The following is a 57,671-nucleotide window of genomic DNA, read 5'->3' as shown; positions in this document are numbered from 1 at the left end:
GTTCCATACAGAAAGGTGTAGGGTGCTCAATGATGTATTTTCCATCTTCGATATAACCAATTACATTTTTTTCTTTGATTTCAGAGAATGGACAAGCCCTACCGGTAATTTTGAATTTGTTCAGTTCCTTCTGGATAACTGGATCGTCATTCCAATAGATAAAACTATCCTCTTGAGTTTGATTCTGGAGAATACGCATTTTTGCATCTGCATAGTTTTCGAACTTGTTATCATATCTGTCCAGGTGATCAGGTGTTATGTTAAGTAGAATGGCGATATTTGCACGAAAATCGTACATATTGTCAAGTTGGAAAGAACTTAGTTCGATGATGTAATACTCATGGGGTTCTTCGGCCACCTGAAGTGCCAAACTATTACCGATGTTTCCAGCTAATCCTGCATCGTATCCTGCAGTTTTGAAGATATGATAGATAAGCGAGGTTGTAGTCGTCTTACCGTTACTACCTGTGATACATATCATCTTGGCATCAGTATATCTGCCGGCAAATTCGATTTCACTGATAATATGAATTCCTTTGTTGATGATTTTCTGAATCATTGGTGCTTCCTTAGGAATACCCGGACTCTTGATAATTTCATCAGCATTGAGTATTTTTTCTTCTGTATGCTGACCTTCTTCCCATTCTATCTGATGGTCTTCAAGCATCTTTTTGTACTTGTCTTTGATTTTAGACATATCAGAAACAAATACGTCAAATCCTTCTTTTTTGGCAAGAATTGCGGCTCCTGCACCGCTTTCTCCTGCACCCAATACTACTATTCTGCTCATGGTTTATCTAATCTTCAAAGTTATTATTGTTAATGCTGCAAGAATGATGGTAATTATCCAGAAACGGATAGTTATCTTAGACTCATGAAAGGCGCCTTTTGGCATCTTTAGAAGATACTTACATTCTGGATCTAACTGACTATCCTGTGTACGGAAGTTATCATGTATAGGGGTACGCTTGAAGACTCTCTGCTTAACACCCTTTTTCTTTCCCAATTTATAGTACCATACTTGTATGATGACACTAAGACTTTCAACAAAGAATATACCACATAAAATAGGAAGAAGCAACTCTTTGTGGATAATAATGGCGCCAACGGCGATGATACCGCCAATGGTTAGTGAACCGGTATCGCCCATGAATACTTGAGCAGGATAGGCATTATACCATAAGAAGCCGATAAGGGCTCCAATGAATGCGCAGAAAAATACTACCAATTCTTCTGATCCCGGAATATACATGATATTCAGGTAAGATGCAAATTGTATGTGCGAACTGACATATGCCAGTATGCCTAAAGCTACGCCTATTATCGCAGAGTTTCCTGCACACATACCATCCATACCATCGTTTAGATTGGCTCCGTTTGATACTGCGGTAACGACAAATATGGTCATGATAACAAAAAGTATCCACCCCGCTGCTACACGATATTTACCGCAGAACGACGTGATTCTAGAATAATCCAGATTATGCCCTTTGACAAATGGTATAGTCGTTTTTAAAGACTTTTTGCTTTCCGTGCGATGCTTAATTACGGTTTCTTGTCCTTGGTGCTCTATAGCCAGATTCTCATTCATTTTTACATCCGGTGATGCCCATAGTACTAAACCAACAATAAGGCCAATACCGATTTGTCCTACGATTTTATACTTACCCTTCAAGCCTTCTTTGTCTCGTTTGAAGATTTTAATGAAATCGTCCATACCACCAAGAAATCCTAACCATACGGTTGTGATAATCATAAGGATTAAGTAGGTATTTCGAAGACGGCCTAATAGGAGTACAGGTAGTAGAATAGCGACAATGATGATAATGCCACCCATAGATGGTACACCTATCTTTTTTACTCCAAATGGGTCTATAGAAGCATCACGTTGTGTCTCTGTTATTTGCTTGCTTTTCAAATATTTTATGAATCGCTCACCAAACCAGGCTGAAATGGTCAGTGAGAAAATAAGGGCAAGTAAAGCACGGAATGAGATATACCCCCACATGTGTGCTCCGCTAATGCCATATTGCTCTAAGAATCTAAACAGATAGTATAACATATTTTCTTATTTTAGTCTTCTTTTTCAGAATCAAAGATTTCTTGTAGTACTTCCTTATCATCAAAGTGGTGCTTTACTCCTTTGATATCTTGATAGTTCTCATGTCCCTTGCCTGCAATAAGGATAACATCACCTTTTTGGGCTAGCATACAGGCTGTACGAATACCTTCTTTTCGGTCAACAATGCTGATTACTTTTTTCATCTGTTTGTTGTCCAGACCGGCGAGCATGTCATTGATAATATCCTGAGGTTCTTCGAATCTCGGGTTATCACTAGTGATAATAACTTTGTCGCTTTGTTTTACTGCTTCCTGAGCCATCAATGGGCGTTTACCTTTGTCTCGGTTACCACCTGCTCCACAAACAGTGATGACATGGCCTTTGCCGTTGAGTACTTCGTGTATAGCGTTGAGTACGTTTTCTAATGCATCTGGTGTATGTGCATAATCTACAATAGCTGTATAGCCGTTAGGAGAGTGGAAAGGCTGTAAGCGTCCATTTACACTATGAAGAGCGCTTAAAGCTACAAGAACGTCTTCTGGATCTTTGCCAAGCATAACAGCTGCTCCATATACAGCAAGAAGATTACTTACATTAAATTTACCGATGAACTGTACATTTACTTCCTTGCCATTTACTTCCAGTTCCATACCATCAAAATGGCACTCTAAAATTTTAGCACTGAAATCTGCTAGAGTACGAATAGAGTATGTCTTGACTGTAGCTTTAGTATTTTGTACCATTATCATGCCGTTTTTGTCATCAGCATTGGTAATAGCAAAAGCGTCTTTAGATAATCCGTCGAAAAATGCCTTCTTAGCATTGCGATAGTTTTCGAAAGTTTTGTGGTAGTCTAGATGATCGCGAGTCAAGTTGGTAAAGAGAGCGCCTGCAAACTTTAATCCTCCAATTCTCTTCTGGTGGATGGCATGGCTACTGCACTCCATAAACGCATATTCGCATCCAGCTTTTACCATCTCACTCAAAAGTGCATTCAGTTCGATAGGATCTGGAGTAGTGTGGTCAGCTGGTACTGCCTTATCTTCGATGTAGTTACATACTGTAGATAGAAGTCCACATTTGTGGCCCATTCTACGGAACATATTATATAATAAGGTAGCAATAGTTGTTTTTCCATTAGTTCCTGTGACACCAACTAGTATAAGGTGATGAGAAGGATTACCATAAAATGCAGTTGCTACTTTTCCCACAGAGTCTTCTGTAGATTCTACTTGTATATAAGTAATACCCTCAGTGTACTGCTGAGGCATATCTTCAAGCAAAATGGCGGTAGCACCCAGTTCGATAGCTTTAGCGATATAGGCGTGACCGTCAGTTTGTGTTCCTTTCATGGCGATGAACAGATGGCCTTTCTCGATTTTACGGGAGTCGATGTTCACGCCGGTAACTTCTTTTTCGACATCACCGATAATTTGTATCGGTTTAATGTCATAGAGCAACTCTTGTAATTTCATCATTATATGTTTTATATTTTATTTCAAAATTAGATAGCACTTTTCGTTTTTCTTAATGTAGTGTCCGGCAGGTAGACTTTGTTTTACTACTTTTCCCCTTCCATCAATGATAGTCTTGACACCTCTGCTCTCTATGGCATATACAGCATCACGGGCACCCATACCTAGTACGTCAGGAATGACCTTCTTACTATAAGACGGTTCTTTTATTAGCGCTATGGTCTTATTATTCTTATTCTGAGCTTTTCCCCATATAGGGTTGCCGTTTAGGTAAGAACCAGACCAGTTTGTATTAGTCTTGATACCTAGAGTATTCAGTACATTATAAGCGGCTGTCAGGTTTCCGTTCAGTACATCAGGTATCAGTATAGAAGAAGCATCTTTTGCATCTTCTATATTAACCTTCAGTCTTTGTGCCATTATACCTTCTGCAATATTGTGGAATACGACGCCACTCATACCACCTCCAGAAGCAGGTAGGCCTGACTTTTGAATACAAACGATGCAACTGTATTCTGGTGCATCAGAAGGGAAATATCCTGCAAAACTCAGCAGATAATTGGTTCCACCTGCTTTATATCCAGCAGAACCTTTTGACATCTGCGCAGTACCTGTTTTACCTGATACCTTAAACGATTCTGAGCCGGCCTTCTTTCCCAGTCCAACACTTACCACCTGTTCCAGGATGGTTTGTATTTTCTTGATACTCGTAGGTTTGGCTATGGCTGGTCGTATCACTTCAGGAGGAAATTCCATTACGGTTTTTCCGTCTTTTACTACTCTCTGTACAAATCTAGGGCGCATCATCTTACCATTGTTAGCAATAGCGTTATAGAATGTCAGTGTAGAAATTGGTGGAATTTGAGTAACATAACCGATACTCATCCATGGTAAATCAGTTCTACTCCAATTATCATATTGTCCGTGACTATTTTTGTGTGGCATTCTAATACGGGCAGGTGTTGCACCGACAAGAGGAATGCCAAGGTCATCTCCAATACCAGTTCGTAAAATACTCTTTACGAATTTTTCTGGATTATTGCGATAATGATCATCGATGATACGACTTACACCTACATTTGAGCTATACCAAAGGGTTTGTGGTAAGGTGAGGAGACCGTAACCGCCTTTACGCCAGTTCCAGTCTTTCATCTCCCGTCCGTACATTGGCCATACTCCAGCTGCTGTTTCAACTTTGGCTGTTGTATCGACAACTCCATCATCAAGGGCTACGAGAATTGATGCCGTCTTAAAGACAGAGCCCGGTTCGAGCAAGTCACTTACAGCATGGTTATGAATTTCTCGATATTCGTTATCAAAGCATTTTTCCATATTTACAATGGCCTTGATGTCACCAGTAGCTACTTCCATGACGATAGCTACTCCTACGTTACCATTGATTTCTCTTAATTCATCGACAACGGCTCGTTCAGCCAAGTCTTGGATGTCTACATCGATAGTCGTAATGATATCTGCTCCGTCTACAGGTGGCGTATCGGTGATATTCAAGAATTTGTTTCTTACCTTTCGTCGATGTACGATACCATTTTTGCCTCTTAGAATAGAGTCATATGAAAGCTCCAAACCAAATCGAGCAGTATCTTTTGCACCATACATAGCTCCAATAGTACGACCTGCAAGTGATCCGTATGAACGTTTGCGGGCATTATACTCTTCGTAGTGAAAGCCGCTCTTGTATGGGCTAAGATTGAAAATAGGAAGGACCTTGATTTCAGTAAAGGTGTTATAGTCGATTCGTTTAGGCCAAATAGCCCAATGTCTACTTAATTTGGTTCGTCCCTCAGCCAAGTGATTTTTGAATGCAGCTGATGACTTTTCTGGGAATATATGATGTAGCCCCTCTGCTATAGAATCTATTTTAGCATCCCATAGAGAGTCATTGTTTGCATCTTTCAGAGCCTTAAAGTCCATGTAAACTTTAAACTCTGGAAGTGAACTGGCAAGGAATTGGCCTTTGCAACTTAATATGTTTCCACGTGCCGGTTTTACCTTTACGCTGTCCTTTTTGACACGATCGGCAACTTGCATCCAGTAATCGTGTTTGGCAGTCATGATATATAAAGTTCTGCCAACGACTGTTACAGCAATAAATGTCATTGCTATTGCAATACAGCGGTAACGTGGAATTACTTTTTTATAGTTAAACTTGCTCATTCTTCGGGTACATTAATAATATATGGAGGTTGGCTAGCTATCTTCAGCACACTATCTTTGTTGTTTTTCAACATTTGAAGTATATGGCTTTCTCGATTTCTTTCTGTGAGCTGGCTACTTGTAGATAATGCTCTATACTTTGCATTCTGTAATTCTACTTGTAATCTATCAATTTCTATCATGTCTTTTTGAACAGAATATCGATTAGAAATATATATGATGACAAAGAAAACCACCAGTACAATTAACCAAATCTGGCTTCTGATAGCTTGTGCAGAAAGAATATCACCACCAAGAATCTTTCGGAGTGTAAATCGGGCTGATAAAGGTTCGTCTTCTTCTATAGCTTGCTTTACTATAGCCTGTTTTAAAGATTCAACCATAGGCTCACTTCCTGTAGATTCAGTTTTCAGAGGCTTATCCTTTTCTTCTTCAAGCTTTTCCGAATTCTCTTTACTAGAGACAATTACAGTTTTTGGGGCGATTTCTTCAAGAGGTGTATTCTTGTTGCTATCGTCTTTCTGATCTCCTGTATTTTTGTTTGTTTCTGATGTCATAGTTTCTCTGCAATTCTCAACTTGGCACTTCGACTTCTTGGATTATTTTCTTGCTCTTCTTGATCTGGTATGATTACCTTGTTATTGATCAGTTTGTAAGGAGTCTCAGACTTGCCAAAGAAATCTTTTACGATTTTACCTTCAGGATTTCCTGATTTCATGACGTTTTTAACGATTCTATCTTCTAGAGAATGATAGGTGATTACGGATAATCGTCCACCTGGGCGAAGTAGCTCTGTTGCTGAATTCAGCATTTCCTTCAAAGCGTCCATTTCATGATTTACCTCTATGCGAAGAGCTTGGAAAAGTCGAGCCATATCTTTCTTTTCTTTTTCTCTTTTGAAAAGAGGTTCTGTGGCTTTGATGAAATCTTGCGTTGTCAGAATTTTCTGATTTTGTCGATACCTTACAAGTGCGTTAGCTATCTTTCGGCTGTTTTTTAACTCGCCATAAAGATAAAAGATATCGGCTAATTGGCTTTCTGGATAGTTGTTTACTATGTCTGCAGCTGTCATGTCTGCTCGTTTGTTCATTCTCATATCCAGTGGTGAGTCAAAGCGAAACGAAAAACCGCGGTCTTTATCGTCAAAGTGATGTGACGACACGCCTAAGTCGGCTAGTAGTCCATCAATATAATCTACATGGTAGTATCTCATCCAATTTTTGATATATCGGAAGTTTGATCTTACAAATGTAAATCTAGGGTCATCTATAAAGCGATGGTCCTTTTCATTTGATCCTGCTTCTGCATAGTAAATATTATTTTCTGCATCTGCATCTTGGTCAAAACTGTAGAGATGAGCTTGAGAGTCCAGACATGAAAGAATTTTGCTGGAATGTCCACCTCCGCCAAAGGTTACATCGATGTAGATGCCGCCAGGTTGGATATTCAGTCCGTTTACGGTCTGTTCAAGGAGAACGGGTACGTGATATGTCTCTGCAGTCTTAATCATTGTTTTTTGTTTGAATTATATTGTAATTTGTTGATTCCTGTGGACTCATCATTTCTTGAAGTATGTTACTGAACTCTTCAGGGTCTTTCATCTGTGCGGTACAGGTGTCATTGTTCCAAATCTCGATGCAATCACCCATTCCGATAAATTTGATGTTTTGATTGATACCGGTCTGGGTTAATTGGCGTTTAGAAATCAGAAATCTCCCATTACTGTCTAGGTTAAGAATTTCAGCATCACTCACAAACTGACGAAATATACGTTGATGTTCTGCATTCCATCGATTAAGGCGTGATCGAAGTGAATCCATCTGTTCGTTCCAGACTGATTCCGGATAGATGACCAAACAAGGTTGAAATACATCTTTGCGTAATATAAGGCCTTCTTCGCCAGACGCAGATAGCACCTTGCGGAAAGTAGCTGGCAAAAAGGCTCTTCCTTTTGAGTCAACTTTAGCTTCTATGTTCCCTATAAATCGCATGCGTACATAATTAATAGAAAACTGGGTTCAAAGTTACACATTTTTCCCCACAAATCTCCACTTTGCTCCACAAATTTCAAAAAACTTATAAAAATAGAGATTTTGTATTTGTTAGTAATTGTTATGATAGAATTCTTTTTTTTAAAGTTTCTTTTAAAATAATCCATATGCTATAATAGTGATGATGAAATATATTTTCTGTAAAATGTAAATAAATTATTAAAAAAATAACAAATATATTAATATTAATTTACATAAGTATGAATAGAAAGTTAGATGGAACGTTTTCAAGAGTAAAATGGCTATAGATAGTAGTTATAGCGTTGAATCATAGTGTGTTGTCAGAAAAACAATTGGTTTAAAGTGTAATACAGTAAAAATATTTTTGTTTGTTTTAGTGTGATTCTATACAAAAAAAGTGTGTTAAAATATGTTGAGAAAACTGATTAGCTTTAATTTGTAAAAAATGTAAAGGTTGCAATTCCTATATTGAACACCCTTTTGTAATTCTTGATTTTAAGTCTTTGACAGGCAACTTTGCAATCTCTTTGCGTGTCTAAAATTAAAAGATGATACTTTAGATAGAAAACTTGTTTTTTATTTGCAAAAGGGAATGATCCCATAAAGAACAGGTTCTCAATTTTCAAGATGTACTTTTTGTGCAAAAAAAGGCGTTTTTTTGAACTTTTTTTATGGAAAAATGGATATAATTGAAAAAGTTCTACTATTTTTGCATTAAGATAGTGTTAGTGTGATGAGTGACAATATAGAGAAAACGATAGATATCGATAATATTCTAAAGAACAAGTTAGGGACAAAAGCAAAATATGTTCCAAGATTTGTTGTGTCTTGGCTTAAACGAATCGTTCACGAAGATGAAGTGAATCGCTATTTATGGGAGAGCCGCCACAAAACTGGCACAGAGTGGTTGACCGAGTGTGTGCACTATTTGGATATGGATCTTCAGATTGTAGGAAAGGAAAATCTCCCAGATAAAAATGATGGTAAACTTTATACGTTTGTATCCAATCATCCTTTAGGTGGGGCAGACGGAGTAGCATTAGGATCTATTATCGGTGAGCATTATGAGGGAAAATTCCGTTATTTAGTCAATGATTTACTGCTTTATCTGCCTGGATTAAAACCTGTAAGTATTGGTATTAATAAAACGGGTAAGAAAGGACGTTCATTCCCTGCTATGGTAGAAGCAGGATTTCAAAGTGATAACCATATGTTGATGTTTCCTGCAGGATTATGTTCACGAAAAATTAATGGTAAGGTTCACGATATTCCTTGGAAGAAGACATTCATCAGTAAGAGTATAGAATATCAGCGCGATATAGTGCCTATCCATTTTGGTGGTCAGAATTCTGAATTCTTTTATAAATTGGCCAATGCATGTAAGGCCTTGCATATCAAGTTTAATATTGCCATGCTATTCTTGGTAGATGAAATGTATAAAAATGTGCATAAATCATTTCGAGTTTCTATAGGTAAGCCTATTCCTTGGCAGACATTTGATAAAAGTAAAACCCCTGCCGAATGGGCACAGTGGGTAGAAGATAAAGTTTATGAATTATAATCAATTTTAGACAGAAGGATCTGTTTATTTTTGATCAAATATATTTAAGAAATGGAAGAAGATATTATTCAGCCGATTGATACGGAACTCCTACTCAAGGAGTTGACTCCGGAAAAGAGACTTCGTACAACCAATAAAAGTCACAATCATATTTATATCGTAACAGCTAATGATTCTCCTAATGTGATGAAGGAGATTGGACGTCTGCGTGAAATTGCTTTTCGTGAAGCAGGTGGAGGTACAGGCAAGTCTATGGATATCGATGAATTTGATCTTGGACCTAATTGTTATAAACAACTAATCGTCTGGAATCCTGAAGCTAATGAAATCATTGGTGGATATCGTTATATTTTAGGAAGAGACTGGCAGTATAATGAAAATGGCCAGCCAATATTGGCAACTAGTCATATGTTTCATTTTTCTGACAAATTTATTAAGGAATATGCTCCTTATACCGTGGAACTAGGTCGTTCTTTCGTGTCACTTGAATATCAGAATGCGCGTAAGAATACAAAGAGTATCTTTGCTTTGGATAATTTGTGGGATGGATTAGGCGCTTTAACTGTAATTTATCCAAATATTAGATATTTCTTTGGAAAAATGACGATGTACCCTTCATATATCCGTGAGGGTAGAGATATGATATTGTATTTCTTAAAAAAACATTTTGAAGATAAGGAAAATCTCGTTATTCCAATTAAGCCTTTGGCGTTAGAAACGTCAGAAGACAAATTGCGTCCTCTCTTTAATGGTAATAATTTTAAGGAGGACTATCGTATTTTGAATCGTCGTATTCGTGAGTTTGGTTATAACATCCCTCCATTGGTCAATGCATATATGAATTTGAGTCCTACCATGAAATTGTTTGGTACAGCTATCAATTATGGTTTTGGTGATGTAGAAGAAACGGGAATTCTAATCTCTGTTAGTGAAATCTTAGAAGAAAAAATAGTAAGACACATTAATAGTTTTATAGAAGAGCATCCTGAGGCACTTAAAATAACAAGTGGAGCCAATAAAATTATTTATAAGGAGAAATGAGTATGAAGAAAATTTTGTATTTGGTAATCATTGCTTTGTTGATGCCTTTAATGGCATCAGCTCAGTCTTCTAACGATGTGATTGATCTTGATTTGGATATTTTGACTGATTCTATCAGTGCTTCTGATTTAGCAAAATTAGGCAATTTGTCAGCTGAAGATAAAGCTTATCGTAGCAAATTTTTAAAAGATTTGAAAACTACAGGACAAAAGATTAATGAGATTTCTGAAGTTTGGTCTCAAGAAACCGCTAAACGTGGATATCCTAAGAAAAAGACGGTCAAGGCTAAAGCTGCTTTGATTGATCACTATATATTCTTGATGAGCACTCAACTTTCAGACGCTCGCCTAAATAGAGTGATTGACAAGAAAAAGGTACAAGATAAAATTTTGTACTGGCAAAATTACCGAACGAATATAGAGAAATTGATGTAATCAATATATAATTTCTATAAATAATTAGTGGTATCCGTCTGCATTATACAATAGGCAGACTGATACCATTAATTTTTTGATATACATCTAAGGCATATACATCGGTCATGCCGCTTATATAGTCTATTATGGCCAATATTCTAGTTTCTAAGTCTTCGCTGTGGATGGAATATTGGCTACTCACTCTTCTTATCAGTTGTTGGGAGTAAAATTTCTGAGGTTCTATTGCTGCATCGATAAATACTTCCATCAATGTTTCCAGTATCTTATAACCTGATAACTCGATATCTAGTACTGGTTTGCTGTGATAAATCTTCTCATGCGATAGCTTTTCGCAATATTGATAAGCTTTTTTCACGGATGGTGTGATGTTTTGAATCAAACTGCCTTCGAAAGTACCATTGAGTATTTCGTCTTCATGTTCGATAAAAGTATTGACGCATTCACCTTCGAGTTTCCCAATTACGCAAGCCCTCATATAAACCACTTGCTCGTTTTCGTCAGTAACCCCTTCATGCTCAATTGTGTCTTGGATATACGCTTTGCCTTCTTCATCGAAGAAATTTAAAAGTGCGTGTCTTGTTTCGTCAAAGCTAATAAGTTTGAGTTTGTGAGAATCTTCTATATCCATAATTTCATAGCAGATATCATCAGCTGCTTCTACGAGATATACGAGTGGGTGACGGGCATATTTCAGAGGTTCGCCTGGTTTACTTTTACAGATGATACCCAATTCATCGGCAATTTTGTGATAGGTTTCTTGTTCTGTTTTAAAGAACCCAAACTTACCATGACTACCAGCAAGACTGCTTGCAAATGGATACTTTACAATACTAGCCAGCATTGAATAAGTCATTGCGAATCCTCCTGGTCTTCTGCCGTTAAACTGATGGGTCAGGAGTCTGAAAGCATTAGCGTTTCCTTCGAAATGGGTGATGTCATCCCAAAATTGTGAGCTGAGTTGACTTTTTAGAATACTTCCCTTTCCTTCAGAAAAGAATGTCTGCATAGCCTTTTCGCCAGAATGTCCAAAAGGAGGATTTCCCATATCGTGTGCCAAGCAAGCAGCACTAACTATAGTACCGATTTCCTCAAATAAAGTGTTGGTTAGTTCTGGGTGTTTTATTTTGAGTCTTCTGCATATATCATTGCCCAAACTCATGCCGAGCGATGATACTTCTAGACTGTGTGTAAGACGGTTATGAACAAAGATACTGCCAGGGAGCGGAAATACCTGTGTCTTGTTTTGCAGTCTTCTGAAAGGTGCAGAATAAATGAGTCGATCATAATCTCTTTTGAATTCTGATCGATCATCATGCCGAAGAGCATGTTTATGCTCTTGACCAAGCCGTTTGTTGGTAATTAGTTGTTGCCAATTCATGTCACAAAAGTAGTTTATTTTTATCTAAATACTAGCATTTTATGTTTAAAAATGCTAGTATGTAAGGATAAATAGCTATTTTTGCAATTAAATCTGTAAAATCACCTATTTATGTTGAAAATTAAAGTTGTTAATACTGGGCATCAGCAATTGCCTGCTTACGCTACAGTGCAAAGTGCAGGTATGGATCTTCGTGCTAATTTGGATGAGGCTGTTGTTTTGCGGCCTATGGAAAGAAAACTTATTCCGACCGGTTTACATATTGCTTTACCTGATGGTTATGAAGCTCAAATTCGTCCTCGCTCAGGTTTGGCTCTAAAGCATGGCATTACCGTGTTGAATTCTCCGGGAACGATTGATGCAGATTATCGTGGTGAAATCATGGTACTATTGATTAATTTCTCGGATCAGGATTTCATTATAAATGATGGAGAGCGTGTTGCTCAAATGGTTATAGCACGTTATGAGCAGAGTGAATTTGATATCGTCAGTTCGTTGGATGAAACAGAACGTGGAACAGGTGGTTATGGCCATACAGGTGTAAAATAATCTTGGTCCATTGTTGGTGGAGATAGTAAAATGTTTAAAGGAAAAAAAATAATATATCAGTTGTTCATAATTGGTTGCTTGAGTTTTATCTTGCTACCATTATTTGCCCGAAAGGTCCAAAAGAGTAATAGTTCCCTTCCGGTTACCGAATTATCAAAAAATGACCAGAAGCGCTATCAATATTTCTTTTTGGAAGCTATGCGTCAGCAGAATGCGGGCAGATATGATGCAGCATTCAGTCTGTTGCAACATGCGCTTGATATTAATCCTAATGCTGCTGAGGCCTATTATTATCAGTCGATGTATTATTCTCAGCTGAAAAATGACTCGTTAGCTTTGGCTTCCTTAGAGAAAGCTTCAGCTTTAAATCCTGATAATTCTACCTATTTAGAACGTATCGCTCAATATTATATTGGTAATCGTAATTACGATTTGGCAATAGAAAAGTATGAAGAATTGAGCCGTAAAAATCCAGAGAGCGCAGAGTATCTTCAATTGCTGTCACAACTATATCAGCAGCAGAAGAAATATGACATGATGATTCAAACAATTAATCGTTTGGAGACTCTTCAGGGTAGTAGTGAGCAGTTTTCTTTAGCAAAAATGAGAGTTTACGAAATGATGAATGACAAAAAGTCTGCTTATCGTGAACTAAAGACGCTTGTAGAGAAGCATCCGCTGGATGCCAACTATAAAATAATGCTTGGTAACTGGCTCATGCAGAATGGCAGAGAAAAAGAAGCTTATAAGAATTTTATGACTGTTCTTCAAGACGAACCGAATAATGCTTATGCACAGTCATCATTATATGATTATTATACTGCAGTTCACGAGGATTCATTAGCAGAAAAACTAATGTTAAATATCCTAGTAAGTCCCAAAATGGACAATGAAACTAAGGCAAGTATGCTCAGATCGGCTATACAGAAAAATGAACAGGAGTCTGGTGATTCAACTAAAATATTTCATTTATTTGATTTAGCCTTGTCTGTTCCTCAAACCAATGGCGACCTTGCAGAGTTGAAAGCTGCCTATATGAGTTTAAAAAAAATGCCTGAAGATTCTCTAAATAAGGCATTGGAGAAGGTTTTGGAGATTGCTCCGGATAATGCAGGTGCTAGAATTCAGATCATTCAGTCATACTGGGCCAAGAAAGACTTTGATAAAGTGATTAGTTTAAGTCAGACTGGTATAGCCTATCGTCCCGACGAAATGGCTTTTTATTATTTCCTTGGTTTGTCTTATTTTCAACAAGATAAGAATGACAATGCGCTTGATGCCTTTAGACGTGGTGTAAGTCAGATTAATTCGCAGAGTAATGCTAATATCGTATCAGACTTCTATGCGATTATGGGTGATATCCTACACCAAAAGGGATTGGCTGATGAGGCTTTTGCTGCTTATGATAGTTGTCTTCAGTGGAAATCTGATAATTATGGGTGCTTAAACAATTATGCTTATTATCTCAGTGTAGAAAATAGAAATCTACAGAAGGCGGAGCAGATGAGCTATAAGACGATAAAGGCAGAGCCTAATAATGTAACTTTTTTGGATACGTATGCTTGGATATTATTTATGGAGCAGCGTTATTCTGAAGCAAAAATATATATTGATCAGGCGATAAAAACTGATTCTGACTCCATACAGAGTGCGGTTATCCTAGAACATGCTGGCGATATTTATTCTATGAATCAATTGCAGGAAGAAGCTGTAAAATTCTGGAAAAAGTCTCTTCATGCAGGAAATGATAGCAAGGCTTTACCTCGTAAAATAAAACAAAAAAAATATATTAAAGAATGAGAATGAAGAAACCATTACTGTTTTTCATGATGGGCATGGTGCTTTTGATGTTGTCTACATCTTGTGTAGCAAAAAAAATGTCCCTCAATTCAGAAACTCGTTTGAAGCAAGATACTTTACATATGCAAGTTGAGTCTGAAAAATCTCAGACACGATCTGTGCGTGAATTGACTTATGCACGTAGGGTATATGATAATCAGGTGTATACGGAAAATATTGTCGGTGGCATGAGTTTTCGCCTCGAGGCGGGTTCAAAAAATATATCTGTTCCTGGAGCTCTTAAACTTCGCAAGAATAAAATGATTCGCATCCAGTTGTTTATTCCAATATTAGGAAGTGAAGTTGGACGCATGGATTTTACACCAGATTATGTGTTAATAGTAGATCGAATTCATAAGCAGTATATTAAGGCTGATTATAATCAGGTAGATTTCTTACAGAAGCAGGGGCTTAATTTTTATTCATTGCAGGCCTTGTTTTGGAATCAGTTGCTAGTGCCAGGTAACACTAAAGTATCTGATTCTGATTTGAAGCGCTTCTCTGTTAGTCTTGATGAGAAGGGTGAATTCATTCCTTTAACATTGAAGAATGGATCAATGACCTATAATTGGAATACAGATAAAACTTCAGCAAAAATCCAAGAAGCTATAATTGCTTTTAAAGATACGAAGTATGGCACTTCTACTTTAAATTGGAAGTATTCTGACTTTAAGAATATCGGTGTGAAACAGTTCCCTGCTTCTCAGATATTTGAATTTGTTACTCATGCAACTCGTAAGGAACAAAAGGTAAAGGTAACTATAAATATGGATGAGTTGGGTACAAGTAGTGATTGGAGTTTGGAAACAGAACTGTCACCCAAATATAAGCAAGTAGATGTCCAGGAAGTACTGGGTCAAATTATGAATATGTAATGAAACGAGTCCTATTAATTGTATTACTAATTTCTTTTTGCTTATTGCCTTATGCTCAGAATAAAAAGCAAAGGAAATTAAATGGTAAGGCTACAACAACAAAGGTAGCAAAATCAAAAATAATAAAAAATACTGTTTATACGAATTCTTCTATCCGTGGATTGCAGAATCAAAGGGCTGCTATTCAGAAAAAAATTCGTGAACAGGAGGCTGAATTGCGTGCTAATAAGGAAAACGTTAAGCAGCGTCTTCAAAATCTTCTAGTGATTAACAGTGAAATCGACCAGAAGCAAAAAAGTATAGATGGTATTCAGAGTGATATTCACCATATAGAAGGTAATATTGGCATTCTTAAAAGTCAGCTCAAAACGTTAGAGCAGCAGTTACAAGACCGTAAGGCCAAGTATATCAAGTCTATGCGATATATGAGCAGACATCATTCTGTTCAAGATAAACTTATGTTTATTTTTAGTGCCAAAAGTTTTGCTCAAATGTATCGCCGTTTCCGTTTTATACGACAATATGCTGCTTTCCAAAAGGCGCAGGGTGATATGGTAAAGGCCAAGCAAGAAGAGGTTACTGGTAAGCATGTTGAACTGGAAAAAGTAAAGGGGCATAAAAACAGCTTGCTTACCGAAAGCAAAAGGGCTCGTACAGAATTGGAGGGTAAAAAGACAGAGCAGCAAGATGTAGTGAAAACACTACAGTCCCAACAAAAAACGATACAGAATATCATAGCAGAGCAACATAAGAAAGATGCTGCATTGAATGCACAAATAGATCGTTTGGTAGCACAAGAAGTGGCAAAAGCACGTGCTCGTGCTGCAGCTGAAGCAAAGAAAAGAGCTGCTGCTGCCGAAGCTGCTAAGCGAAGAGCTGCTGAGTTGGCTAAAAAGAAAGCTGCAGCCGAAGCCGCAGCTCGTGAAAATGCACGACGAATAGCTGAGGCAAAAGCGAGAGAGGCTAAATTGAAAGCAGAGGCCGAGGCCGCTCGTAAGGCTGCCGAAGCTGCCAAACGTGCTCAGGCCGCAGCAGCTGAAGCTAAGAAGATAGCCGCTGCTGAGGCTGCAACTAAGGCAGCCGCTGCTCGAGAAGCTGCAGCGGCTCAGGCTGCTCGTGAAGCTCAAGTGGCTCGAGAAGCAGCTGAGCGTAAAGCGAAAGCTGATGAGGTAAGAACAAAAAAAGAATTAGCTGAAGCTAAAGAAGAGGCTCGTGAGGCTGAATCTTTGTCATCGGTAGACCGTATGATGAATAGTGGATTTGAAGCTAATCGTGGTCGACTTCCTATGCCTATTACAGGTAGCTATCGTATTGTCAGCCATTTTGGTCAACATAGCGTAGATGGCTTAAATGGTGTTACTCTTGATAATAAAGGTATTAATATTATGGGGCATGCAGGGTGTAATGCCAGAGCCATTTATGATGGTGAGGTTTCTGCAGTCTTCGGCTACTCGGGTACATGGGTTGTCATGGTTCGCCACGGGGCGTATATTTCTGTTTATTGTAACTTGAAGTCTGTGGCTGTCCATCGTGGGCAACGGGTTAGTGCAAGACAAGGATTAGGTTCGGTAGGAGCAGATAATATATTGCAGTTTCAGCTCCGTAAAGAAACGGCTAAATTGAATCCTGAAGCTTGGCTAGGTCGATAATATAAAAAAGAGGCTTAAATTTATTAAGATTTAAGCCTCTTTTTTATATTTCTCATGTTATCATGTAATATGAAGAGCTTTAAAAAAATGATATCGATGCATCGAATCCTGGCATAACAATAATTGTCGAATAGTTGCTGACTTTTACAGTATGTAATGGAGATATTTTCAGCAAAGATGCGTAAAGACACATATAACAGAATAATGCAGTATTATCGTATATCAGTATGATGGAGTAATTCAGTATATTGCTTAATTGCATTTCTTATTTCATCGATTTTGATGTATTCATCAGCGGAATGACTTCTACTGCTTTCTCCTGGTCCTAATTTAAAAGAAGGGAAACTCATGAGTGCTTGATCACTTAGTGTTGGAGATCCGAAAGGAGTCATTCCCATAGAAATACACTTTTGAATAATCGGATGTTCTACATCTATTCTTGATGATTTAAGTCGGTAGGAGTGTGCATGGCATTCACTTTTGGTATGTTCATCGATAAAATGAAAAACATCTTCATTATCATAGAATTCGTTGGTTCTAATATCTACGACTAAAGTACATTTATCAGGAATAACATTGTGCTGGGTTCCTGCATTGATTTGGGTAACTGTCATCTTGGTTGGACCAAGGAAAGGACTTACTCTATTAAATTTATAATTCTTAAGCCAAGTTAGATCGTCAATTATTTCATAGATGGCGTTAACGCCTTCGTTTCTAGCAGCGTGCCCACTTTTACCGTGTGCTATAACATCAATAACCATAAGTCCTTTTTCTGCAACTGCAGGTTGCATGCCAGTGGGCTCACCGACAATGGCTAAATCAACAGATGGCAGTAAAGGTAGTGCTCTACTGATGCCATCTTTACCGCTGATTTCCTCTTCTGCAGAAGCTAAATAAATATAGTTGAAACTTTGTGGTTCTTTAGCTAAAAAACGATAGACTTGGAGTAATGAGACGAGTCCACCTCCACAGTCATTGCTTCCAAGGCCATATAGCATACCGTTTTCAAGGATCGGTTCGTATGGATTTTTTGTCCATGTCGCAACAGGTTTAACAGTATCAATATGTGCATTGAGCAGAAGAGTAGGCTTATTAGTATCCCATCCTTCGCTGAGTATCCAAATATTATTACCTTCGCGATGAGGTTTGAAACCGTATTGGATTATTGATTCTTCCAGAGCGTCTGCTGCATCTTTTTCAGTTCTGCTGACAGATGGAATAGCAATGAGCTTTTGTAAAAGTTCGATAGCATCGTTAGTATATAATTCTAGTTCTTTCATATTCCGCAAACTTACATAATTTTTATGATATACAAATAAAAAAAATACCGAAAAAGAAAATTATGGTTGGCAATTTATTTTGTTTTCTTATGAAATTCTTCTATCTTTGCAATAATATAAAACTTTGTTATTATGCAAACGAGATGTCATCTTTCGGTTTTAATTCATGAACAGGCTAAAAAGTATGGTGATAAACCAGCTTTAACTTTCCGTAATTTTGGAAGCCAAAAATGGAAAGATGTTTCCTGGAATCAATTCTCTTTACGAGTAAAACAGGTAAGTAATGCGCTTCTTAATCTTGGGTTAAAACCACAGGATAAAATAGCAGTATTCTCTCAGAATTGTATCCAATATTTGTATACGGATTTTGGTGCTTATGGTGTAAGAGTGATATCTATTCCTTTTTATGCGACAAGCAGTGAACAGCAGATTCAATATATGTTGAATGATAGCGAAATTCGTATTCTTTTTGTTGGAGAACAAGAGCAATATGATAAAGCACATAGAGTGTTCGCTTTATGCCCAACTTTGGAACGCATAGTCATATATGATCCTAGTGTACGTATTAGTTCACATGATCCGAATACTCTTTACTTTGAAGATTTTATCAAATTAGGTGAAAATCTACCGCGCCAGTCTGAAGTGGAAAAACTTTGGAGTGAAGCTTCGGATAAAGATATCTGTAATATCCTCTATACGAGTGGTACTACTGGTGATAGTAAGGGTGTGGTGCTTACATATGAACAGTATAAAGCTGCTTTGGAAGCTAATGCTAAATGTGTACCTGTGAATGAAAATGATAGGGTGATCAATTTCTTGCCATTCACTCATATCTTTGAACGTGGCTGGGCTTATCTGGCTATGTCGAAGGGTGCATTGATGATTATTAATACATATCCGAAGGAAATTCAGGAGAGTATGCGTGAAACCCATCCAACTTGTATGAGTTCTGTGCCTCGTTTTTGGGAAAAGGTCTATATCGCTGTTAAAGCAAAAATGGATTCTGCAAGTGCTATTCAGAAGAAAATATTCCAGGCAGCTTTAGCAGTAGGGCATAAGCGCAATATCGTTTATAAAAGTAAAGGTCATCGTGTGCCTCTTTTGCTGGAATTACAGTATCAGGCTTATAATAAATCTATTTTGGGTTTGGTGCGTAAGCAACTAGGACTAGACCATCCACACATTTTTCCTACAGCAGGGGCTTATGTGTCTCCAGAAGTAGAGGAATTTATTCATTCCATCGGCATTAATATGATAGTGGGATATGGTCTTACTGAAAGTTTGGCTACAGTGTCTTGCGATCATGCAAATGAACCATTTACTATTGGTTCTGTAGGACGACCGATAGATGGAATTCAAATTAAAATCGGTGAGAACGATGAGATTTTATTAAAGGGGCCTACCATTACCCCAGGTTATTATCATCGTGACTCTGTGAATGCCAAATCTTTCGATGAAGAAGGATTCTTCCATACAGGTGACGCTGGCTATCTGAAAAATGGTGAGTTGTTTTTGAAAGAACGCATTAAAGATCTTTTTAAAACTTCTAATGGAAAATATATTGCCCCACAGCAAATAGAAGCATTATTGTTAGTCGATAAATTTGTAGATCAAGTTGTAGTTATTGCAGATCAGCGCAAATTTGTTTCTGCATTGATCGTTCCTGATTTTCGCGTGTTGGAAGAATGGGCACGAGAGCATAAAATAAAAGTTGATTCAAGAGAGTCTCTTTGTTCAAATGAGAAGGTCGTAAAGATGATGTTTGACAGAATTAAAACACTGCAGCAGCAACTTGCTCCTTATGAACAGATTAAGCAATTTACACTACTTGCTCATCATTTCTCAATGGAATCAGGTGAACTGACTAATACTTTAAAGATTAGAAGGTCGGTAATTTATAAGAATTTCAAAGAAATTATAGATAAGATGTATGAGTGTTAATGGGGTGCGCCCATGAATAGATTAAAATAGAATAAGATGATAACAGCAGACCAGTTAAAAAATGTTATGGAGCGTACTGAAGCTCTATATCGTTATTTGAATATAGATCAGAAAAAAGTAGAGTTCGAGGAAGAACAACTACGCACACAGGCTCCTGATTTTTGGGATGATCCTAAATATGCTCAGGAACAAATGAAAAAAGTCAAGGAAATCCAAAAGTGGCTTGATGGTTATAAAGAGGTTAGGCAATATGCAGACGAACTTCAGTTAGCTTTTGAATTCTATAAGGATGAAATGGTTACTGAAGAAGAAGTTGATGACGATTATGCTAAAGCTATTAAGGCTATTGAGAATCTTGAGTTGAAGAATATGCTTCGTCAGGAAGAAGACAGTATGGATGCTGTATTGAAAATAAATTCTGGTGCTGGTGGTACAGAAAGTCAAGATTGGGCTTCTATGTTGATGCGTATGTATATGCGTTGGTGTGAGGCTCATGGATATAGCGTAAAGATTACCAATATGCAAGATGGTGATGAAGCTGGTATTAAGAGTGTGGAAATGACGATTGAGGGCGGTGAGTTCGCTTACGGTTTCCTAAAGAGTGAGAATGGCGTACATCGTTTAGTTCGTGTCTCTCCATACAATGCTCAAGGTAAGCGTATGACTAGTTTCGCTTCTGTTTTCGTTACTCCTCTTGTAGATGATACTATCGAAATTTATGTTGATCCTGCCAAGGTTTCTTGGGATACTTTCCGCTCAGGTGGTGCTGGTGGTCAGAATGTGAATAAGGTTGAGTCTGGAGTTCGTCTTCGTTATCAGTATGAGGATCCTGATACTGGTGAGCATGAAGAGATCCTGATTGAGAATACGGAGACACGAGATCAACCTAAAAACCGTGCTAAGGCTATGTTACTGTTGAAGTCACAGTTATATGATCGGGCGTTGAAAAGAAAGCAAGCAGAACAGGCTAAAGTTGAAGCTGGTAAGAAAAAAATTGAGTGGGGAAGTCAAATCCGTAGCTATGTATTTGATGACCGTCGCGTAAAAGATCACCGAACTAATTACCAGACTTCTGATGTGGATGGAGTTATGGATGGTAAATTAGATGAATTTATCAAATCATATTTGATGGAATTTGCTGCAGTCGATGCTGCTTCTGCAGAATAATCGAATTATAAACCTTTAAAACAACATATCATGGGTACTAATAAAGCACTAAGAAAGGCAAAGCATGATGCTTATATGGCCAAACAAGAAAAACAAGGAAGAAAAGTAGTCAATTGGATTTTTGGCATTCTGATTGTACTAGCTATTATGTTTGCAATATTTACAGTCTATATTGTATAATGAGTGGATTTGAAATAGAAAGGAAATTTTTAGTCAAGAAAGGCGACGCGTTTAAACGTGCCGCCTTTTCTTGCAGTCATATTGTGCAGGGATATATTCCTGCTGATGGTGCTACAGTTCGTATTCGGATTCGTGATAATCAGGCTTACCTTACGATAAAAAGCCATTCGGTGGATGGGGGATTGTCTCGTTATGAATTTGAAAAAGAAATTACCATGGATGAGGCTCAGCATCTTATCAAACTATGTAAGGGTGGGGTGATAGATAAGCATCGGTATTTGGTAAAATCAGGAAATCATACTTTTGAAGTAGACGATTTCCATGGTGAAAATGTGGGCCTTATTATGGCTGAAGTAGAGTTATCAAGTACAGAAGAAGAATTTGAAAAACCAGAATTTATAGGAATAGAGGTAACAGGTGATAAGCGATTTTACAATTCACATTTATTAGAGAATCCTTTCTCTTTATGGAAGAATACTTTGCCAGAAGAGTACATATAAGTGATATAAAAGTAAGAAGACTAAGAAATTGATATATTATCTGGATATTTTCTTTCGTTTTTGCATAAAAGGATATATTTTTTTTATACTTTTGCAGTGTAAATCGAAAAGAAGAATTTTATGTCAAATACAGAGAGAGTAAATTTTGGTAGTAAGTTAGGTGCAATATTGGCTACGGCAGGTTCTGCTGTCGGATTAGGTAATGTATGGCGTTTTCCATATATGGCTGGTGAAAACGGAGGTGCGGCGTTTATTCTGATTTATTTTGGATGCGTTTTGATATTGGGTTTGCCATGTATGCTAGGTGAATTTATTATAGGTCGTCATGGTGCTTCTAATACATATCGAGCTTATAGCAAGATTTCTGGTGGAAGTTCATGGAAGTATATAGGTTTTCTTGGTGTATTAACCGGTTTTTTGATTACAGGTTATTATGCTGTTGTTGCCGGTTGGTGTTTGCAGTATGTTTTTGCAACTATAACCGGACAACTTCATGGTGATCCTCAATATTTTGCTGATTATTTCAGTAATTTTTCTATGGATCCTTTAATGCCATTATTTTGGACGTTAGTAGTTATTATTGTAACCCATGTGGTCATTATTAATGGTGTAAGAGGAGGTATAGAGAAAATATCGAAGATGCTCATGCCAACTTTGTTTATCTTGTTGGTTATGATGGTTGTTGCAGCATGCCTGCTTCCGAATGCGTCAAAGGGTATAGCTTTTCTCTTTGTTCCTGATTGGGGTAAAGTTACGTCTGATGTTTTTCTTGGAGCCTTAGGGCAGTCTTTTTACTCATTGAGTATTGCTATGGGATGTATCTGTACATTTGCTTCTTATTTTTCTCGTCAGACGAATTTGATTAAATCTGCTCTCCAGATTAGTGCATTGGACAGTTTGGTAGCTATTTTGGCTGGATTGGTGATATTTCCGGCTGCATTCTCTGTTGGTGTTCAACCGAATAGTGGAGCCTCATTGGTATTTATAACTTTGCCAAATGTATTTCAGCAAGCTTTTGGCAACCAACCTCTTATAGGTGTTATCGTATCTTTGATGTTTTATGGTTTACTTTCTTTAGCAGCTTTGACCTCTTTAATATCTCTTCATGAGGTAAGTACGGCTTTTTTATATGAAGAGTTGCATATAAGCCGTAAGAAGGGTGCATTGATAGTTACTATCTCGACTTTGGTTATAGGTTCTATTTGCTCGTTATCATTAGGAAATTGGAGCGGTTTGTCTTTCTTTGGGAAACCATTATTCGAAGTCTTTGATTTTGTAACAGGGCAGATTTTTTTGCCAATAGGTGGTTTCCTTACTTGTATATTCTTGGGGTGGATTGTACCTAAGCAAGTGGTTAAAGATGAGTTTACGAATTGGGGAACATTAAAGGGTACTTTTTTTAATTTCTTTTTGTTCACTATGCGTTTTGTTTGTCCTGTATGTATATTGGTCATCTTTCTTCATCAGTTGGGAGTAATTTAAGTGTAGCCAATAAAGGTAAGATAGCTGAATAATTTTTTATGGAAAATAGAGGAAGTTTTGCTACAAAAATCGGTGTAATTTTAGCTACAGCAGGTTCTGCTGTGGGTTTGGGAAATATTTGGAGATTTCCTTATATGACAGGTCAAAATGGTGGCGCAGCTTTTATTGCTGTTTATTTTGTCTGTATTTTGTTATTAGGAATACCTGGTGTTATTGCAGAATTTGTTATAGGACGTCATTCGGGAACCAATGCAGCAAGGGCTTATCGTAATTTAAGTTTAAAAGGCCCTTGGGGGCTTATTGGTTATATGGGTGTCTTTACCTCTATGATTATATTGGGCTTTTATGCTGTTATTGCTGGATGGTGTCTTCAATATCTGTTCGCTTCCTTAACAGCAAAGATAAATGGAGATGCTGTTTATGTGCAACAATACTTCAAGGAGTTCTCTTCTAATCCAATAGAACCTACTTGTTGGACAATTTGCTTTATTTTATTAACACACTTTGTTGTGGTTAGAGGTGTTCGTAACGGTATAGAGAAGGCCTCTAATATCTTGATGCCAACCTTATTTGTTTTGTTGGTTATCATAGTGATAGCATCATGTTCTTTGCCAAATGCTTCTAAGGGAATTGAGTTTTTGTTTCAAGTAGATTGGAGCAAATTATCGTCTTCTGTTATTTTTGATGCTTTGGGGCAGGCATTTTTTTCTTTAAGCCTAGGTACGGCTTGCCTTTGCACGTATGCTTCTTATTTCAATAGGCAAACTAATTTGGTAAAATCAGCTGTTGTTATAGCGCTTATAGATTCGTTTATTGCAATTTTAGCTGGTTTGATGATTTTTCCTGCAGCATTCTCTATTGGAGTTAATCCTGATAGTGGACCATCTTTAATTTTTATAACACTGCCAAATGTATTTTATCAAGTATTCTCGGGTGTTCCAGTTTTAGGAAATATTATATCTGTGTTATTTTATTTCCTTTTGTCATTGGCAGCATTGACATCTACTATTTCTATGCATGAAATTGGTACGGCTTTTTTTTATGAGGAATTAAAAATACCTCGTAAGCAGGGAGCTTGCATCGAAACTGCTGTTTGTATGGTGATAGGTATATTATGCTCTTTGTCTTTTGGTGCTAATCAGTTCTTGACGGAATTTATAGCAAATAAGTCTTTTTTAGATTGTTGTGATTATCTTACTTCAAATATTCTACTTCCATTAGGTTCTTTCTTTACTTGTATATTCTTGGGATGGTTTGTTTCCAAGAAAATTGTAAAAGATGAATTCACAAATTGGGGTACATTAAAGAGTACTTTCTATGGTATTTGGATCTTTACTGTTCGGTTTATTTGTCCAGTATTAATAGCACTCATTTTTTTACGTCAATTGGGAATAATAAAAATATAATAGCTACGTTTTATAGATATATGGCTTAAGTATGTTATATATTCTAGAATGATGCGAAATTATTTGAAGCATATTTTTTATCTTCAGCGCAACGATAGAAAGGCTCTTTTTGTTTTATTGTTAATCACTGTTGTTTGTATCTTTATCTTTTTTTATATTGATACAAGTTATACTCGTGTAGATATGTCTCACGAAGACTCATTGCGGTTTTATGGAAATTCGGTGTCGCAATTGAATGGTCGTAATCATGTACCTGCAGAGTATTATCAAGTAGAAGGCAAAAATGTAGCTTTGTTTCCATTTGATCCTAATACAGCAGATAGTACACAGTTATTGGCTTTAGGATTGCAGGCTTGGCAAGTAAGAAGTATTTATCGATATCGTGCTAAGGGTGGTATTTACCGTAGACCTGAAGATTTTGCCAGATTGTATGGATTGACAAAAAAGCAATATCGTGCATTGGAACCTTATATTCAGATTAGTGATGATTATCAACCTTCTGCAGAGTTGTTTCCTGAATCATCCGTTTCTCATGCAGAAAAAAATCGTTCTTTTGAGCGTGATACATTGAAATATCCTCAAAAGTTAAAGGTGGGACAATATATATCTTTGAATACGGCTGATACTACAATGTTGAAAAAGGTTCCTGGCATTGGTAGTACTTTTGCTTCTCGTATTGTTCGTTATCGAGAGCAGTTAGGTGGATATTTCAGTGTATCTCAACTTTTGGAGATAGATGGGTTTCCTGAAGAGGCCTTGAAATTTTTTGTTATAAACAATAAGAGTATCCACAAGTTAAATGTAAATAAACTGTCTTTAAATCAGCTTCGTAAGCATCCATATATTAATTTTTATCAGGCTCGTGAAATATGTGATTATCGTAGATTAAAAGGGCCCTTGAATAGCTTGTCAGAGCTGCATCTTTTTAAAGACTTTTCTGCTGAAGACATACAGCGACTGTCACCTTATGTATCATTTTAATATAAAAAGCACTAAATGAATCATCCATTTAGTGCTTTCTGTCGGGATTAGGCGACTCGAACGCCCGACCCCTACGTCCCGAACGTAGTGCGCTACCAACTGCGCTAAATCCCGATTTGCAATGCAAAGTTACACTAAAAAAACGAATAATCAATTTTTTTTGAGAGAAAATTAGAAGAAAATTTGTGGGAATCAAAAAAATGTTTTATCTTTGCACTCGCAATTCAGAAATGGTACCTTAGCTCAGGTGGTAGAGCAATGGACTGAAAATCCATGTGTCCTTGGTTCAACTCCAAGAGGTACCACAGATAAGCGATTACGTTTTACGTAATCGCTTTTTTTAGTTCTTATATTTTGTTCTTATTTGAGTGCTGACAAATGCAGTTATCTCTTTTGTGTATAGTCATCGTTCTGAATTTCATGTTGAGTGCGTCAAAAGTAAGTAACTTATTGGTAAGTAATTCGCCTGAGCCTGTAAGGTATTTCAGTACTTCGGCCGCTTGTATTGTACCAAGCATACCAGCGATGGCTCCAAATACTCCGGTCTCATGGCTACGTGGTACATCATTTTCGGCAGGTGGCTCTTGTAAGTAGCATCGATAACAGGTTGTGCCAGGTACATGTGTAAAAGTCTGTCCGGTAAAGGCTCGAATTGCACCATGTGAGAAAGGCTTCTTCAACTTGATACATGTATCGTTGATAAGAAATTTAGTTTGAAAATTATCTGTTGCATCTACAATAAAATCCCAGGATGAGATAATTTTTTCTGCGTTATCGGATGTAAGACGGGTATGATAGGTAGTAACTTTAGTGTCAGGGTTAAGTCTTTCTATTTTTTCTTGAGCACTCTCAACTTTTAATCGTCCTAAATCGGGTGTAGAGTGTATAATTTGGCGTTGTAGATTAGACAGATCTACGCGATCTGCATCTATAATACCAATATGACCAACACCAGCAGCGGCAAGATAAAGCGCAATAGGAGAGCCCAGACCTCCAGATCCGACTATCAGTACTTGTGCATTTAGAATTTTTTCTTGGCCTTCTATACCAATAGAAGGAAGTAGAATGTTACGATGATATCTTTCTTTTTGTTCTGAGGTTAAATCAGTCATATTTTATTTATTTATTATGATAAGAGCTGAAACTGGGTAAAAAGTTTCAGCTCTTATTAATATATAGTGATAGTTCTTAATTTATAATAATTCAGGAAGCTGGAATAGCTTAATGCCGTTAGAGCCTTTAATAAGGATATAATATCCGGAAAGGTTCTCCTGTCGTATAGCCTCTTTTACTTCATCCACATTGTGGAATTTGGTAAAATTACAGTTCGTCTTTTCAAATTCTTCACCTACTAACCATACTTTATCAATATTGCATTCTTTGAGCATGTCAGCAATCTTCTGATGCTCTGCGTCAGAAACGTTACCTAATTCACGCATATCGCCAAGTATAGCCATTTTGGGTGAAACTGCCATGACTTTGAAATTTTCAAGGGCGGCAGCCATGCTAGAAGGATTGGCATTGTAGGCATCTACGATTAACTTGTTATTTTCTGTAACAGTAAGTTGACTTCTATTGTTGCTCGGGCAGTAATTTTCTAGGGCATGATTAATCTGTACAGGATCAACCCCGAAATGCAAGCCTATAGTAATAGCAGCTAACATATTGTCGATATTATATGCACCAATCAGTTGTGTCTGAACTTCGTATAACTGAGGTTCGCCTTCTTTTCTCCAATTAAATTTCAGGAATGGTGCACAGCTGAGCACTTCACCTTGGATGTTGGCATCTTCATCTTGGCCATAGGTAATTACGCGGTTGATGTTGCGTTGCTGAACCATCTTTACAAGATGTGGATTGCTTTCATTAAGAAATACTAAAGCATCGTTTTCAGCTAAAAAGTCATACAATTCACCTTTGGTCTTTTTGACGCCTTCAAAACTTCCAAAGCCCAGTAAGTGAGCACGACCAACATTGGTAATCATACCACAAGTCGGTTCTACATATTTGACAAGAACATCGATGTCTCCAGGATGGCTTGCACCCATCTCTACAACTGCGATTTCATGTTCCTTATTTAGTCTCAGTAAAGTCTTTGGTACACCGATGTCATTATTAAAATTTCCTTCGGTATGCATTACATTATATTTTTCACCGAGTACAGCAGAAACTAGTTCTTTTGTAGTTGTTTTTCCGTTAGTACCAGTGATACCAATAACAGGTATATCAAACTGTCGACGATGTTCTCTTGCTAGTTCTTTGAATGTGGTTAGGGTATTGTCGGTAAGAATATATCTTGAGTCACCTTCGACGGCATATTCTTTCTCATCGATAATCGCATAGGAACAACCTTTTTCCAAAGCCGAGGCAGCAAACTTGTTACCATCGAATGATTCGCCTTTCAAAGCAATGAAGATACTATCTTGAGGACAGTCACGGCTATCTGTTGTAACCGTAGGATGCTCTTGATAGATTTTGTAGAGTTCTTTTATATCCATGATGTGATAAATATTTGAATGCAAAAGTACAAAAAAAACTGTAAGCTACTGCTTTTTCTCAATTAATATTCTTAATTTTGCAGTAATATGACAGCGCAAAATGACTATATGATAAATGTCCATGGACAACTGCTTTCGTTACAGAAACCAGTTGTTATGGGTATCTTGAATTGTACCCCCGACAGTTTCTTTGCCGGAAGTCGTAAACAAACAGAAGTAGAAATAGCTGAACGAACTTGGCAGATTATCAATGAAGGTGGTTCTATCATTGATGTTGGTGCTTTTTCGACTCGTCCTGGTGCTCAAGAAGTCTCGGAAGAAGAGGAAATGCGTAGATTACGTTTTGCATTGGCTATCGTACGCCGTGAATCTCCTTCTTCTATCGTTTCTGTCGATACTTATCGTCCGAATGTAGCTCGTATGGCAGTGGAAGAATATGGGGTAGATATTATCAATGATGTTTCTGAAGGTGGAATCACGGGGATTGTAGATACTCCTTTAGAATCTTCAAAAGAAAGGGAATATCCAGAAATTTTCCAAATGATGGGAAAATTAAAAGTTCCTTATATCCTGATGTCTGTACAGGGTAATCTACATGATATGATATATCGTTTTTCTCGTGAAATAGAGCAGCTTCATGAATTGCAAGTTAAGGATATAATTCTTGATCCTGGCTTTGGATTTGGTAAAACGATAGAGACTAATTACCAGATACTTAACGAAATGGATAAGTTAGAAATATTTGGCCTGCCGGTATTGGCTGGAGTATCTCGTAAGCGCATGATACATCAACTTATTCAGGTGCCTGCTGATGAAGCATTGAATGGTACAACTGTTGTGGATACCATGGCACTGATGAAAGGTGCAAAAATACTTCGTGTACATGATGTATTGGAGGCTTCTCAAGCTGTAACCATATATAATCAATTGATTTCTTCTTCTCAAGTGTAGACTCTATGATCGTATTTGGAATAAAGGATATTATCGATGTTTTTCTCGTGGCGTTGATGCTTTATTACATCTATCGCTTGATGAAAGAGTCACGGTCTCTTAATGTCTTTTTGGGTATCATGTTATTCGTTTTAATTTGGCTATTTGTTAGTCAAATTGTCGAAATGAAATTATTGGGCTCAATATTAGATAAGTTGGTCAGTGTCGGAGTGATAGCGCTTATTGTAATTTTTCAGGAAGATATTCGCAAATTCCTGTATGAATTAGGCACCCAGAAAGGTATACGTCGCTTGGTAAATTTCTTTAAGTCTAATAGAAACTCTACTAAAGAAGAAGATAAAGAGACGATTATACCAATTGTTATGGCTTGTATGAGTATGAGCAAAAAATATGTTGGTGCTCTGATCGTCATAGAGCGTGGCGTACCTTTAACTGATATTGTAGATACGGGTGAACTTATTGATGCTCGTATAAACCAGCGTTTGATAGAAAATATTTTTTTCAAAAATTCTCCGTTGCATGATGGGGCGATGGTTATATCTCGTAAACGTATAGAAGCTGCAGGATGTATACTTCCTGTCAGCCATAATCAAGATATTCCGAAAGAATTAGGACTTCGCCATCGTGCAGCTATGGGTATTTCTCAAAATAGTGATGCCATTGCAATAGTAGTTTCCGAAGAAACGGGTAGAATATCTGTAGCTATAAAAGGCGAATTTCATCTTCGCCTTTCTGCAGAAGAGTTGGAGAGTGTTCTTACGCGTGAGATTTAGAAAAAAAAGCAGTTTCTTTCTCATCTATCTACATATTTTTTCGTACTTTTGCAAAGCAGATGTTACAATTTTTAATAATACGATCTACTGAAATTTAAATTTTAAAATATATTATATTATGGATTTATTACAGCAAATTATTGCGCGTGCAAAAGCAAACAAGCAGCGTATTGTGCTCCCTGAGGCAGAAGAAGAGCGCACATTAAAAGCTGCCGATAAGGCTCTTGGTGATGACTTGGCAGATCTTATCCTCATCGGTAACCCTGATAATTTGAAGGCTCTTGCTGATAAATGGGGTCTTAAGAATATCGACAAGGCAACTATCGTTGATCCTCAAAACAATCCTAAGACAGAAGAGTATGCAGCTGCTTTGGCTGAACTTCGCAAGAAAAAGGGTATGACTATAGAGCAGGCTCGTGAATTGGTAACCAAGAACAATCTATACTTGGGTTGTATGATTATCAAGACAGAGGGTGCTGATGGTCAGATTTCTGGCGCATTGAGTACCACAGGTGATACTCTTCGTCCTGCGTTGCAGATTATCAAGTGTGCTCCTGGTATTACTTGTGTTAGTGGTGCAATGTTGCTGATTACCAATCAGCCTGAGTTTGGTGAAAATGGTGTTGTTGTTATGGGTGATGTTGCTGTTACTCCTAATCCTTCAGCAGATCAGCTTGCTCAGATTGCTTATACTACTGCTCAGACTGCAGGAAGTGTAGCTGGCTTTGCTGATCCTCGCGTTGCTATGTTAAGCTTCTCTACTAAGGGTAGTGCTAAAGATGCTATCGATAAGGCTACTGGTAAGAGTGTATATATTATTGACAAGGTAGTTGAGGCTACTAAGATTGCTAAAGAAAAATTCCCTACACTTCATGTTGATGGTGAACTTCAGGCAGATGCTGCTCTTGTTCCAGGTGTTGCTGCTAAGAAGGCTCCAGGTAGCGAAATCGCAGGTAAGGCTAATGTCTTGATTGCTCCTAATTTGGAAGTTGGTAATATCGGTTATAAACTCGTTCAGCGTCTTGGTGGTGCTATTGCTATTGGCCCAATCCTCCAGGGTATCGCACGTCCTGTTAACGATTTGTCTCGTGGTTGTTCTGTAGATGATATCTATTATATGATCGCAATTACAGCTTGTCAGGCTCAGGATGCTAAAAAGGCATAAACTTTTTTCTCTAATTCAATAATTTAAAAATCAGATAGATGAAAATTCTTGTATTGAACTGTGGTAGTTCATCAATCAAGTATAAATTATATGATATGGCCAACGAGTCTGTATTGGCTCAGGGTGGTGTAGAACGTATTGGTATCGATGGTGCTTTTATTAAAGTAACTTTACCAAACGGAGAAAAGAAACAGATTAATGCAGAACTCCCTACTCATAAAGAGGGTGTAAACTTGGTATTCAAATGCCTTCTTGATAAAGAGTTTGGTGCTATTAAAGATTTGAAGGAAATCGACGCTGTTGGTCATCGTATTGTGCAGGGTGGTGATAAGTACAATCAGTCTGTCATTGTAGACCAAAGTGTAGAGGAAGGTATAGAGGAATTGTGTGATTTGGCTCCTGTACATAATGCAGGTCACTTAAAAGGTATCCGTGCTGTAGATGCTTTGATGCCTGGTACTCCTCAGGTTTGTGTATTTGATAATGCATTCCATAGTACAATGCCTGATTATGCATATCTTTATGCTATCCCTTACGAGGTGTATGAAAAGTATCATGTACGTCGTTATGGTTTCCATGGTACATCTCATCGTTATGTATCAAAGCGTGCTATCGATATGTTGGGTCTCGATCCTAACAACTCTAAGATTGTAACTTGCCATATTGGTAATGGTGCTTCTTGTTCTGCAGTTGTTAATGGTAAGGTGATGGATACTTCTATGGGACTAACACCATTGGCTGGCGTTATGATGGGTTCTCGTTCTGGTGATATCGATCCTTCTGCTGTAACTTATATTATGGATAAGTTGGGTAAGCAGCCACAAGAAATGGCTGATTATCTTAATAAGGAGAGTGGTTTACTTGGTATTAGTGGTGTTTCAAGCGACATGCGTGATGTTTATGACGCTTCAGTTGCAGGCAACAAGCGTGCTCAGCTTGCTATTAAGATGTACACCTATCGTATCAAGAAATATATCGGTTCTTATGCAGCTGCTATGGGTGGTGTTGATGCTATCATCTTCACTGCTGGTGTAGGTGAGAATCAAGCTCAGATTCGTCAGTACTCTTTAGAGGGACTTGAATTCCTTGGTGTTGAGCTCGATAAAGAAGTGAATCTTGGTATTCATGGTAAAGAAGCTGTTATTTCTACAGCTAATTCGAAGGTTAAAGTTGCTGTTATCCCAACTGACGAGGAAATCGTTATCGCAAGAGATACTCAGGAACTTGTATCTAAGTTGTAATGACTGCGAAGTTCGACTTCGTTAACTATATAAAGGATTCTCTTCTTCGTTCTTGCAAGTAGAGAATCCTTTTCAAAAAAAGCATGGAACAACCACTAGACAAAACTATATTTTATAAGACAAACAAATCAAAAACAAATTACAAACAAACAACTTTTTAAGTACTAAAACACTACGCAAATGAAGAATAAAATTGTAACCTTTGGTGAAGTCCTCTTAAGACTCTCTAAATTTGGCAGAAAACGCTTATTTCAGCCAGGAGAATTTATTGAAAATTTTGGTGGAAGTGAAGCCAATGTGGCTGTTTCATTGTCTACTTTAGGTGACAATGTGCAATACATTAGTCGCTTGCCTGATAACCTTCTAGGCAAATCAATCCAAATGACGCTCCGTAATTATAATGTCAATACTGATAGTATGATATGGGGTGGTGATCGTTTGGGATCTTATTATTTTGAGGAAGCTGCAGCCATGCGTAACTCTAGTGTGGTATACGATCGTAATGATTCTTCTTTTTATACGATTAAGCCTGGAATGATAGACTGGGAAAAGGCTTTCAGTGATGCTGCTATCTATCATTTCTCTGGTATTAGCTGTGCTATTAGTCGTGATTCCTTGGATGCTACTTGGGAATCTGTCAAGAAAGCTAAAGCTGCTGGTATTCCTATATCTTTTGATGTAAATTATCGCAAGAATTTATGGAAATTTGGTTCTGATGCTCAGGATGTTTTGCAGATATTTGCAGAGAAGGCTGATATTATCTTTGGTGATCAGGGTGAATATGAGGTGATTTCTGGTATGCCTGCCATTCCTTTTAAAGCTCTGGATGCCAATTATGAAATAGAAAGAGATGAATATCAGGCTTATTTCGATAAGGTACAGGAGATGTATCCAAAATGTAAAATATTTGTAATGGCTATACGTAACCAGATAGCAAGTACACATCATACTCTTACGGGTATGCTTTATATACAAGGTAAACTCTATACTACACGTATCTATGATATTAGTCCTATTGTAGACCCTATGGGTGTGGGAGATGCCTTTATTGCTGCTTATTTGCATGCTTATCAACATTGGAATGATGACCCTCAGCGTTGTCTTGATTTTGCTTTGACAGCTTCTTCATTAAAGAATACCATTCCTGGTGACTTTAATTTAAATACAGAAGAGGAAATAGAACTCGTCATGAATTCAAATGGTCCTATCAAATTTGATGTAGAATAATTAATTTTATACAGATAATTTATATAAGGCAACAGTAAAAAACTGTTGCCTTTATTTGTTGTTTTATAAAAAAAAAGTCAAAATTTGATTCTTACTCTTGTATAATAAGAAAAATATTTGTATTTTTGTAGAACTTTTATAAGCTAAGAATAAATAAAATCCAACTAAATTTTGTGACTTTGAAAAAATTTCGATACTTGTATCGGAATTAAGATATATTGTGGTTTTTAAGTAAAGACTGCAAGTAAGAGACTACTTGAGTTAATTAAAGTTTAAAGTACTAGTACGTGGGCTGATTTAGCTGGGAAGCAAAGTCAGTCCTTTTTTATTTTTATTTTTTCTTATTGTTCTTTCTCTTTTTCTTGGTGGTTAATATTGTTTTTATTATCTTTGCAAGCGAAAGAATACAAATAAAGTTTTGAATAATAGATGTTTGATGCGAATAAATCAACTTTAAGCAAGAAAGCCTTGTCGTGATGACAAGGCTTTTTAAATGGATTATGTTGATTAATTTATGGTATACTTTCACCTTCGACATATTGTTCTAGGAACATGTGCTCTCCATCAAAAACGGCATAAGTAAATTGCCAAATCCAATCACCTAAAATAAGCATTCTGCTCTTTTTACTGAGTTTTAAATCAAGTTCAATATGCCTATGACCATAAAGAAAGTAATCAATGTTGGTATGAGTTTGCATATATTGCTTGGTAAATCTTATAAGATCTTCCTTATTCTCGCCCTTATATGGTTCTTCTTTACCGTCAGGTCGTTTCAATCTGCTGTGCTTTGCCCAGTGGAGTCCTAATGAAATTCCCCAGCGTGGATGAATGGCATTAAATAGTTTTTGACATGTAGAATTGTGGAATATTTTGCGAAGAATTTGAAATTTAATATCAGGATCTCCTAGTCCGTCTCCATGTGCAAGAAAGAAAATCTTACCATAGATATCGGTTGTTATGGGTTTATGGTGAACTATGACACCACACTCTTCTTCCAAATAACCATACATCCAAATGTCATGATTTCCTGTGAAGAAATGAATTTCTACACCATTGTCAGTCAATTCTGAGATTTTTCCGAGAAATCGCGTAAATCCCTTAGGAACAACATATTTGTATTCATTCCAAAAGTCAAACATGTCGCCCAGCATGTAAATAGCTGAAGCTTTCTCTTTGATACTGTCGAGAAATCTTACCAATCTGCGTTCTTGTGTGCGTCTGTGCTCCACAGCCAGTGATCCTAAATGCGCATCACTTAAAAAGTAAACGTTTTTTCTCAATGTGTTGTTGTATTTATGCAAAACCTAGTTCTACTTTAGCTTCTTCGCTCATCATGCTTTGATCCCATGCTGGTTCGAAAACAAGATTTACGTTAGCAGCCTTTACTCCTTCGACACTTTCTACCTTTGTGCGAACATCTTCCAATATAAAATCGGCAGCAGGACATGAAGGGGCTGTAAATGTCATGTCAATATCCAGAATACCGTCATTCTGAAGGTCTATTTTGTATATCATTCCAAGATCCCATATGTTTACAGGTATCTCTGGGTCGTAAACGGTCTTAAGTACTTCTACGATTCGTTCTTCAATAATTGTTTTTTCTTCTTGTGTCATACTTTATCACTTTTCTGCAAAGATACATTATTATTTTGGAAAACGATTCTTGCTTTTAAAATTTCAATGATTTCTATATGATATGGTGTGCTTCACGATAGGAATAGTATACTCCATCTGTTACAATTACGTGATCAAGGAAATAGATTCTCATGATATCGCAGGCTTTCATAACTCGTTCTGTTAGTCTGTCGTCTTGTCTGCTTGGATTCGGATTATTGCTTGGATGGTTGTGGCTAAGTGCTAATACTGTTGCATTGCTTAGTATTGCTTCCTTCATGATGATTCTAATGTCAACAGCAGTTTCGCTTATTCCACCGTGTGATATCCTTATGGCTTTAATAAGTTTATAGTTCTGATTCATCAGGATAATCCAAGCTTCTTCAACGTCAAGATCTTGCATTCTTGGGTGCATATACTCATATATGTCGCTTGCACAGTTGAGAGATGTCTTTTTTTCTACTTCTTCTCGTTGCCTACGTTTGCCAAGCTCGCAAGCTGCAAGTATAGTAATGGACTTTGCCGGTCCTAAGCCATTATATTTTTCTAGGTCATTGAGTGACAATTTGCCAAGAGTGTTCAGGTTATTATTGCAGTCGTTCATAACCCTTTTCATTAAATCGACAGCACTTTCTTTTGATGATCCAGAACCTATAAGAATGGCTAATAATTCTGCATTGGAAAGATTCTCGGCACCAAGCCTTTCCATCTTTTCACGTGGCCGATCTTCTTCGGCCCATTCATTAATAGATAGTTTCTCGGACATTTAGTTCTTTCTTTAATTTTTCTATTTATAGAAATTTTTCTGGTAAGCACTGAATTCGCCCTTGTTTTTGATGCAGCGTTGCCACCATGCTTGAATAAAGCCACATCCATATCCTCCTAACTGTATATAGGCCGAAATGATACTAAGCATGCCTATTTTTATGCTCTTGTTCTGAAGAGTTGAATCTATAAATAATAGTAGAATATAAAGAATAATAGGTATAAGTGGAATTGTGGATACCCACAGAAAGTTGTGATTACCAGTAGTTATAAGTAGTATGAGCCCTATTATTGCTATTAGGCTTAAAGTAATCATACCTGTAGTGAATACTGCAGGTAGTAAATGTACTAGTTTAAGGCTTTCTGGGTATTTCTTGTAGAGATTTATTCGAGCTATGCCACTGTTGAATACTTGTCGCCAAAACTTTTTGAAATCTGTTCTTCTTTTGTGCCAAACCCAAGCTTCAGGAAATAATCGGCATTGGTATCCTGCTTTGTAAATTCTAATACTAAAATCTATATCTTCGCCAAATCTCATTTTGGAGAATCCACCAAGTGCTTGATAGACCTCTTTACGAATTCCCATATTAAATGAGCGAGGATAAAATTTGTCAAGTTTCTTTTTTCCTCCTCGAATACCACCAGTTGTAAAAAATGAGGTCATAGAGTAGGATATAGCCTTTTGAGTGTCTGTGAAAGATGGGTGAGCGCAATCAGGACCTCCAAAGCCATCAGCAGGTTCACGTTGGAGTTCGTTGTCTACAGATTTCAAATAGTTGTCTGGCAATACTACATCGCTGTCAAGGATTAATAAATATTCCCCTTGTGCTCTTGCTGCTCCAAAATTTCTACTTTGGCCAGGACCAGAATTTTCTTTCATGAAATAATGAATATCTAGCTGCGTCTTGTATTGATTACAAATGTCGTGGCATGGTATTTGTGAACCATCCTCAACAATGATGACTTCGAAATTTTGTATTGTCTGATGAGTTAGACTTTCCAAAAGTTCTTCCACTTCATTTGGGCGATTAAAAACAGGAACGATGATAGAGTATTTCATTATATCAGTAGTTAATGTAAAAAGTTAGGGGCGGATAAAGTCCGCCCCCATCAATATGCTTGAATTAAAAGATTATTCAGATACACGACCAAGGTAGCTACCGTCACGAGTGTCAATCTGAATAGTTTCGCCTTCATTGATGAACAATGGTACGCGAACTTCAACACCTGTTTCCAGTGTAGCTGGCTTTGTAGCGTTAGTAGCAGTATTACCTTTTACACCTGGTTCACTTGAAACAATCTTCAAAGTAGTTTTAACAGGCATTTCTGCAGACAGGATAGTACCTTCTTCTGTATCGGTAACAACGTCTACAACGTCACCTTCCTTCATGAATTCAACACCTGTAATCTGCTCCTTTGGAATAGGAATCTGCTCGAATGTTTCCTGATTCATGAAAATGTAACCAGTAGCATCTTCATAAAGATACTGGTATGGACGATGCTCAACGCGAACATCTTCAAGTTTGAAACCAACCTGGAAAGTACGCTCAAGTACGCGACCATCAGATACATTCTTTAACTTGGTGTTCATTACGGTGTTACCTTTTCCTGGCTTTCTGTGCTGGAAGTCTACACATTTCCAAATACCACCATCCATGCGGATGCAAGTACCAATCTTGATTTCCTGTGAATTAATCATTGTAGTATATACTTTATATATTTATTTGTTTTATATCAATCCTTGTTTTTATACTAGTATCATAAAAACGTTGCAAAGTTACTGTAAATTAGGCAAAAACCCAAGGAATTCACGAAAAAAACATAAATATTTGGCCTAATTTCAATGTATTTTTTTGTTATTTCAAAAATAATGCGTAATTTTGCAGTCCAAAGTTGGGTGGTGTAGTGTGCCATCACATTTCCTTGCACAGAAATAAATAATAAATAAAAAACAAAATGAAAAGAACATTTCAGCCTCACAATCGTCGTCGCGTAAACAAGCATGGTTTCCGCGCACGTATGGCAACAAAGAACGGCCGTCGCGTTTTGGCTTCTCGCCGTGCACATGGTCGTAAGAAGTTAACAGTTTCTAGTGAGCATCACGGAAAGTAATTTTCGTTTCTCTAACGAAAACTGATTAAAACAGAAAGAAGTAAAGGTATATCTTTGCTTCTTTCTGTTTTTTTTGTACTTTTGCATCATATATAATCTTATAAGATGACATCATCAGAATTCTTAAGTAAGTTTAAAAGTAAATATCTCTGGGGAAACCTGCTGGCCATGTTGGTTGTTGTAATTTTATTGGGTATAGGCGTTAGATTTGGTATAGATGCTTATACACATCATGGTGAATCTATTGCAATACCTGATATTAGGCATAAAAACTGGGCAGATGCAGAGAAAATTCTTGAGAATGCTGGTCTGAAAATTGAAGTTTCTGATACTGGCTATGTCAAAACCTTACCACCTGATTGTATCTTGGAGCAGTCTCCAGCTCCTGGTGAGTTGGTAAAATCTGGACATGTTATATATGTTACGGTTAATGCAAGCTCTACTCCTTCTTTAGCTTTACCCGATGTAATTGATAATAGTTCTTTACGTGAGGCTATGGCTAAACTTACTGCTATGGGTTTTAAACTTGGGGCTCCTCAGTTTATTCCAGGTGAGCAAGATTGGGTTTATGGCATATTGGTAAATGGACGGCATGTCGTTGCTGGTGATCGTATACCGGTTGGGGCTACTCTGATTATTCAGGTCGGTAATGGGCAGCGTGATGCATCAGATTCTATTGATATGGTTGGCAATCCGTTTGAGGAGGAACCTGTGGGGGGCTCTTCTGATGAAGATGAGTTTGAAGAAGTAACAGAGGCTGATGCCGAAGAAACTTCGGGAGGTCAGTCAAGTCACAATAATTCAACAGAATAGATATGATAGAAAATATAATCAATGATATAGAGGATGATGATCAGCAGCTTTTCGAACATTGGAAGGTGCAGGTAGATGAAGGGCAGACTCCTGTTCGAATAGATAAATATTTAGCTGAGAAAAATCCATACCAAAGTCGTAATCGTATCCAAAATGCGGCTGATGCGGGTTTTATTCAAGTGAATGGCACTCCTGTTAAGAGTAATTATAAGGTGCGTCCAAATGATGTGATTACCCTTATGCTCGATTATCCTAAGCATGATACAAGTATTGTTGCTGAAAATATTCCAATTGATGTGGTTTATGAGGACGATGACCTTATGGTTATTAATAAAGCAGCTGGTATGGTAGTTCATCCAGGTGCTGGCAATTTTACGGGTACCTTAATTAATGCGATAGCTTATTATTTGAGAGATCTTGAATCTTTTGATGCGAATAATCCTGAGGTCGGTCTGGTACATCGTATTGATAAGGATACAAGTGGCTTATTGGTAGTAGCAAAGACTCCTGAAGCCAAGAGTGCTTTGGGTAAGCAGTTCTTTAATAAGACTACACATCGTAGTTACAATGCTCTTGTATGGGGAAATATTGTTGAAGATGAGGGACGGATAGAAGGTAATATTGGCCGTGATCCTAAAAATCGTCTTCGTATGAAGGTTTTTGAACCAGACAGTGGTATTGGTAAATCAGCAGTAACTCATTATCGAGTGTTGGAACGATTTGGTTATACTACCTTGATTGAGTGTATTTTGGAAACTGGACGTACCCATCAGATACGTGCGCACATGAAGCATATTGGGCATCCGCTGTTTGCTGATGAGACGTATGGTGGAAATGAAGTCCTACGAGGTCAGCGTAGTAGTTCATATAAAGCTTATATTCAAAATTGCTTTAAAATTTGTCCTCGACAGGCTTTGCATGCTAAGACACTCGGCTTTATTCATCCTCGTACAGGGCAGCAGTTGGATTTCACGTCAGAATGGCCTGCTGACTTCTCTGCTCTTATTGAAAAATGGCGTAATTTTATTAGTGGTACTACGCTGAATACATTTGTAGATTAATTGTTGTATATATAATATGGAAAATTTAAAGAGAAACATTGCCATCGTTTGTGGTGGCGATTCTTCTGAACATGATGTTTCAATGCGTTCTGGTGAAGGACTTTATTCTTTCTTCGACAAGGAAAAATACAATGTGTATATTGTCGATATTAAAGGTCTGAGTTGGAATGTTAATTTTGATAATGGTGAAACCGCTCCTATTGATAAGAACGATTTCTCTTTTATGAGGGATGGTAAAGTCATAAAATTCGACTATGCATATATTACAATTCATGGTCAGCCTGGTGAAAACGGTCCTCTTCAGGGATATTTTGATTTAATCCATCTTCCATATTCTACAAGTGGCGTCTTGGTTGAGGCTATGACTTTTGATAAGTATGTTCTTAACAACTACCTACGTGGCTTTGGTGTTAATGTGGCTGATAGTGTTTTAATCAGACGTGATGAGGAATTTGATGAAGAGGCTATTGCTGCGCGTTTAGGTATGCCTTGCTTTGTTAAGCCTGCTGCAGATGGTTCTAGTTTTGGTGTTTCAAAGGTTAAAAATGCAGATCAGCTGGCTCCAGCTCTTCGTGTAGCATTCATGGAATGTAGTGAAGCTATGGTAGAAGGTTTTATGGATGGTATTGAGATTTCTCAGGGTATCTATAAAACAGCAGATAAAACTGTTGTCTTCCCTGCTACCGAAGTGGTAACTAACAATGAGTTCTTTGATTATAATGCCAAATATAATGGTCAGGTTAAAGAAATAACTCCAGCTCGTTTAAGTCCGGAAACAGCAGAAAAAGTTGCTGCGGAGACAAGCCGAATCTATGATATTCTTCATGCTAATGGTATTATTCGTATTGATTATATTATTTCTAAGGATGCTGATGGTAATGATAAAATTAATATGCTCGAAATCAATACCACACCTGGTATGACTGTAACCAGTTTTATACCTCAGCAAGTTCGTGCTGCTGGTCTTGATATTAAGGATGTTCTTTCAGACATCGTTGAAAACCAATTTTAAGTATTAACAATGATTATCCCAAAAGAATTTGATCAAATCCGTCCTTGGGAGCCGGAAGATCTTCCTGAGGTTTATGACAGGCTGCTTGCGAATGAACAGTTTCTGCATGTTATAGCATATTTGTATCCGAAGGTTCCTCTAGAATTTATTGCCGATAAACTTCGCAAATGTAAGACTAATCTCAATTTCCAGTTGGAATTTGTATATCCTTTCCTAAAGGACTTGATGAGTAAAGCTTCTTTGGGATTGGAGTCTAACTTTGAGGCACTGGATAATACTCGTAACTATACTTTCATAAGTAATCATCGTGATATTGTGCTTGATTCTGCTTTGCTTGATGTTTCAATGGTTGATGCAGGTTTCAAGACTACTTGTGAAATTGCTATAGGCGATAATTTATTATCTTTGCCATGGGTGAAAGATTTAGTGCGGGTCAATAAAGCTTTCATCGTGGAGCGTAGCTTATCCATGCGTCAGATGCTTCTTTCAAGCAAACGTTTAGGTGAATATATGCATTTTGCCATTCAGCAAAAGAAGGAAAATATTTGGATTGCTCAGCGTGAAGGACGTGCTAAGGATAGCAATGACCGTACGCAGGAATCTATTTTGAAGATGATGGCTATGGGAGGTGAAGGCTCTGTTATCGATAGACTGGTGGCTCTTCATCTTGTACCAACTTCTATCAGTTATGAATATGATCCTTGTGATTTCCTAAAGGCTAAAGAATTTCAGCTGAAACGTGATGTAGAAGGATGGAAGAAAAGCCCTATGGATGATGTGATTAGTATGCAAACGGGTATATTCGGTTACAAGGGGCATGTATATTATCATACGGGAGCATGTCTTGATGAGTGGCTTCGTAGTTTACCTGCTGATATAGCCAAGACTGACTTGTATGCTGCAATTACTGATCATATAGATCATGATATTTACATGAATTATCGTTTATATCCTGGTAATTATGTAGCTTTGGATGAGTTGAATGGTACAAACGATTTTGCATCGTACTACACTTCAGATGAGAAAGCTGTATTTGACAAGTATTTGGATAAACAGCTTGAAAAGATTGATCTAGAAAATAAGGATATTCCTTTCTTGAGAAATTGTATGCTAACAATGTATGCTAATCCTGTTATTAATCAGCAGAAAGTAAAATAGAATTTTAGCATTCAATAATAGAATAAGGGTGTTGGTGATTTTTAATCATCAACACCCTTATTCTATTATTGAATGTTTTTCCTTTACAGGCTTTCAAGCATACGTTTGATAACTACTTCGGCAGAGATTTCACGATTAGCTGCTTCTGGGATAACTAGGCTATGATTACTCTCGATAACGTCATCGGTTACGATTAACCCTCGGCGTACTGGCAGACAATGCATGAAGTATCCATTGTTCGTCCAGCTCATATGTTCTGTATCAATGGTCCAGCTCATGTCTTTATTTATGATCTTGCCATAGTCTTCAGGATTAGTGACACCAGGGCAACTCCAGTTCTTGGCATAGACAAAGTCTGCATCTTCCAATGCTTTCTTTTGGTCATATTCTATGGTCGCATTGCCTGCGAACTTAGGGTCCAATTCATATCCCTTCGGATGTGTAATAACGAGATCTACATCTGCAGCATTCATCCATTCTGCAAATGAGTTTGGCACAGCTTGAGGCAAAGCCTTGCAGTGAGGAGCCCATGTCAAGACAACCTTTGGACGTTTTTTGGTTGGTGCAGTAGCAGGGTTGCTCTTTAGTTCTTCCCATTTCTCATGGATTGTAATGAGATCTGCAAAAGCTTGCAAAGGATGTACGGTAGCAGTTTCCATTGCAAATACTGGACGACCACTGTATTTTACAAACTGATTAACTATTGTCTCTGCGTAGTCATATTCGCGATTGCTAAGACCTGCGAATGAACGTACACCTATAAGATCACAATAGCTACCCATAACAGGAATTGCTTCCAGTAAGTGTTCACTTTTATCACCATCCATGATAACGCCACGTTCCGTTTCAAGTTTCCAAGCACCGGCATTAACATCAAGTACAATAACATTCATGCCTAGGTTCATGGCTGCTTTCTGTGTACTCAAGCGTGTACGAAGACTGTTATTAAAAAAGATCATTAATAGGGTCTTGTTTTTACCCAATTCTTGATAACCAAATCTATTCTTTTTTACTTCTAAGGCTTCTGTTAACGCCGTATCAAGATTGCCAAGGTCTTGTACATTAAAAAATGACTTCATGTTATTTCTCCTTTTTTTATGAGTTCTATATTAATTATGCACGGATTTGTCCATGCCCTGTAATAAGCCATTTGTAAGTGGTAATTTCTTCAAGGGCCATTGGGCCTCGTGCACCTAATTTTTGTGTACTGATACCAATTTCTGCTCCCAGACCAAACTGTGCTCCATCTGTAAAGCTTGTAGGTGTGTTGACATAAACACAGGCAGCATCAACTAGGGTTTGGAATTTTTTCTGAGCGTCTTGGTCTTCGGTTATGATACTTTCACTATGTCCACTTCCATATTTGGCGATATGCTCAAGAGCTTCATCGATGTTAGCAACAGTTTTTACGCCCATCTGTAGACTCATCGATTCGTATGACCATGTTTCTTCGTCAGCTTTTTCCAGTAAGTCATCGGTATATTTTCCTTTGAGGGCTTTATAGGCTTGGGCATCAGCATAGATTCTTACTCCTTTAGTCTCTACCTTACTCAGTAGTTCTGGAAGATCTTGTAAACGCTTCTCATTAATAATTAGCGTATCCAAGGTGTTGCATACGCTTGGACGCCTTGTTTTCGCATTGTCTACGATATCTTTACCGATTGTTAAATCACCCTCTTCGTCAAAATAGCAGTGTACGATACCTGCACCCGTTTCGATAACTGGAACTTTGGCAGTAGATTGTACAAACTTGATAAGATTTTTACCACCTCGAGGTATGCAAAGGTCTACATATCCTACAGCATTGAGGAGTTCGCCTGTGGCTTCGTGAGTGGCAGGAAGTAACTCTACAACGTTTGTATTGATATGATACTGCTTCAATACGTTGTGTATGAGTTTAACTTCAGCACGATTGGTATCATCAGCATCCTTGCTTCCTTTCAGTATACATGCATTTCCGCTTTTAAAGCAAAGTGAGAATACATCAAAAGTTACATTTGGGCGTGATTCGTATATCATGCCGATAACGCCGAAAGGTACACTTACTCGTTTTAAGTTGAGGCCGTTTTCAAGCGTTTTTTCCTTAAGCGTTTTACCTAAAGGGGATGGAAGAGTAGCGACATGGTGCATGTCGGCAGCGATATCTTCCAGTCGTTTGTCATTGAGAAGCAAACGATCGTATACTTTATTACTCTTGTCCATACGAGAAAGGTCGCTTCGATTAGCTGCGAGTATTTCTTCTTTGTGAGCAAGTATGGCTTCTGCTACTGCTTGTAATATTTCGTTGCGAGTTTCATCCTTGATGAGGGTCAGTGATTTACTTGCAGCTTTTACGTTTTTGAAAATTTCTTCTAGTTGCATAGGGGAGAGATTGTCTAGTGTAACTTATTATTTCTTATTCCATATAGAGGTAGTCATAGTGTATCAGCGGTTTAATATCATGTTCGCCGATAAGTTTTATAGCCTCTTCAGAAGAGTAACTACTTCTTCCTACAGCTATGACCTTATCTTTATCGTCTACTACATTTATAATATCTCCTTCTTCAAATACACCTTCTATAGATGTAACACCAACTAATAGCAGACTGGCAGCTTTTTTCCCTTTTAGTATTTCTTCTGCTTTGGCGTTGATATGAATCTTTCCTTTAGCAAAGTCTTCGCTGTGAGCTATCCATTTCTTAACCTGTGATGTAGGGTTAGGATTAGGACGGAATTCTGTATGCATCGTTTCCTGTGGATGGGTTATCAGATCTACTAAGATGTTTTCAGTCTTACCGTTGGCGATGATGACGCGAACACCCTCTTCTGCTACTTTTCGAGCGATACGAGTCTTTGTAATCATACCACCTCTACCAAATCCACTTTTGGTTTCTTGGATATATTCATCAAGATCCCGGTCGTAGTTGACCATTGGAATAACGCGAGTATGAGGCTCTTTCGGATCACCATTGTAGATGCCATCTACATTAGATAAAATGATAAGAGTGTCGCAGTCCATCATAGAAGCAATGAGGCCGGAAAGTTCATCATTATCCGTAAACATTAATTCAGTAACGCTAACAGTATCGTTTTCGTTGACGATAGGGATGACATCATTTTTGAGCATTACGTTCATACAGGCTCTCTGATTTAGATATTCACCACGGGTGGAGAAACTTTCTTTCATGGTAAGTACCTGGCCTACATGAATATTGAATTCACGAAATAAATCGTAATAAAGGCCTATTAATTTTACTTGTCCGAGTGCAGAGAAGAGTTGTCGCTGTTCTACACTATCAAGTTTGTTTTCTACTTTCAGTTCATTACGGCCACAAGCCATGGCTCCTGAAGAAACGAGGATAATTTCATGTCCATTTTTCTTCAGCCATACGATTTGATCAACGATAGCCGACATTCTGGTTACATCCAGTTTGCCGTCATCCCTGGTGAGAACATTACTGCCCACCTTTACTACGATTCTACTCATGTTGTCTCTCTTATAATTTATAGAGAGGTATGCCTTTGTAGCATACCTCTAGTGGTTTATTTTTTGTCTTTCTTTGCGTCATTGGCGCGAATTTCCACACGACGAATTTTTCCAGATATAGTCTTTGGAAGTTCGTCTACAAACTCTATTACACGTGGATATTTGTAAGGTGCAGTTTCATGTTTTACATGATTCTGCAGTTCTTTAATTAGTTCTGGTCCTGCCTGTGCTTTATAATTGTCTTTTAGTACTATTGTTGCTTTAACAACCATGCCTCGTATAGGATCTGGTACACCGGTAATAGCACATTCTACTACTGCAGGATGAGTCATCAGTGCATTTTCTACTTCGAATGGGCCGATGCGATAACCTGAACTTTTGATGACATCGTCTGTTCTTCCTACAAACCAGAAATAGCCTTCTTCATCTCGCCATGCCATATCGCCAGTATGATATATACCGTCATGCCAAGCCTGATATGTTTTCTCTTCATCACGATAGTAGCCCTTGAATAGTCCTACTGGCTTACTTTTGATGGTACTGATGCAGATTTCGCCTTTTTCTCCGTCCTCACATTCTGTTCCGTCAGGTCGAAGCAGTTTTACATCGTATTGAGGATTAATTTTTCCCATACTTCCAGGTTTAGGTTTTGTCCACGGGAAAGTACCTAAAGTCATAGTAGTTTCGGTTTGTCCAAATCCTTCATAGATGTGATTTCCTGTGAGTTCAAAGAACTTTTGTTCTACAGATGGATTCATGGCTTCACCTGCAGTAGTACAGTATTTTAGACTGCTAAGGTCGTATTTACTGAAATCTTCTAGAATCATGAAGCGATATATGGTAGGTGGAGCACAGAATGAAGTGATATGATATTTCTCCATAGCTCTCATGATCTTTTCTGCAGTAAACTTCTCATGGTCATATACAAATACGGTAGCACCAGCAAACCATTGTCCGTATAATTTACCCCAAACGGCTTTGCCCCAACCTGTATCTGCTACTGTAAGGTGAATACTTTTTTCTTGCAGGTTATGCCAGTATACACCAGTTGTCAGGTGTCCTAGTGCATAGAGATAGTCGTGTGCTACCATTTTAGGTTCTCCACTAGTGCCGCTGGTAAAATACATCAGCATGGTATCATCATTTTCATTCACATTAGCAGGACGTTCGAAATCTGGAGCTTGTTCCCATTCTTTGTGCCAATTGTGAAATCCTTCTGGTACAGGCTTGTCCGCTTCTATCATGGAGTTTACTGCTACCAGTGTTTTTACGGTAGGGCTTTCTGCTAATGAATTTTTTACCTGAGTTGTTACATATTCATCGTTAACGCAGATGATAGCCTTAACGCTGGCTCTTTGGTTGCGATATTCGATATCTTTTGTGGTGAGCATGTGAGTAGCAGGAATGGCAATGGCTCCGATTTTGCATAACCCCATCATGCATAGCCACCATTGATAGTGTCTTTTTAATATCAACATGACTTTGTCGCCACGCTGTATGCCTAAACTCAGAAAATAGGCTGCAGTCTTATCTGTTTGTTCCTTAAAATCCTGAAAGGTAGTTTTTACTTCTTCACCTCTTTCACTTGTCCATAACAAACATATTTTGTTAGGTTCTTCTTTTGCCCATTCGTCCATAACATCATAGGCAAAATTGAAGTTCTCATTTATTTTGAAATGAAAATTTTTTTTAAAGTCTTCCTCTGAAGTGAACTTCGTTTGCGTTAAAAATCTTTCTAACATTGGTTTGAGTTTAAATTACAATACATAGAAAATGAGCTTGTTCTCCATTGAGGGCACGCATACAATGAGGTTGCCTTCCATCAAAATAAATGGTATCACCTTCTTTAAGTACAAGTACTTTTTCACCGATAGTGATTTCCAGAGTACCTTTAAGTACATAGTCGAACTCATGTCCATCCTGTGTATTCTTACGATGGTTCTTATCACCTGGGAGTGGGTCTACTACAGTGTAGAAAGGATCTATTCTTCGCCCTTTAAAACCACCGGCAAGAGTCTGATATTTATAATCGTTTCCACGGTCAATTTCTTGTCCCTGACCTTTTCGTGTTAGGTAGTATGAATTCATACGTGGCTCTTCACCGAAAAGTAGAACATCAAGATCTATTCCGTATCTTTTTGATATTTTTGAAAGACGATATACAGAAGGGTCAGCTTCTCCTGCTTCTATTTTAAGATAATGATCTAAGCTGATTTCGCATAGTTCTGCAACTTCTTCTGCAGGAATGTCGAGAACTTCACGAAGGCCTCTCAATCGTTCTCCAATTAGTTTTATAGATTCTTCCATAAGTTAATTGTTTTAAAATAATCGTCTTCAAAAGTACAAAAAAAACTTCTACTTTTGTTTTCGGCAGATTGTTTTCTTATTTGTATTTGTAATAAAATCTAAAATGCTGCACATTGGTATTTATCATGTGCAGCATTTTAGAAAAACTCTTTAAAGTTTATTTTAATCCAGCTTTTAATCCTCTGATAACAGCAGATGTAAAGCCGGCATGCTCCATTTCATTTAATCCTTTGATGGTCAAGCCACCAGGAGTTGTAACTTTGTCTATTTCGGCTTCAGGGTGGTTTCCATTAGCTTGCAGTAAATCTACTGCTCCCTTTACGGTCTGTAAGACAATGTCTTTTGCGACATCTGCTTTGAATCCTAGTTCTACACCACCTTCTGATGCTGCTCTGAAATAACGCATGGCATAAGCTATACCGCAACTGGCTAACGATGTTCCTGCACCAAGATGCTGTTCGTCGGTAACAACGGTTTGGCCAACGCTTTTAAATATCGCTTCGGTTTCTTTTATCTTTTCTTCTTCGCAATCGCATGGGGCAATGAAAGTCATTGAAGATTTTACAGCTATAGCGATATTGGGTATAACTTGCAGCAGGGTAGGCTGGTCGCCATCTTTATCCAACCATTTTCGAAGTTGCTCTGAAGGTATTGCTGCTGCCATGTTAAGGATTGTCTGGTTCTGATAATCAAGTGTAGACTTTATCTCATTGATGACATGCTCTACTAGCCATGGCTTAACTACGATAGCGATGTAGTCTGCGCCTTGTATAGCTTCGATATTGTTGGTTGTCGTGTTGGCACCTAATTTCTTGAATTTTTCTAGTTTGTCGGCGTGTGGATTAGAAACGCTTATATCTGAAGGTTTGAAATCTTCTGATTTCAGTAGGCCTTCGGCAAGTGCTCCACCCATGGCACCGGCACCAATGATAGTAATCTTCATTTTATATAGTTGCTAATACTTTCTTGAATTTATTCATGAAATCGTCAACATTGGCCTTGGTCAGACACAATGGTGGTAAAATTCTAAGGATATTGGTTGATGCACAACCAGTAAAGCAGTGCTCGTCGTAGATGAGTTTTGAGCGTATTTCTTTATGTGGAATGTCCAAAACAATACCAATCATTAGGCCTTTTCCACGAATCTCAGTGATATGACTGTTTTCTTTCTGTAATTCCTTGAGCTGTTGTATAAAATATTCTCCTACCTCATTTGCGTTGGTTACAAGGTTTTCTTTTTCGAATACATCGAGTACGGCCAAAGCTGCGGTACATGCCAGATGGTTACCACCAAAAGTTGTTCCCAAGCGACCATATACAGGTTCGAATTCTGGAGAAATGAGTACACCGCCCATAGGAAATCCGTTGCCGATACCTTTAGCTACAGTAATCAGGTCTGGTTTGATATCCAGCCACTGATGACCGAAGAATTTTCCTGTACGACCATAGCCGCATTGTATCTCATCGCATACCAGGAATGTGCCATATTTCTTACAAGCTGCTTGTAATCCTTGGGCAAAATCTTTGTTTACCATATTGCAGCCGCCGACACCTTGAATACATTCGATAATACAAGCGCATACATCACCCTTGGCTAGTTCTTTTTCCCATGCTTCCAAATCGTTGAGTGGAAGATAGGTTACAAGACCATTATCGTTGATTGGGGCAATAATTTTAGGATTATTAGTTACCTCTACAGCAAGAGATGTACGGCCGTGAAATGCTTTTTCTGCAGATAATACACGTCGTCTGCCATTGGTGAATGAGGCTAATTTTAATGCGTTTTCGTTGGCTTCGGCTCCTGAGTTAATCAAGAAGAACTGGTAGTCTTCGTAACCACTGATTTTGCCAAGACGTTCTGCAACTTGTTGCTGCAGTTTATTGATGACGGAATTGGAATAAAAGCCTAGCTTATTGAGTTGATTTGTCATCATTTCTACATAGTGAGGATGACAGTGTCCGATACTGATTACAGCATGACCACCATAAAGGTCAAGATATTCTTGACCTTTATCGTCCCATACGTTGCAACCTTTGCCTTTGACGATATTAACGTCAAAAAGTGGATAAACATCAAATAGTTTCATATTTAGAATGCTGAACCTTTAAGTTTTAATCCTGCTGTCTGGTCGATGCCGAACATGATGTTCATGTTTTGTACAGCCTGACCAACTGCACCTTTTAGCAGATTATCGATGCAGGAGGTAATTAATAATTTATCGTCAATCTTGTCGCAGTGTACCAATGCTTTGTTGGTATTAACCACTTGCTTTAAATCAAGAGGCTTGTCTATATAATGTGTAAACTTTGCATCCTTGTAGAAAGCCTTATATCCAGCTATAATTTCCTCAAGTGGTTTATCTGTCTTAACTACTTCTGTAGCGAAAATACCACGCGTGAAGTCACCGCGATACGGTATGAAGTCGATAGAGGCTTCAAGATGACCCTGTACTTGTGTCAGACTTTCACGAATCTCAGGAATATGCTGATGCTTGAAAGCCTTATAGATGCTAAGATTATTGTTGCGCCAAGAGAAATGAGTTGTTGATCCTGGCTTCTGCCCAGCTCCTGTGCTGCCAGTAATAGCATTTACAGCTACATCTTTGTCGATGAGATTCATGCTTGCTGCAGGCAGCAATCCGAGTTGGATGCATGTTGCAAAACATCCCGGATTGGCTACATGCTGAGCTGTGGCTATTTTTGATTCATTTATTTCTGGTAAACCGTATACGAAGTCATGAATTTCTGCGGTTGGTTGCATGGTATTTACCACTTCCTTAGGTGCCAGTCGAAAATCCTGAGCTAAATCAATAATTTTAACATTAGCTGGTATTTTATGCTCCTTCATGAAAGCTTCACTCTTGCCATGGCCGAAACAGAAGAAGATGACATCAACCTTATCAAAAGGAAGTTCGTCTGTAAACTTCATATCTGTATCACCGTAGAGGGCTTCGTGTACATCGGTAACAGGATTTCCGGCATTACTACCACTGTTAGCAAAAACGATTTCTACCTCTGGGTGGTTTAGCAATAGACGAATGAGTTCTCCGCCTGTGTATCCTGCTGCTCCTAATATTCCTACTTTTATCATTGGGATATGTTATGGCTTAATAATCTTTAGATATGATAATCTTTTTATTTTCTTTCGTTTGGATGCATTCCGTAGAATACTCGAAGTGGAGTAGCACTCAGCTTGATAAAGCCTTTGGCATCGTCTGCAGTCCAACCGTGGTTCATCTCGCCATATTCGCCAAGTTTTGACTTGGTCAGGTCGTCATCTGAGTCTACACCTACTGTTTGAAAACTGTAAGGGCGAAGTTTCAAGATAGCAGTTCCGTTCACATGGCGTTGTGAACTGGTCAGGAATGCTTCTATATCTGGCATCACCGGTTCTAGATATTGACTTTCGTGCAAGAACATACCATACCAATTGGCTACTTGGTCTTTCCAATACTGCTGCCATTTACTCAATGTACTTTTCTCTAGTAAACGGTGAGCTTCGATAATCAGTTTTGGAGCTGCTGCTTCAAATGCCACACGGCCCTTAATACCGATAATAGTATCACCAACATTACAATCACGGCCGATGGCATAAGAGGCACCAATCTCTTCTATTTTCTGTATGGCCTTAATTTTGTCTTCAAATTCTTCACCGTTCACAGCAGTGATTTCGCCATTTTTGAATGTAATTTTCAATTCTTCTTCGGCTTTATCACTGGTAACATGCTTGAGATATGCCTCTTCTGGCAGACCCTGGGTTGGATCAAGAATCTCGCCACCACAGATACTTGTACCCCAAATACCTACATTGTATGAATACTTGAGTTTTGTGAAATCTGCATAGAAGCCATGATCATTCAGGTAGTCTACTTCTTCTTTTCTGCTAAGTGCTTGATCTCGAGTTAATGTAATGATTTCTACTCCTGGAGCCATTACAAGGAAGGTCATATCGAAGCGTATTTGGTCGTTGCCAGCGCCTGTAGAACCATGTGCGATAGCATCTGCCTGAATCTCATTAGCATAGCGTGCAATGGCAATAGCTTGGAAAATTCGTTCTGATGATACTGAAATAGGGTAGCAATTATTACGCATTACATTACCATAAATCATGTATTTCAGGCTCTTTTCATAATATTCTTGAGTTACGTCGAGAGTTACATACTTAACAGCTCCAAGCTTATAAGCATTTTCTTCGTTTACCTTCAGTTGTTCTTCACTGAAACCACCCGTGTTAGCGCATGCTGCATATACGTCCCAACCATCTTGAGTAAGTTTCATAACTGTATATGATGTATCTAGTCCGCCTGAAAAAGCGACAACTACTTTCTTTTTAGCCATAATATATACGATAAATTTGTGTTGAAAATTAATATAAGTATGATGTTCTCTTCTGGTATCAGTTACCTAGTTTCTTAAGACGCTCGAGAGTCTTTTCTGAAAGCTGGATAGGCAGTGTCTCGTTTGGATGATCTGCTGGATTGTACATCATTCCTGTACAAATACAGAATTTTCTTTCGGTTCGTTGTAGAATGTCATGGTTGATACAACCTTCACATCCACGCCAGAATGATTCGTCGTCTGTCAAGTCACCGAATACAACTGGTAAATACCCAAGTTGAGTATTCATCTTCATGACAGCTGATCCTGAGGTGAGAGAGAAGATTTTTGCTTCTGGCCATCGTACACGAGCCAGTGTGAAGGTTACATTCTTAATGCGTTTAGCTACACCACGACCTCTAAAAGCAGGATTAACGATAAGACCAGATGTCGTTACATAAGTCTTATTGCCCCATGTCTCGATGTAGCTGAAACCTACAAATTTACCATTGCATAAAGCTATGACGGCTTTACCTTCTTTCATCTTGGTAGTGACATATTCGTGAGAACGCTTGGCTATACCTGTGCCACGGTCCTTAGCGGAAGATGCCATTGTCTCCAAAATGGTGTCTACATACTTCTCGTGGGAAGCATCAGCAACCATTACTTCAATCTCTTCCATTATTATTACTTTATAATTTGTTCTTTTAAAGTCTTTTAGTTCATTCCGTCAATGACAGAACTGAGCTTGTCCATTACGGCCTTTTCAGATATATTCTCTTTTTTGACAATAAAAATAGTATCGTCTCCTGCAATTGTACCTAAAATTTCTGTCACGTCACTATTGTCAATATTATAAGCGATGCTACTTGCATAACCAGGACGAGTCTTGATGACTCCTAAATTACCAGAGAAAACAATGGATAAAAATCCTGGAGACTGTAACATTTTTGTAACAGATTGTGGATTAGATATACGCTTGTACATGGTTTCGTTAGGGAGTACATATACATACTTGCCATTCATGCTAGCTGCTTTGGCAACTTTGAGTTGCTTTAAGTCGCGACTCAATGTTGCTTGGGTCAACTTAAAGCCTTCTTTAGCTAAAGCTTTTAATACTTCTTCCTGACTTCCTAATTCCTGACTAGATATTAACATCTTCAGGGCTTCCATTCTAGCGTTCTTAACTTTCATACGTTGTATTTTTATTCTATTTTCGCTTGCAAAAATAGAAATTTTTGTATTTATCTGCAAGAGTTTTTGCATAAAAATTACTCAAAAGCTTTAGTTTTTAAGGTTATTTGTATATTTTGTGTATAGATACAGTGGTTTTTGTATATTTAGTTATATGAATAAATTTTCTTTTTAGTGAATGTTTTAAAGAAATAATAAGAAAAGCAGAATAAAATTAGATTATCTCAAAATAATTCACTACCTTTGCCAACCGTTCTATGATACTTCATTTAGCTGTAGTGATATAGCTTTATATATAAATGAAAAAGGCGTCTTCCGTAGGAAGGCGCCTTTGGTGTTTATTATTATTTACTTAGTTGCGGTTGCTACCGAATATTCTTAATAAATACAGGAAGAGGTTGATAAAGTCTAGATATAGCGTGAGTGATCCTAATAATGCATATTTCTGCATTTGTTCGCTTGCATCGGGTGCCATGGATAGCATATGCTTAATTTTCTGCGTGTCGTAGGCGGTTAACCCCACAAATATCAGAACTCCAAGATAGCTGATGATTAGGTCTAATCCAGAACTTGCTATAAACATGTTTACGATGGTTGCAATGATGATACCGATTAGGGCCATGAATAGTAATTTGCCCATTGAGGTCAAATCTTTCTTAGTGAAATAGCCGACAAGAGACATTGTACCAAATGTACCAGCTGTTACGACAAAGGTCTTGACTATGGCAGTGGTAGAGAAGGCTGCAAAGATTACTGACAATGTGGCACCATTTATTACGGAATATGCAATAAACATAAGGGTGGCAGTTGCTAGTGATAAGCGATTGATTGCTCCTGATATACCCCATACTAAAGCTAATTCTGCAATGATGAGACCAAAAAATAATATTTTATTGGTAAATATGGTTGTCATGAGGGCTGGACTGGTAGCAACGCCATATGCAGTTACTGCGGTAATGACAAGAGCCAAAGTCATCCAAATATATACTTTGCGCATTAATGCAGGAAATGCTAAAGAAACATTCCAGCTTCTTTCATTTATCATTCGATAAAGTTCTTTTTCTTTCATAATTATTATTTTTAGTTTGTATCAATTTCATCAAGCGCAAAGATAATGCCAAGTTTGTTATAAAACAAGTTTTTGGGGGCTTTTTAGCGATTGTTTAATCAAATTGCGTTCTTTTTATAGATAATAGTAAGAGAAGATTTTGTCTTCTTTTGTTGAACTGTTATCTTTAATAAGTATGTTTGTGCAGTTTTAGATAGTCTACGAAAAAGTGGTAAAGGCTATGCAAAAGGATTTAAAAATGTGAGGGAAATGTATATAAGCATAATTATTTTCAGTTTTTCAAATCTTATGAGGGTTTCTGAATAGGATGTACAAATGCCATAGATACACAGAATTCTGTCACATCGATACGTATCGGAACGTCTGTTGATTTTTCCTACTTGTAATGGTTTGACTGTCAAATAATTTATCAAAAAACAGTGTTTTCAAAAATCGTTATCTAGCTCGAAAAAATCAACTTTTGATCAGCCTGTTTGGTCTTTTTTCTTCCCCTCGATTTTCTCTCCCGCCAAAACCCCAGCTCCTGGGGGTCGAAACCTAAGACTTTGTTCGCTAAACTCTATGACCTTATCGCATCAACCCTAAGCTTTCGACCCCTAGGAGCTGGGGTTTTGGCGCCCATTTCTTGAACCAAAGAAACGTTAAATGTGTAACTTGTTGATATTCAGATAGATACGAAAATTCTTCAAAATTCACGTATTTGAGGCATTTCATTCTGGCAATTTCAAATACGCAAACCTCATGAGGGTTCTTGTCCGTAAATTTCAAATCGGTTCTTTTGTTGTACATGTCGTAGTGGTATATATCTAACAATGTTAAAAGTAGGCTGATACTGTAAAATATGTCGGGGAGTGTAGTAAGCGGTGTCAACCAGTTTCATCACGCTGTTTCCGATGGTGACGGATGTAAGGCAAGAGCAATCAATGAATACATGCATGCATAACTGCCAATACTCGTATAATTTGTGGGAGAGGGGAGGCTTAAAATTTATCTTCCTTTAATTATAGATATACCTCATTCTTTTTCTTTTAATATTATTCTCTCTATTATAAAATATTATTCTCTTTATATATTATAATGTGTACGTCCACGGAATTAAGCTTTTATTGTCAAAGAATGCGCAAAATCTTAGTTTTTTGCAATTTTTTCTTGAAAACATTTGGAGGTTATGGATATTTTGTATATCTTTGCACTCGCTTTCAAACAAACGGAAGCAGCCAAATAACGTTGGTTACGAGGCTTAAGAGAAAGAGTTCTTTGAAAAGATTACATAGACAGAGAAGTAGTACAAGAAGCGTTCACATATTATAGATATGTGTGAATGGGTAACAAAAACGAACCGTCAAGTTTAGTTTTTGTCCAGGCTTTAAACCGACTTCAATAAAAGGATAAGCGTCCTTGAAACAGAGACAAATCATCTATTCTATAGATATTTAAAGATATTTTACAATGGAGAGTTTGATCCTGGCTCAGGATGAACGCTAGCTACAGGCTTAACACATGCAAGTCGAGGGGTAACATGAAGAAAGCTTGCTTTCTTTGATGACGACCGGCGCACGGGTGAGTATCGCGTATCCAACCTGCCCATAAGTAGGGAATAGCCTTGCGAAAGTAAGATTAATGCCCTATGGTTTCCATTGAAGACATCTGAGATGGAATAAAGATTTATCGCTTATGGATGGGGATGCGTCTGATTAGGTAGTAGGCGGGGTAACGGCCCACCTAGCCGACGATCAGTAGGGGTTCTGAGAGGAAGGTCCCCCACATTGGAACTGAGACACGGTCCAAACTCCTACGGGAGGCAGCAGTGAGGAATATTGGTCAATGGACGGAAGTCTGAACCAGCCAAGTAGCGTGCAGGATGACGGCCCTATGGGTTGTAAACTGCTTTTTTAGGGGAATAAAGTTAGCCACGTGTGGTTATTTGCATGTACCCTACGAATAAGGACCGGCTAATTCCGTGCCAGCAGCCGCGGTAATACGGAAGGTCCGGGCGTTATCCGGATTTATTGGGTTTAAAGGGAGCGCAGGCCGTTTGGTAAGCGTGTTGTGAAATGTCCGGGCTCAACCTGGGCACTGCAGCGCGAACTGCCAGACTTGAGTGCACAGGAAGCGGGCGGAATTCGTGGTGTAGCGGTGAAATGCTTAGATATCACGAAGAACTCCAATTGCGAAGGCAGCTCGCTGTAGTGTTACTGACGCTAAAGCTCGAAAGTGCGGGTATCGAACAGGATTAGATACCCTGGTAGTCCGCACGGTAAACGATGGATGCCCGCTGTTTGCCCTTCGGGGTGAGTGGCTAAGCGAAAGCGTTAAGCATCCCACCTGGGGAGTACGCCGGCAACGGTGAAACTCAAAGGAATTGACGGGGGCCCGCACAAGCGGAGGAACATGTGGTTTAATTCGATGATACGCGAGGAACCTTACCCGGGCTTGAATTGCAGATGACGGATCTAGAGATAGTGACTTCCTTCGGGACATCTGTGAAGGTGCTGCATGGTTGTCGTCAGCTCGTGCCGTGAGGTGTCGGCTTAAGTGCCATAACGAGCGCAACCCTTCTCTTCAGTTGCCATCAGGTCAAGCTGGGCACTCTGGAGACACTGCCACCGTAAGGTGTGAGGAAGGTGGGGATGACGTCAAATCAGCACGGCCCTTACGTCCGGGGCTACACACGTGTTACAATGGCCGGTACAGAAAGTCGGATGCCCGTAAGGTCATTCTAATCAAGAAAGCCGGTCCCAGTTCGGACTGAGGTCTGCAACCCGACCTCACGAAGCTGGATTCGCTAGTAATCGCGCATCAGCCATGGCGCGGTGAATACGTTCCCGGGCCTTGTACACACCGCCCGTCAAGCCATGAAAGCCGGGGGTGCCTGAAGTCCGTGACCGCAAGGGTCGGCCTAGGGCAAAACTGGTAATTGGGGCTAAGTCGTAACAAG

The 57,671-nt window shown here is 38.1% G+C and carries 52 protein-coding genes, 2 tRNA genes and 1 rRNA gene (2 of these 55 cut by a window edge); 26 read left to right on the top strand and 29 right to left on the bottom strand.

Features of this window, described 5'->3' with window-relative positions:
- The 7 genes in view from murD to mraZ are tightly spaced (at most 18 nt apart) and all read right to left on the bottom strand, a layout consistent with a single transcriptional unit that may run on beyond the window.
- On the bottom strand, positions 1-790 hold the 5' portion of the coding sequence (gene murD / locus L6471_RS13485; protein ID WP_027453173.1) for a UDP-N-acetylmuramoyl-L-alanine--D-glutamate ligase. It extends 542 nt beyond the left edge of the window; the window shows 790 of its 1,332 coding nt (coding positions 1-790); the start codon lies at positions 788-790; the stop codon falls past the left edge of the window.
- A 3-nt stretch (positions 791-793) separates the two neighbouring features.
- Entirely contained in the window at positions 794-2,062 is a 1,269-nt protein-coding gene (mraY, locus tag L6471_RS13480; RefSeq protein ID WP_027453172.1) for a phospho-N-acetylmuramoyl-pentapeptide-transferase, read from the bottom strand.
- A gap of 11 nt (positions 2,063-2,073) precedes the next feature.
- Positions 2,074-3,537 (bottom strand): UDP-N-acetylmuramoyl-L-alanyl-D-glutamate--2,6-diaminopimelate ligase, encoded by a 1,464-nt coding sequence (locus L6471_RS13475; protein ID WP_006281595.1) that lies wholly within the window; start codon positions 3,535-3,537, stop codon positions 2,074-2,076.
- 18 nt (positions 3,538-3,555) lie between these two features.
- A complete protein-coding gene (locus L6471_RS13470; protein WP_094448249.1) occupies positions 3,556-5,712 on the bottom strand; it encodes a penicillin-binding protein in 2,157 nt (718 codons plus the stop codon).
- The gene (locus tag L6471_RS13465) at positions 5,709-6,269 is read right to left on the bottom strand and encodes an FtsL-like putative cell division protein (protein WP_179226451.1); all 561 of its coding nucleotides are present in this window, start codon (positions 6,267-6,269) and stop codon (positions 5,709-5,711) included. The genes L6471_RS13470 and L6471_RS13465 overlap by 4 nt, the downstream gene beginning before the upstream one ends.
- Positions 6,266-7,222: a 16S rRNA (cytosine(1402)-N(4))-methyltransferase RsmH gene (gene rsmH / locus L6471_RS13460; protein WP_006281592.1), complete on the bottom strand. Its 957-nt coding sequence runs from the start codon at positions 7,220-7,222 to the stop codon at positions 6,266-6,268. Before rsmH ends, L6471_RS13465 begins: the two co-directional genes overlap by 4 nt.
- Positions 7,215-7,703, bottom strand: a complete 489-nt coding sequence (gene mraZ, locus L6471_RS13455) for a division/cell wall cluster transcriptional repressor MraZ (RefSeq protein ID WP_006281591.1) — start codon at positions 7,701-7,703, stop codon at positions 7,215-7,217. Before mraZ ends, rsmH begins: the two co-directional genes overlap by 8 nt.
- Before the next feature lie 754 nt (positions 7,704-8,457).
- On the opposite strand from mraZ, the gene L6471_RS13450 reads away from it, so the two are divergent.
- Genes L6471_RS13450 through L6471_RS13440 form a run of 3 tightly spaced genes read left to right on the top strand, consistent with a single transcriptional unit; the run spans position 8,458 to position 10,760 of the window.
- A complete protein-coding gene (locus L6471_RS13450; protein WP_006281590.1) occupies positions 8,458-9,285 on the top strand; it encodes a hypothetical protein in 828 nt (275 codons plus the stop codon).
- 51 nt (positions 9,286-9,336) lie between these two features.
- A complete protein-coding gene (locus tag L6471_RS13445) occupies positions 9,337-10,326 on the top strand; it encodes a GNAT family N-acetyltransferase (protein ID WP_006281589.1) in 990 nt (329 codons plus the stop codon).
- Positions 10,327-10,328: 2 nt separating this feature from the next.
- On the top strand, positions 10,329-10,760 hold the full coding sequence (locus L6471_RS13440) for a hypothetical protein (protein ID WP_006281588.1): 432 nt from the start codon (positions 10,329-10,331) through the stop codon (positions 10,758-10,760).
- Between the two features lie 43 nt (positions 10,761-10,803).
- Here the strand turns inward: L6471_RS13440 and dgt are convergent, their stop codons facing one another.
- Positions 10,804-12,141, bottom strand: coding sequence for a dGTP triphosphohydrolase (gene dgt, locus L6471_RS13435; protein ID WP_006281587.1), 1,338 nt, complete (start codon positions 12,139-12,141; stop codon positions 10,804-10,806).
- Between the two features lie 111 nt (positions 12,142-12,252).
- On the opposite strand from dgt, the gene dut reads away from it, so the two are divergent.
- From dut to L6471_RS13415, 4 genes are read left to right on the top strand one after another with little or no spacing between them, the layout of a single operon-like run.
- On the top strand, positions 12,253-12,690 hold the full coding sequence (gene dut, locus L6471_RS13430; RefSeq protein ID WP_006281586.1) for a dUTP diphosphatase: 438 nt from the start codon (positions 12,253-12,255) through the stop codon (positions 12,688-12,690).
- 30 nt (positions 12,691-12,720) lie between these two features.
- Entirely contained in the window at positions 12,721-14,490 is a 1,770-nt protein-coding gene (locus L6471_RS13425; RefSeq protein ID WP_094448246.1) for a tetratricopeptide repeat protein, read from the top strand.
- A gap of 2 nt (positions 14,491-14,492) precedes the next feature.
- Complete coding sequence (locus tag L6471_RS13420; protein ID WP_179226450.1) at positions 14,493-15,404, top strand: DUF4292 domain-containing protein; 912 nt, start codon at positions 14,493-14,495, stop codon at positions 15,402-15,404.
- On the top strand, positions 15,404-17,053 hold the full coding sequence (locus tag L6471_RS13415) for a murein hydrolase activator EnvC family protein (RefSeq protein ID WP_237797444.1): 1,650 nt from the start codon (positions 15,404-15,406) through the stop codon (positions 17,051-17,053). The genes L6471_RS13420 and L6471_RS13415 overlap by 1 nt, the downstream gene beginning before the upstream one ends.
- 212 nt (positions 17,054-17,265) lie before the next feature.
- On the opposite strand, the gene L6471_RS13410 is transcribed toward L6471_RS13415, so the two are convergent.
- A complete protein-coding gene (locus tag L6471_RS13410; RefSeq protein ID WP_237797443.1) occupies positions 17,266-18,333 on the bottom strand; it encodes a M20 family metallo-hydrolase in 1,068 nt (355 codons plus the stop codon).
- Between the two features lie 132 nt (positions 18,334-18,465).
- Here L6471_RS13410 and L6471_RS13405 point away from each other — a divergent pair, with 132 nt between their 5' ends.
- The 7 genes from L6471_RS13405 to L6471_RS13375 all read left to right on the top strand — a co-directional run bounded on the left by L6471_RS13405 (position 18,466) and on the right by L6471_RS13375 (position 25,990).
- Positions 18,466-20,274: an AMP-dependent synthetase/ligase gene (locus L6471_RS13405; RefSeq protein ID WP_237797442.1), complete on the top strand. Its 1,809-nt coding sequence runs from the start codon at positions 18,466-18,468 to the stop codon at positions 20,272-20,274.
- 36 nt (positions 20,275-20,310) lie between these two features.
- Positions 20,311-21,441, top strand: coding sequence for a peptide chain release factor 2 (prfB, locus tag L6471_RS13400; protein WP_006281580.1), 1,131 nt, complete (start codon positions 20,311-20,313; stop codon positions 21,439-21,441).
- A gap of 30 nt (positions 21,442-21,471) precedes the next feature.
- Positions 21,472-21,621 carry a hypothetical protein gene (locus L6471_RS13395; RefSeq protein WP_027453164.1) on the top strand — a complete coding sequence of 50 codons (150 nt, stop codon included), beginning with the start codon at positions 21,472-21,474 and terminating at the stop codon, positions 21,619-21,621.
- Positions 21,621-22,121, top strand: a complete 501-nt coding sequence (locus L6471_RS13390) for a CYTH domain-containing protein (protein ID WP_173651923.1) — start codon at positions 21,621-21,623, stop codon at positions 22,119-22,121. The genes L6471_RS13395 and L6471_RS13390 overlap by 1 nt, the downstream gene beginning before the upstream one ends.
- Before the next feature lie 120 nt (positions 22,122-22,241).
- Positions 22,242-23,603: a sodium-dependent transporter gene (locus tag L6471_RS13385; protein ID WP_237797441.1), complete on the top strand. Its 1,362-nt coding sequence runs from the start codon at positions 22,242-22,244 to the stop codon at positions 23,601-23,603.
- A 38-nt stretch (positions 23,604-23,641) separates the two neighbouring features.
- Positions 23,642-25,009 (top strand): sodium-dependent transporter, encoded by a 1,368-nt coding sequence (locus L6471_RS13380; protein ID WP_006281577.1) that lies wholly within the window; start codon positions 23,642-23,644, stop codon positions 25,007-25,009.
- 48 nt (positions 25,010-25,057) lie between these two features.
- The gene (locus L6471_RS13375; protein WP_006281576.1) at positions 25,058-25,990 is read left to right on the top strand and encodes a ComEA family DNA-binding protein; all 933 of its coding nucleotides are present in this window, start codon (positions 25,058-25,060) and stop codon (positions 25,988-25,990) included.
- Between the two features lie 41 nt (positions 25,991-26,031).
- Here L6471_RS13375 and L6471_RS13370 read toward each other — a convergent pair.
- Positions 26,032-26,104 (bottom strand) — tRNA-Pro (locus tag L6471_RS13370).
- A 118-nt stretch (positions 26,105-26,222) separates the two neighbouring features.
- Here L6471_RS13370 and L6471_RS13365 point away from each other — a divergent pair.
- Positions 26,223-26,295, top strand: a tRNA-Phe gene (locus L6471_RS13365).
- Between the two features lie 42 nt (positions 26,296-26,337).
- Here the strand turns inward: L6471_RS13365 and L6471_RS13360 are convergent.
- Both L6471_RS13360 and L6471_RS13355 read right to left on the bottom strand, forming a co-directional pair.
- Positions 26,338-27,102 carry a HesA/MoeB/ThiF family protein gene (locus L6471_RS13360; RefSeq protein ID WP_237797440.1) on the bottom strand — a complete coding sequence of 255 codons (765 nt, stop codon included), beginning with the start codon at positions 27,100-27,102 and terminating at the stop codon, positions 26,338-26,340.
- An 81-nt stretch (positions 27,103-27,183) separates the two neighbouring features.
- On the bottom strand, positions 27,184-28,488 hold the full coding sequence (locus L6471_RS13355; protein WP_074547958.1) for a UDP-N-acetylmuramoyl-tripeptide--D-alanyl-D-alanine ligase: 1,305 nt from the start codon (positions 28,486-28,488) through the stop codon (positions 27,184-27,186).
- A gap of 87 nt (positions 28,489-28,575) precedes the next feature.
- On the opposite strand from L6471_RS13355, the gene folP reads away from it, so the two are divergent.
- The 5 genes from folP to L6471_RS13330 all read left to right on the top strand — a co-directional run bounded on the left by folP (position 28,576) and on the right by L6471_RS13330 (position 33,845).
- Positions 28,576-29,439 (top strand): dihydropteroate synthase, encoded by an 864-nt coding sequence (folP, locus tag L6471_RS13350; RefSeq protein ID WP_094448240.1) that lies wholly within the window; start codon positions 28,576-28,578, stop codon positions 29,437-29,439.
- Between the two features lie 5 nt (positions 29,440-29,444).
- The gene (gene cdaA, locus L6471_RS13345; RefSeq protein WP_006281572.1) at positions 29,445-30,212 is read left to right on the top strand and encodes a diadenylate cyclase CdaA; all 768 of its coding nucleotides are present in this window, start codon (positions 29,445-29,447) and stop codon (positions 30,210-30,212) included.
- A 118-nt stretch (positions 30,213-30,330) separates the two neighbouring features.
- Positions 30,331-31,377, top strand: a complete 1,047-nt coding sequence (gene pta, locus L6471_RS13340) for a phosphate acetyltransferase (RefSeq protein WP_006281571.1) — start codon at positions 30,331-30,333, stop codon at positions 31,375-31,377.
- Between the two features lie 38 nt (positions 31,378-31,415).
- The gene (locus L6471_RS13335) at positions 31,416-32,618 is read left to right on the top strand and encodes an acetate kinase (RefSeq protein ID WP_006281570.1); all 1,203 of its coding nucleotides are present in this window, start codon (positions 31,416-31,418) and stop codon (positions 32,616-32,618) included.
- Positions 32,619-32,798: 180 nt separating this feature from the next.
- A complete protein-coding gene (locus tag L6471_RS13330; protein WP_006281569.1) occupies positions 32,799-33,845 on the top strand; it encodes a sugar kinase in 1,047 nt (348 codons plus the stop codon).
- Between the two features lie 512 nt (positions 33,846-34,357).
- Here the strand turns inward: L6471_RS13330 and L6471_RS13325 are convergent.
- The 5 genes from L6471_RS13325 to efp all read right to left on the bottom strand — a co-directional run bounded on the left by L6471_RS13325 (position 34,358) and on the right by efp (position 37,923).
- Positions 34,358-35,125: a UDP-2,3-diacylglucosamine diphosphatase gene (locus L6471_RS13325; RefSeq protein WP_006281568.1), complete on the bottom strand. Its 768-nt coding sequence runs from the start codon at positions 35,123-35,125 to the stop codon at positions 34,358-34,360.
- A gap of 13 nt (positions 35,126-35,138) precedes the next feature.
- Positions 35,139-35,459, bottom strand: a complete 321-nt coding sequence (locus L6471_RS13320) for a metal-sulfur cluster assembly factor (RefSeq protein ID WP_006281567.1) — start codon at positions 35,457-35,459, stop codon at positions 35,139-35,141.
- Between the two features lie 73 nt (positions 35,460-35,532).
- Positions 35,533-36,225, bottom strand: a complete 693-nt coding sequence (gene radC, locus L6471_RS13315) for a RadC family protein (RefSeq protein ID WP_094448406.1) — start codon at positions 36,223-36,225, stop codon at positions 35,533-35,535.
- A 21-nt stretch (positions 36,226-36,246) separates the two neighbouring features.
- Entirely contained in the window at positions 36,247-37,284 is a 1,038-nt protein-coding gene (locus L6471_RS13310) for a glycosyltransferase (RefSeq protein WP_094448405.1), read from the bottom strand.
- Between the two features lie 72 nt (positions 37,285-37,356).
- Positions 37,357-37,923 (bottom strand): elongation factor P, encoded by a 567-nt coding sequence (efp, locus tag L6471_RS13305; protein WP_006281564.1) that lies wholly within the window; start codon positions 37,921-37,923, stop codon positions 37,357-37,359.
- Positions 37,924-38,180: 257 nt separating this feature from the next.
- Here efp and rpmH point away from each other — a divergent pair, with 257 nt between their 5' ends.
- The 5 genes from rpmH to L6471_RS13280 all read left to right on the top strand — a co-directional run bounded on the left by rpmH (position 38,181) and on the right by L6471_RS13280 (position 42,380).
- Entirely contained in the window at positions 38,181-38,336 is a 156-nt protein-coding gene (rpmH, locus tag L6471_RS13300; protein ID WP_006281563.1) for a 50S ribosomal protein L34, read from the top strand.
- 105 nt (positions 38,337-38,441) lie between these two features.
- Entirely contained in the window at positions 38,442-39,149 is a 708-nt protein-coding gene (locus L6471_RS13295; protein WP_006281562.1) for a PASTA domain-containing protein, read from the top strand.
- A gap of 2 nt (positions 39,150-39,151) precedes the next feature.
- A complete protein-coding gene (locus L6471_RS13290) occupies positions 39,152-40,210 on the top strand; it encodes an RluA family pseudouridine synthase (RefSeq protein ID WP_006281561.1) in 1,059 nt (352 codons plus the stop codon).
- A gap of 16 nt (positions 40,211-40,226) precedes the next feature.
- Positions 40,227-41,222 carry a D-alanine--D-alanine ligase gene (locus L6471_RS13285; RefSeq protein WP_006281560.1) on the top strand — a complete coding sequence of 332 codons (996 nt, stop codon included), beginning with the start codon at positions 40,227-40,229 and terminating at the stop codon, positions 41,220-41,222.
- A gap of 9 nt (positions 41,223-41,231) precedes the next feature.
- Positions 41,232-42,380, top strand: coding sequence for a 1-acyl-sn-glycerol-3-phosphate acyltransferase (locus L6471_RS13280; protein WP_027453155.1), 1,149 nt, complete (start codon positions 41,232-41,234; stop codon positions 42,378-42,380).
- A gap of 83 nt (positions 42,381-42,463) precedes the next feature.
- Here L6471_RS13280 and L6471_RS13275 read toward each other — a convergent pair whose 3' ends face one another.
- The 12 genes from L6471_RS13275 to L6471_RS13220 all read right to left on the bottom strand — a co-directional run bounded on the left by L6471_RS13275 (position 42,464) and on the right by L6471_RS13220 (position 54,733).
- On the bottom strand, positions 42,464-43,459 hold the full coding sequence (locus tag L6471_RS13275; RefSeq protein ID WP_027453154.1) for a Rossmann-fold NAD(P)-binding domain-containing protein: 996 nt from the start codon (positions 43,457-43,459) through the stop codon (positions 42,464-42,466).
- Positions 43,460-43,493: 34 nt separating this feature from the next.
- Entirely contained in the window at positions 43,494-44,741 is a 1,248-nt protein-coding gene (locus L6471_RS13270) for a glutamate-5-semialdehyde dehydrogenase (RefSeq protein ID WP_094448404.1), read from the bottom strand.
- Positions 44,742-44,775: 34 nt separating this feature from the next.
- Positions 44,776-45,846: a glutamate 5-kinase gene (gene proB / locus L6471_RS13265; RefSeq protein ID WP_074547951.1), complete on the bottom strand. Its 1,071-nt coding sequence runs from the start codon at positions 45,844-45,846 to the stop codon at positions 44,776-44,778.
- A 56-nt stretch (positions 45,847-45,902) separates the two neighbouring features.
- Positions 45,903-47,588, bottom strand: coding sequence for an AMP-binding protein (locus L6471_RS13260; protein WP_094448403.1), 1,686 nt, complete (start codon positions 47,586-47,588; stop codon positions 45,903-45,905).
- A 10-nt stretch (positions 47,589-47,598) separates the two neighbouring features.
- Positions 47,599-48,153 carry a helix-turn-helix domain-containing protein gene (locus tag L6471_RS13255; RefSeq protein WP_006281554.1) on the bottom strand — a complete coding sequence of 185 codons (555 nt, stop codon included), beginning with the start codon at positions 48,151-48,153 and terminating at the stop codon, positions 47,599-47,601.
- Positions 48,154-48,310: 157 nt separating this feature from the next.
- Positions 48,311-49,096: a pyrroline-5-carboxylate reductase gene (gene proC / locus L6471_RS13250; protein WP_006281553.1), complete on the bottom strand. Its 786-nt coding sequence runs from the start codon at positions 49,094-49,096 to the stop codon at positions 48,311-48,313.
- 1 nt (position 49,097) lies between these two features.
- Positions 49,098-50,240, bottom strand: a complete 1,143-nt coding sequence (locus tag L6471_RS13245) for an aspartate aminotransferase family protein (RefSeq protein WP_006281552.1) — start codon at positions 50,238-50,240, stop codon at positions 49,098-49,100.
- Positions 50,241-50,242: 2 nt separating this feature from the next.
- Complete coding sequence (argC, locus tag L6471_RS13240; protein ID WP_006281551.1) at positions 50,243-51,244, bottom strand: N-acetyl-gamma-glutamyl-phosphate reductase; 1,002 nt, start codon at positions 51,242-51,244, stop codon at positions 50,243-50,245.
- A gap of 44 nt (positions 51,245-51,288) precedes the next feature.
- Positions 51,289-52,491: an argininosuccinate synthase gene (locus tag L6471_RS13235; protein ID WP_237797439.1), complete on the bottom strand. Its 1,203-nt coding sequence runs from the start codon at positions 52,489-52,491 to the stop codon at positions 51,289-51,291.
- Positions 52,492-52,549: 58 nt separating this feature from the next.
- Positions 52,550-53,152 carry a GNAT family N-acetyltransferase gene (locus L6471_RS13230; RefSeq protein ID WP_006281549.1) on the bottom strand — a complete coding sequence of 201 codons (603 nt, stop codon included), beginning with the start codon at positions 53,150-53,152 and terminating at the stop codon, positions 52,550-52,552.
- Positions 53,153-53,187: 35 nt separating this feature from the next.
- The gene (gene argR / locus L6471_RS13225) at positions 53,188-53,664 is read right to left on the bottom strand and encodes an arginine repressor (RefSeq protein WP_094448400.1); all 477 of its coding nucleotides are present in this window, start codon (positions 53,662-53,664) and stop codon (positions 53,188-53,190) included.
- A 352-nt stretch (positions 53,665-54,016) separates the two neighbouring features.
- Positions 54,017-54,733: a Bax inhibitor-1/YccA family protein gene (locus tag L6471_RS13220; RefSeq protein ID WP_006281547.1), complete on the bottom strand. Its 717-nt coding sequence runs from the start codon at positions 54,731-54,733 to the stop codon at positions 54,017-54,019.
- A 1,446-nt stretch (positions 54,734-56,179) separates the two neighbouring features.
- On the opposite strand from L6471_RS13220, the gene L6471_RS13215 reads away from it, so the two are divergent.
- Positions 56,180-57,671: ribosomal RNA gene (locus L6471_RS13215) — 16S ribosomal RNA — on the top strand (it continues 38 nt past the right edge of the window).

It is taken from the genome of Segatella bryantii, from assembly GCF_022024215.1.
Classification (GTDB): Bacteria; Bacteroidota; Bacteroidia; order Bacteroidales; family Bacteroidaceae; genus Prevotella; species Prevotella bryantii.
This window is presented reverse-complemented; position numbering and strand designations above follow the sequence as displayed.

Coding starts and splice junctions, on each gene's coding strand:
- mraY (WP_027453172.1), bottom strand. CDS start 2,062: ATGTTATACTATCTGTTTAGATTCTTAGAGCAATATGGCATTAGCGGA.
- L6471_RS13475 (WP_006281595.1), bottom strand. CDS start 3,537: ATGAAATTACAAGAGTTGCTCTATGACATTAAACCGATACAAATTATC.
- L6471_RS13470 (WP_094448249.1), bottom strand. CDS start 5,712: ATGAGCAAGTTTAACTATAAAAAAGTAATTCCACGTTACCGCTGTATT.
- L6471_RS13465 (WP_179226451.1), bottom strand. CDS start 6,269: ATGACATCAGAAACAAACAAAAATACAGGAGATCAGAAAGACGATAGC.
- rsmH (WP_006281592.1), bottom strand. CDS start 7,222: ATGATTAAGACTGCAGAGACATATCACGTACCCGTTCTCCTTGAACAG.
- mraZ (WP_006281591.1), bottom strand. CDS start 7,703: ATGCGATTTATAGGGAACATAGAAGCTAAAGTTGACTCAAAAGGAAGA.
- L6471_RS13450 (WP_006281590.1), top strand. CDS start 8,458: ATGAGTGACAATATAGAGAAAACGATAGATATCGATAATATTCTAAAG.
- L6471_RS13445 (WP_006281589.1), top strand. CDS start 9,337: ATGGAAGAAGATATTATTCAGCCGATTGATACGGAACTCCTACTCAAG.
- L6471_RS13440 (WP_006281588.1), top strand. CDS start 10,329: ATGAAGAAAATTTTGTATTTGGTAATCATTGCTTTGTTGATGCCTTTA.
- dgt (WP_006281587.1), bottom strand. CDS start 12,141: ATGAATTGGCAACAACTAATTACCAACAAACGGCTTGGTCAAGAGCAT.
- dut (WP_006281586.1), top strand. CDS start 12,253: ATGTTGAAAATTAAAGTTGTTAATACTGGGCATCAGCAATTGCCTGCT.
- L6471_RS13425 (WP_094448246.1), top strand. CDS start 12,721: ATGTTTAAAGGAAAAAAAATAATATATCAGTTGTTCATAATTGGTTGC.
- L6471_RS13420 (WP_179226450.1), top strand. CDS start 14,493: ATGAAGAAACCATTACTGTTTTTCATGATGGGCATGGTGCTTTTGATG.
- L6471_RS13415 (WP_237797444.1), top strand. CDS start 15,404: ATGAAACGAGTCCTATTAATTGTATTACTAATTTCTTTTTGCTTATTG.
- L6471_RS13410 (WP_237797443.1), bottom strand. CDS start 18,333: ATGAAAGAACTAGAATTATATACTAACGATGCTATCGAACTTTTACAA.
- L6471_RS13405 (WP_237797442.1), top strand. CDS start 18,466: ATGCAAACGAGATGTCATCTTTCGGTTTTAATTCATGAACAGGCTAAA.
- prfB (WP_006281580.1), top strand. CDS start 20,311: ATGATAACAGCAGACCAGTTAAAAAATGTTATGGAGCGTACTGAAGCT.
- L6471_RS13395 (WP_027453164.1), top strand. CDS start 21,472: ATGGGTACTAATAAAGCACTAAGAAAGGCAAAGCATGATGCTTATATG.
- L6471_RS13390 (WP_173651923.1), top strand. CDS start 21,621: ATGAGTGGATTTGAAATAGAAAGGAAATTTTTAGTCAAGAAAGGCGAC.
- L6471_RS13385 (WP_237797441.1), top strand. CDS start 22,242: ATGTCAAATACAGAGAGAGTAAATTTTGGTAGTAAGTTAGGTGCAATA.
- L6471_RS13380 (WP_006281577.1), top strand. CDS start 23,642: ATGGAAAATAGAGGAAGTTTTGCTACAAAAATCGGTGTAATTTTAGCT.
- L6471_RS13375 (WP_006281576.1), top strand. CDS start 25,058: ATGATGCGAAATTATTTGAAGCATATTTTTTATCTTCAGCGCAACGAT.
- L6471_RS13360 (WP_237797440.1), bottom strand. CDS start 27,102: ATGACTGATTTAACCTCAGAACAAAAAGAAAGATATCATCGTAACATT.
- L6471_RS13355 (WP_074547958.1), bottom strand. CDS start 28,488: ATGGATATAAAAGAACTCTACAAAATCTATCAAGAGCATCCTACGGTT.
- folP (WP_094448240.1), top strand. CDS start 28,576: ATGACAGCGCAAAATGACTATATGATAAATGTCCATGGACAACTGCTT.
- cdaA (WP_006281572.1), top strand. CDS start 29,445: ATGATCGTATTTGGAATAAAGGATATTATCGATGTTTTTCTCGTGGCG.
- pta (WP_006281571.1), top strand. CDS start 30,331: ATGGATTTATTACAGCAAATTATTGCGCGTGCAAAAGCAAACAAGCAG.
- L6471_RS13335 (WP_006281570.1), top strand. CDS start 31,416: ATGAAAATTCTTGTATTGAACTGTGGTAGTTCATCAATCAAGTATAAA.
- L6471_RS13330 (WP_006281569.1), top strand. CDS start 32,799: ATGAAGAATAAAATTGTAACCTTTGGTGAAGTCCTCTTAAGACTCTCT.
- L6471_RS13320 (WP_006281567.1), bottom strand. CDS start 35,459: ATGACACAAGAAGAAAAAACAATTATTGAAGAACGAATCGTAGAAGTA.
- radC (WP_094448406.1), bottom strand. CDS start 36,225: ATGTCCGAGAAACTATCTATTAATGAATGGGCCGAAGAAGATCGGCCA.
- L6471_RS13310 (WP_094448405.1), bottom strand. CDS start 37,284: ATGAAATACTCTATCATCGTTCCTGTTTTTAATCGCCCAAATGAAGTG.
- efp (WP_006281564.1), bottom strand. CDS start 37,923: ATGATTAATTCACAGGAAATCAAGATTGGTACTTGCATCCGCATGGAT.
- rpmH (WP_006281563.1), top strand. CDS start 38,181: ATGAAAAGAACATTTCAGCCTCACAATCGTCGTCGCGTAAACAAGCAT.
- L6471_RS13295 (WP_006281562.1), top strand. CDS start 38,442: ATGACATCATCAGAATTCTTAAGTAAGTTTAAAAGTAAATATCTCTGG.
- L6471_RS13290 (WP_006281561.1), top strand. CDS start 39,152: ATGATAGAAAATATAATCAATGATATAGAGGATGATGATCAGCAGCTT.
- L6471_RS13285 (WP_006281560.1), top strand. CDS start 40,227: ATGGAAAATTTAAAGAGAAACATTGCCATCGTTTGTGGTGGCGATTCT.
- L6471_RS13280 (WP_027453155.1), top strand. CDS start 41,232: ATGATTATCCCAAAAGAATTTGATCAAATCCGTCCTTGGGAGCCGGAA.
- L6471_RS13275 (WP_027453154.1), bottom strand. CDS start 43,459: ATGAAGTCATTTTTTAATGTACAAGACCTTGGCAATCTTGATACGGCG.
- L6471_RS13270 (WP_094448404.1), bottom strand. CDS start 44,741: ATGCAACTAGAAGAAATTTTCAAAAACGTAAAAGCTGCAAGTAAATCA.
- proB (WP_074547951.1), bottom strand. CDS start 45,846: ATGAGTAGAATCGTAGTAAAGGTGGGCAGTAATGTTCTCACCAGGGAT.
- L6471_RS13260 (WP_094448403.1), bottom strand. CDS start 47,588: ATGTTAGAAAGATTTTTAACGCAAACGAAGTTCACTTCAGAGGAAGAC.
- L6471_RS13255 (WP_006281554.1), bottom strand. CDS start 48,153: ATGGAAGAATCTATAAAACTAATTGGAGAACGATTGAGAGGCCTTCGT.
- proC (WP_006281553.1), bottom strand. CDS start 49,096: ATGAAGATTACTATCATTGGTGCCGGTGCCATGGGTGGAGCACTTGCC.
- L6471_RS13245 (WP_006281552.1), bottom strand. CDS start 50,240: ATGAAACTATTTGATGTTTATCCACTTTTTGACGTTAATATCGTCAAA.
- argC (WP_006281551.1), bottom strand. CDS start 51,244: ATGATAAAAGTAGGAATATTAGGAGCAGCAGGATACACAGGCGGAGAA.
- L6471_RS13235 (WP_237797439.1), bottom strand. CDS start 52,491: ATGGCTAAAAAGAAAGTAGTTGTCGCTTTTTCAGGCGGACTAGATACA.
- L6471_RS13230 (WP_006281549.1), bottom strand. CDS start 53,152: ATGGAAGAGATTGAAGTAATGGTTGCTGATGCTTCCCACGAGAAGTAT.
- argR (WP_094448400.1), bottom strand. CDS start 53,664: ATGAAAGTTAAGAACGCTAGAATGGAAGCCCTGAAGATGTTAATATCT.
- L6471_RS13220 (WP_006281547.1), bottom strand. CDS start 54,733: ATGAAAGAAAAAGAACTTTATCGAATGATAAATGAAAGAAGCTGGAAT.